This is a genomic window from Mycetohabitans endofungorum, assembly GCF_002927045.1.
GTDB classification, from domain to species: domain Bacteria; phylum Pseudomonadota; class Gammaproteobacteria; order Burkholderiales; family Burkholderiaceae; genus Mycetohabitans; species Mycetohabitans endofungorum.
Map to the genome: position 1 here is coordinate 230,687 of NZ_PRDW01000002.1, position 54,881 is coordinate 285,567.

The following is a 54,881-nucleotide window of genomic DNA, read 5'->3' on the forward strand; positions in this document are numbered from 1 at the left end:
CAGTGGTATTACAAGATTCTGGCACGGCTGCCGTCGTTGAGCGTAGCCGAGCAAGCGCAGATCATTCCCACATTGACCCGTTTACTAGATAAATTTAATCAAGCAGACCCGCGCATCCCTGAACTTTATACGCTCTTACACGACTACGCGTTACGCCTGCCCCCTCTCATCAAGGCGCATCGGTCGGCGCGTTGGCAAGTTACGTGTGGCAATTGCCGGAAGCGGAACAATCCGCGCGGTATGTGCAAATGCGCGACTGGGTGCTGTCGCTGCCTGACGACCAGTGGGGGGTCGCGCTGCAGCGTTTGCCCGAAGGACTGGGTAGGTTCTCCCCTAAGCGACAAGCGCAGGAGCTGGCGTTGCTTGAACGCTATTTGACGCGCGTGCCCGCGGCGCAGCGCACGCAAGCAGCAGTCGGGTTCATTAGAAGTATCTATTTCATCAATGACACGCTAGCCAAGCGGGGATGGCAGCAGGGATTGAGTCTACTGAACGGGGCGGGTGAAGCCGCTTTATGGGAGGTACTGAGCGAGCTTCGGGCCAATGGAGTGCTATGGCACTTGAACAATCGCAAATGGAAAGTGGCGATGGGTGAGATCACGCGCTTTATGAAAGCCAACCAGTTTTCCAAACCAGCCCAGGCGCGAATCCACGACAGTGAGTCCTGGCTCAGAAGTCGGCCAGATTAACAGCTGAACCTGCACCATCACTTATTTGATCCGCACGTTGTTTCGGCTGCGTGCTGCCTATCATTGCCAGCTTCGCACAAGCTTCTTCAAAAGTGTGAGTTGCCAACAGACGAGGTAACCGCTTCCGCCTATCAGCATGGCACTATCCGACAAGAACATGACATTTGCAGTCCATCGCTGTGCTCAGCTTCCCGTTTTCAGCTAGCCTGCTGTGCGGCCTCACTTCGTATTGCGCCGTTTTTTATCGACTGCCGAGCTTACAGATGGACTTTGATCTGCATGCCGCTTTGAACGACTACCAAGCCTACATGTGTGCGTTGCAGTCGTGCCCGCAGTCTGCTGCGTCGGCACCCCCGCCGACATTGAAACCAGCAAGCGGTGGGCTGGCGAACCTGCCGGCCAGCCGGCCCACGACATATCGTGACCTGCCGCGCGAACTCATTGAACGGATCGGTGATTACGTGCCCGTTCAAGACGTGGGAAATTTTTCAGCAGTCGATCGTCGCACGTACCATGCGATGCAAAGTCGGCGCGTAGTCTACCGCTACTGGCAACGAGCCAACCAAGCCGTAAGTCTCGCGTCAGTCAACCAGCTGCTCAGTGAGATGAATGGCACGCTCGCCGATCCGGCGCAGCACGTCGAGCCGCTTGAGGCGCTGCGTCAGCGGTTGGAAGCATTGCCGTATCGCGAGCAAGGCGAAGCCTTCAAGCGCATGTACGCGGCAGCGCAGCGTATTCCGAAGGATGGCGTGCAGATACAAAAAGCGCTGTTGCTGCACTCATTGCCCGATTTTCATTGGAGCCATCGGGATGAACTATTCGACTTCGCTTACGCGATGGCGCAGCGGCGTGCACCCGAAGAAGATAATGTCTGGACAGAATTGGCTGACAGTTTGAAATTTTTGTTGTTTGGCTCAGCTGAGTTTGTCGAGCGTTATCAGGCGCTCGTGGCTCGGCTTGCGCCCTTGAGGGTATCCGAGCAAGCGGAGCTGATCCCGGTATTGTGTCTGCGAATGATTCACTTTGGGGGAAACGACGACCGCCGCCCTGAGTTGTACGCAGTGTTACGCGTACACGCGTTGCAGCTGCCACCCTCTGTGCAAGGCGCATCGGTTGGCATGTTAGCAAGTTTCATATGGGTTTTACCGCAAACGGAACAGCTTGCACAGTATACGCAGCTGCGTGATGTAGCGCTGTCGCTGCCTGACGAGCAGTTGGGCGTTGCGCTAAGCTATCTCCCAGAGGGGTTGACGCATTTATCGCGCGAGCACCACGCACACGAACTCCAGTTACTGGAGCCAGCATTGCTGCGCGTACTGCCAGCGCAGCGCGCACAGGTCGCACTTGGCCTACTAACGTGCACCTACAATCTGGACGATGCACTGGTAAAGTGGGCCTGGCAGCAGGGGTTGAGTCTACTGAATGGCGCGGGCGAAGCCGCTTTATGCGATGTGCTTAGCAGACTTCGATTCGCGGGTGTGCTAAAGAACTTAGACGATCGTCAATGGAATATAGCAAGGGTTGAGATTACCCGCTTTATGAAAGCCAACCAGTTCTCTGAGCCGGCCCGGGCGCGAATCCGGGACAGTGTGCCTTGGCTCAGAAGTGTGCCACATTAACCAGCAGCTGAACCCGCATACTTCGTTTATCCGGGGGATCTTTCGCGAGTCGGGCAGGACGATGCCAGTTCACCGCCTACATTCAAGGGGTGAGCCACCACCCTAAGTAGGATTCGCCATGGACCACCGGATACCCCTTTCTCCCATTAATGTAGGCGCTAGCACATCATCCGCGCCACCCAGCATTTCGCAGCGCTCAACGGCTCCCTTACAGGGAACCTCTCGATCTACACCCTCGGCGCTCTCGGGGCTGTGTTGCCTAAGCCGAAGCTCAAGCACTGAGACCAATGGGTCTGTCTCAGCGGAAGAGACTCAGGGACAATCGATCGGTCAGTCAGTGCTTTCTGGAGTGCACAGTTGTATAACGAGTTGCCTACCCAATTTGGGACCGAATCTCTCCAACTTGACCCCAGAACAGCGCAGCGAGTACTACTGCAATCAGGCAGCGGACTATGCCAGACGTTCCGCAGCACGCGGTTCGAATGGTAATCCACTGCATGAAAAAGAAAATGAAGCCTTGACGAGTAAAGGCAACATATGTTGAGGTGCAGTCAAGGACTGTGCGTTAAAGCAAGAGCCATCCCTAAAAATCGGTATAAATCGGTGGATGTTAAGACAGATTGGGAATTCCGGCTGATGTCCCAGGTTTTGTTCCGCAAAGCCGAAAATGCCTCAGGCGGAATAAGGGTTTGCGGGCTGCGCCCCAAACTCGATTGCGGAACGGATTATCATAAATAATTGATATTTACAGAATTTTACGAAGCATTAGAACCGAGCATGACGATCAACGGGACACACCCACCAGCGGGCAAGCGATGACAGGACGGTTGCGCTGCAAGCGTTCGGCGCGCTGCTGTCAGAGCCGTACCTCCTCGGGCGAGATGGGCGCAATCTGGCACTGATTGAGCTATACCCAGCTCGGCTTCGCGAAATTGCGCAGCTGCTGCAGGCGTAAGTGACTGAAAAGCGCTTGTCTAGTCACCGATTAGCCAAAACACGCAGTGAGTCGGTCAACGATGCTCGCTCTCGCCGTGGCAGATAAGGTTTAGGCGACTGTCACGCTCGATCGATCCGGAGCTAGACGCCGCGCTCATTTCTGGTAATAATGATCATTATGATTGATATGGAAAAGGAGGGTGCGATGATTACCGAAGTCAATGCCGTGAACTTCCGACAAAACCTAGGCGAAATGCTCAATCAGGTACAGTATCGCAACGACAGCATCGTTATCAATAAGGATGGCAAGCCGGTCGCAGCGCTCGTCGACGCCGAATTATTCGCCCGCATCCGGCGTATGCAGGACCGCTTCAATGCGCTCAGCGACCGAATCGCCGAAGCCTATGCCGGCGTGCCGGTTCAGGAAGGTCAGGCGGAGATCGATGCCGCGGTGGCCGCTGAGCGGAAGCGGTGCTGATGGCTAGCTTACGTGTCGTGCTTGATACCAACGTGCTGGTATCAGGCTTGGCTTACCCGAGCAGCGTGCCTGGGCGCATCGTCGCGGCTTGGCGCCAAGGCGGGTTGGAGGTGGCACTGTCGCACTACATCTTAGACGAGATGGTCCGGGTTCTACCGCGGTTGCCTAGGGTAGGCATGACACCGGCGCAAATTCGCGATCTAGCCGACAGTTTTATGTTATTGGCCGATGTAGTCGAGCCAGAAGGCGCGCAGGACGCAAGTTTGCGCGATTCCGCTGATCAGCCCGTATTACTTACGTTGCTGGCAGCGAAAGCGCAGTATCTCATTACGGGGGACAAGGATCTGTTGACGCTGGCGGATCGGTATCCTATCGTCACGCCCGCGGATTTCTGGACGCGCCATGGGACCTAGTTGAAATCGGCTGGTGCTGAGAGTGCTCGTGTATTGATCCGGCACGCTCGCGCGATGCCTTCGGGGGACCCGCGATAAGCATGTCCTCCAGCTTGAACGCGCCTTCGGCAAACAGGAACTTCGCGCGCAGCGCTTAGAACGAATAGCCACGGCCCAGCCGGTTCATTACGCGGATCGGTTGTTCAAGCTCTCCATGTAAGCGTTCGTTACGGGGCGATCAAAGTACGCCAGAATCTCCGGCATCCAGTTCTGGAATGCCGTGGTCAACGGTTCGAAGTGCCTGTGCAGGCCGTACGGGATGGACCTGTACCAGCCCAAAGGCGTCGTGTGCCTCATCGGGCGGCTGGCAATCGTAGATTCCATAAATGGCTTCTTTAAGCCTGTACGCTTTGCCGAGTAAAGGATAGTTTAGCGTCCAAACTTCCATCAGCAGCCGCTCTTGGCCGGTCAAGTCGCGCTCGCGTTTGAGTAGCACGACGCGATCGCGCGTAAGCGTTGCGGAATGACCGCCTTGCTTTAGCATTTGGCCTTCTGACACGAGGACCGACCGCATGCCGCTGGAGCCACTTTACGTTACTAACCGGGTTGTTGCGATCATTCTGCCCAACGCGCCGTTCGTCGATTGGACCAAAGCGGCAAGGACAATTGTCTGGATAATGCCGCCATGCAGAGTTTCTTCGGCACGCTCAAGTCCAAACTCTTTCATCTTGAGCGCTTGCGCAACCTGGATGAACTGCAGACCAGTCTGGCACGCTACATCACTATTACAACCACGATTCGCATCAAACTCAAACTAAAAGGGCTGAGCCCTGTGCAATACAGGACCCAGCCCAGTCAGCCCTAGCTTTCCGAAACTGTCCAACTTTGTGGGGTCGGTTCAATGTCCAGTGAGGTTTTTGGAGTCCGCCAGCGATCGAAGATCAGTGCAGCACGACGGGTTGGTTCATCAGGCTGTCGAATTGCCCGAGGAATTCGTCGACTTCCTCCAGCGACGGTTGCTCTTGGATCAGGCGCTGCACGTGCTCGCGAAAGCGAGCCGCCATCGAGCCGTCGATGAATATCTCGCGCTGCGCATTTTTGTCGACGATCTCGAAACCGCCGGACAGCATTGTGCCGTGCTCGGCTTGGGGGGCGAATTCGACAACGCAGTAGTTCGGGCTGTTGTAGATCATTTGCATGGCGACACTCCTCAATTCTGTTGCTCTGCCACGGTTTGCACCGTAGATGGAGAGGGTGGTCAGAAATTCAAGGGGCCGACCCGGAACGGGTATTCCCTGCGGTTACATTATGTTACGTTGTTGAACTAACTGCCGTTCCGAATCTACCGATTCGACCGCCGGTGCGGAAAAGGATTCCAGCGCCAGGCCGACGCACTGAACGGCCAAGCGAAGCATCCGCGTTACGGTTTCGCCGGCGCCTGCCATGGCGATGATTCAGCATGGCCTATGCCCGGCACAGACGTGGGTGCATCGGCGGTCGCGGGCGCCGGATGCTTTTGAGCGGGCTCGGCTGGGGCGACGGTCCCCTCTTCGGGCATGCCGATCGCCTCGGACAGGGTGGGCCGGCCCGTCCCGCTGTTCGCCGGTAGCTTGCCGTGCCACAGCAATTCGACTTGCGTGCCGTTTGGCTCAGTTTGCACTAGCCTGACCGGCAGGTAATCGAGCATAGGGCAGAGCCATACGTCGATGCGCCGCCGGTCGCCGTTGCGGCGTGGCAGGCGCATAAAATGTAATGCATCGACGAATCCTTGCCGAGTCTGCACCGATTCGGTGCCCATCATCTCGATCGGCCAGGTCTCGCCACTGTCGCTGTCGGCGACGAAAAACTGGCGTGTGACGCCCGGTGTATAGGCCGACGGGTTACCGCGCACGAGGCTGGCCAATTGCATCACCATGCTGAAGCGGTCTTGCGCGCCGTCGGACAGTGGCAAGATTTGAGGCGAGCGCGAGAACGCGATGCGTCCCGGCTGCGTGTCGCGCTCAAAGCGCGTCGTATCGGTGCCTCGGCGCCCGCGCTGTTCCACGTAGCGTTGCGGCGCGAGCCCGAATGCGTCGACGCGGCCCTCGCTGGTGAAGCTGTATGTGCCCACGAACGGCAGCGTCATCGAGACGACCATTTGGTAATGTGCGCCATTGGTGGTCCAACGCAGCGTGCCAGCCTGATTTTGCACGCCGTTGTAGAAAGTGTCGTACCGGATATCCGCGCTCGGGGGCAGCGCGAATTTTTCGCCGCCGGGCGCGAGCGGCGCGGAGGCCGGCGACGGGGCTGAGGCGGCTGACGTGCTCGAAGCATTTGAAGTACCAGAAGCAGCTGAAGTAACCGAAGTAGCCGAAGTAGTTGAAGCAGTCGAAGCATCGGATGCGCTCGACGCCGCGGCCACGTGCGACGCGTCGTTCGCGACCGCGTCGCGCGTGGCCGGCGGCGGTTGCCAGCTGGTGTCGTATTCGCTGGCGAGCGGGCCGCGTGTGCCGGCAAAGGCCTGTGCGGCCGTGTCAGCCGGTGTGTGCGGGGTCAGCGCGCCCGGCCGGGTGTTGTCTTTCGCGCGCGGTGTCCGGGCGGGCGGCAGGCCAGCGGTGTCGGCGCGCGTAGCACGGGACGTGTTCGGCTGTGGTACCACCGCTTGCAAGACATCGCTGGACGGCAGGGCTGCCGCGCTGGGCGGCGAGAGAGGCGCCGCGTGTGGCGCATCACCGGTCACCGACGCGGCGCGCTCGGGCTGCATCGCCGAGTCGATCGGCCGCGGTATCAGCACGGCGACCTGGATGGGGATCTCGCTCGGCATCAGTGCGAGGTTCAGTCCAGGCACGCGTTCTAACCACACGCCAGCTAGCGCATGGGCGAGCAATACCAGCGCCAAGGTGACGACCCAGCGCGTGGCTGGCCCGCGTGCATGCCGGCGGCATGAGTGGCTGGCAACGATCGTGCTGGGCCGCCGCGATGCGGCGTGCGAAGACAATTCCGCCATGGATTTCCAAGCAGGCGGGCACTACGCGTTGCATGCGCGATCGTACCCCAGTTCATAGGACAGCCATTGCATAGGACAGCCATTGCGCGCAGTCGCGCAGCGCCACGTCGATTTCGCCGCCCCAGCGGATATCAAACGTGCCTTCCTGTCCGGCCGCGATCAGCGCGAGCGCTCCAGTGGCATCGAACACTGGCCTGCAGAACGCATAGAGCGGCGGCAGCAGCATACCCTGCGTCCGTGCGGCACCGTGTTTGCGAACCTTGGCAAATAGCGCTTTGGCATCCGTTGCGTGCGCGGGGCATTGGGCAGCCGCGACGCGCGTGCATCGCGCAGTTCGTGCTCGATTATCGCCGCTGCACGGCAGGTAGGCAGCAAACAGCCGCTCAGTGGCCGAACTGAGCAATGGCATCACATCGCCGAGCTTGAGCGAGGCTTTGGCTGGATGGCTCAACTCCGTCCAGTGTACGACAGTCGGCCCTGATTGCCCCAAACTGCGATGCCCACCGTCTGGTCGAGCTGATCACGCAGTCTGGTCAATGCGATTCGCGAGCTTCATGCCGTCCACGCGCACGAGTCGCGCCAGGCCTATCTGCAGCGTAAAGTCGCCGAGTTCGTAGCGCTGTGCCAAATCGCGCAGCATCATTGCATGTGGTTTGTTGGTCAACACCTCGAGCAGCTTAAAGCCAACCTCGATCGACTGAATGCCAGAGCGCACCTTGTCTTCGCCGATATCGCCGCGCTCGTTTTCAACTTCCTCTCCCATTGTGGCGGGCGTCTGCTAGTGTTCAGACTATCGGGCGTGCTGCCCGCTTCCGGACAGGCCGATGAAAGATTTTCCGAACGACCTACACTACGCCCGCTACGAAGCGCTAAAGCTGCGCCGACACGAGCACGGGATTCTCGAAGTGATCATGAGTGGTGAAGGGGGCAACAAGAGCGCGTTGGCCACCGCCGATGAACGGATGCATCGCGAACTGGCGGATATCTGGCGCGACATCGACACTGATCCGCACACACGGGTGGCGATCATCCGCGGCGAAGGTAAGGGATTCTCCGGCGGCGGCAATCTGGCATTGGTCGAGCAGATGGCCAACGACTTCCAGGTGCGCGCGCGGGTATGGCGCGAGGCGCGTGACCTCGTCTACAACCTGGTTAATTGCAGCAAGCCGGTGGTCTCGGCGATGCACGGTCCGGCGGTGGGGGCTGGCCTGGTGGCCGGCTTGCTCGCCGATATTTCAATCGCCGCGAAAAGCGCGCTCATCATCGACGGACATACGCGGCTGGGTGTGGCCGCCGGCGATCACGCGGCGATCGTCTGGCCGCTGCTGTGTGGCATGGCCAAGGCCAAGTATCACCTGCTGCTGTGCGAGCCGGTGTCCGGCGACGAAGCTGAGCGTATCGGCCTGGTGTCGCTGACGGTCGACGATATCGACCTGGTGCCGAAGTCCTTTGAGCTGGCGCAGCGATTGGCCAACGGCTCGCAAAGCGCCATCCGTTGGACCAAGTACGCGTTGAACAACTGGCTACGCAGCGCCGGCCCGACGTTCGACACATCGCTGGCGCTGGAATTTCTCGGTTTCGGTGGGCAGGACGTGCACGAAGGCATTCATTCGCTGCGCGAGCGTCGCGCGCCACGGTTTCCAGACGGTGCGCCGTTCTGACTGGGCGATGCCCATTATGACCGAGCAGCAGAGGGAGGCAGGATCAATGAGCGATTCAGGCGGCAATACCCCATTTTCGTCATTCCCGCAGTTTTCGCCGAATGCCGGCTATCAGATGTTCGACAGCTTGCTCAAGCTGATGCGTATGCCGGACAGTTTTGCAGACGGCGGCGGGCCGACGTCGTCACCGCTCGGGCTCAGACCGGATATCGTCGCGCAGCTGATGAGCGTTGAGGAGCTCGATAAGCGCATCATCGATCTTCAAGCGGTCGAACAGTGGCTCAAGCTCAACTTGTCGATGCTGCAGTCGATGATCCAGGCGCTGCAGGTGCAACGCTCGACGCTTGCGACGCTGCGCGCGTTCGGCGCATTCGTGCAGGCGCCGATGACGTCTGCGCCGGACGGCGCGTCTGGCGCAGGCCGTCCGTCGGGCGAGTCCGGCATAAGTGGCGATGCGCGCGGTGAGCCATGGTCGCCGCCGGCCGCAGCGGGTCAAGCGAACGGAGCAAACGGAGCAAACGGAGCGGATGATGCCCGGCGGACCGGCTCGCATGCGGCGTCTGCGGCTGACGATCCCCCGGAGCAAGCGGCGGCCGCGGATCCGTTTGCGTTCGCAAGGGCGTTTTACGATGTCGCGAGCGATGTGGTAAAGGGTGCGATGGAAGGCGCGGCCGGCGCCACCAGACCTGCCGACGCGGACCCGGCCGCCCCTGGCGAGGCATCGCCGCAACGGGACGCGCCGGCGGCGCACGGGACCCGGGCGGCGCAGGCGGGCGAACCGGTTGCCGGACAGCGGGGGCCCGATACGCAGGACGGCGCGCCAGCGGATCGTCGTACACCGGATACGTCGCGGGGTGAAGCCGCCGACGCTGCTGCGGCGGCTGATGCCGGCGAGCACGCGGCCGCGTCCAGGGCCGGCGAGCCGCTCGACGTGTCAGCCTGGTGGAACTTGTTGCAGACGCAATTCGAGCAGATTGCCCGGTTCGCGGTTGCGCCGCATACGATGCCCGGTGCATCGGTGTCTGCCGACAATATCAAGGAAGCGATGCGGCAGCGGGTCGACGAGGGGCTGGGGCGTTCGCCGTCGAGCGCTTCGGCGGGGGCGGGCCGATCCGCTGCAAAGGCCCGCGCGCCGTCCAAGCGCGCGGCAGCAGCTGCAAGCGGATCGGCGACCCAGGGCGGCGCCATGGCGGAAAGCGGAATGGCTTCAAGCGGCACGTCAGTGGCGGCAGGCAAGTCGGCGAGGCACAGCGGCTCGGCAAAGCACGGCGGGTCCGCTGCGAAGGATAAATCTGCGACGCGTAGCAAGCTGGCGACGGCGACGGGTCGCAAGGTCCCAACGGCTCGCAACGCCGCCACCCATGGTAACGCCACGAGTGGCACGGCCACGACAGGCAATAAGGCCGTGATTGGCAGCAGCGCCGACGCGGACAATAGGCCGTCAGCGGCCCGCAAGCGCACCAAGGGAACGATGCCGGCGGCCGGCGTGCGCGAGCGCCGCGGCCAGACCGCCAAATAGCACCGGACATCGATGCCGGATGCTTCCGCGCCGCCGGCTACCCGACCCTTGCGCAGATCGGCCGGCAGATCGTGATCAGCGTGTTTCTTGAGGCACTTGGCGTGCACATCGAGCCGGTAAAGCACGTGAGCTGCCTGCTCATGCACCCGCCCGATGCGGTGATCACGCGTAACTGGCGGCGCGTGGATATGGTAACGCGCTCTCCCAGCGAGCTGATCACGCTCGGCTATTGCGACGTGCTGCAACGGCACGATGCACTGGCCGCATTGATGCGGCCGTCCCTGTAGACAGCCATCGTCATGCCCCGTGATGTGGCCGGTGCTTGCGGACCGAATGAACCCATCTTGCACTATTGTCCGGGATTTGTCCGCATATAGCTGCGAATTTATCGGTTACAAACCGCTTTCTTCTGTCCCCAAAAGCGTAAATTAGGGTTAGGATTGGCGGCCACGTTTGAACAATAAGGGGCGCGCCGCATCGGCGAAGCTTCACGACACCTATGGCCAAGCACATTTCCGCCGATGGGCAAACGGCAGAGGCAGCAGATTGGGGGCCGGCGCATGGCGACGGCGCGAGTGGCCGGATGCATGGGGACGATACCGGCGTGCCCGAGCCGTCACTATCGCCGGTCGGCATTGGTGCCCTTGCCCATGAAATCGGCTTGACGAAGGATACGTTGCGCGTTTGGGAGCGCCGATACGGTTTTCCTCGGCCGCTGCGCAACACGGGTGGCGAACGCCTGTATCCGGCCGAGCAGGTCCGCAAGCTGCGGCTTGTGAAGCAGTTGCTGGACGCCGGGCATCGTCCGGGCAACGTGTTGCTGCATTCCGAGCCGGTTTTGCGTGCGATGGTGCGCCAGAGCACGCCGGTGTCACCCCACGTGGACTTGGCGCCGCTGCTCGAACTGATCGATACCGAGCGTTGGACGGCGCTGCGCGACGAACTGATGTGGCGCCTGGTGCGCGTGGGCATCGAGCGCTTCATCGACGAAATCGCAATCCCGCTTGGCGCGCGGGTAGGCCAGGCGTCGGCGGGCGGATCGCCGAGCGCCGCGCATGCGCCGGCGCTCGGACAGGTGCTGCAGGACGTTTTCCGACGTGCGGTGCGGCTGCTCACGGATGTCGTACGGGGCCGGCCCTGCGCGTTGCTGGCGGCGGTCCCAGGCGCGGCGCATGATGTGCAACTGGCGATGATGGAAGTCTTGTTTGTGCTCTCCCGCTGCCGCTGCGCGGTGATGAGTGCCGGCGTATCGATCGATGAGATCGCCGACGCGGCGCGCGCTAGCGATGTTGACATGGTCGTGTTATCGATGGCAGCCGCACCCGACGCCGAGTCTGCGGCGCGCGCGGCCAGCGAGCTGCAGACTCGGCTGCCGCCGCAGGTGCAACTGTGGACCAGCGGCGGCAACGTCCCGCGCCGCCTCGCGCAACAGGGGATCCAACACTTGGTGTCGATGACGCACATCGATGGTGCAGTCACGCAGTGGCGTCAACACCGCGTGCTATCATAATTGGAACGTTGTACATTGGCGCCGCGCAACAGCTAAACACGATGGATAACAGACGCTGCGGGGCCGCTTCGCGGCAACGCGGATTCTCTCGGAAGGCGTCGCCCCGCTGCGGCATTTTTCCGCACCTGGGCGGGCCGCGCTCACGTAAAATCCTGCGTTTGCCCGTCTGCCGGGTCGAACCATGCGGCGCACGATATCGATGACGGGCGCAACGCAGTCTACGTTTTTCAGGTTGATAGGGTGGCACCATGAACACCATGCTTTATCCGGAACTCTACCGCTCGCTCGAATCGGTTCGCTGGGATATGGAAAAGGACATCCCGTGGGACAAGTTCGATGGGTCGATGTTGACTGACGAACAAGCGAACACAATTAAGATGAACGCGATCACCGAATGGTCCGCGTTGCCGGCGACAGAGATGTTCCTGCGTGATAACCATAACGACAGCGACTTCTGCGCGTTTATGAGCGTTTGGTTCTTTGAGGAACAAAAGCATGCGCTGGTATTGATGGAATATCTGCGGCGCTTCCGCCCCGAGTTCGTGCCGACCGAGCAGGAGTTGCACGCGGTGCGCTTCCCGTTCGACCCGGCGCCGCCGCTGGAAACGCTGATGCTGCATTTCTGCGGCGAGATCCGGTTGAACCACTGGTACCGCCGTGCGGCCGAGTGGCATACAGAGCCGGTGATCAAGCACATCTACGAGACGATTTCACGCGACGAGGCGCGGCATGGCGGCGCCTACCTTCGGTATATGAAGAAGGCACTGGCCACGGCCGGCGACTCCGCGCGCGCCGCATTCGCGAAGATCGGCGTGCTGATGTCGTCGGCTCGGCGTACCGAGAAGCCGCTGCACCCGACGAACCTACACGTGAACCGGCAGTTATTTCCGCGGGACACCGTGCAATCGCGACTGCCCGACCCGGAATGGCTTGAGCGCTGGCTGGACGAACAGATCCGATTCGACGACACATGGGAAAAAAAGGTGATCGAGCGGATCCTGCACAACTTGTCGCTGCTGTTCGAGCGCACGTTCACGACGGCGCAGGAATTGAACCGTTACCGCAAGGAGTTGGCGGCGCGACTGCAGCGCGATGCCGACGTGGGCGGCACAGCACAGCCGGCGTAGGCCCATGCCGGCTTCGTTCGAGCGCAAGATCGTCGAGTGGCAAACGTTGCTCGGGTGCCGAGCCTCGCTCGGTGCGCCGGTCGTGTTCACCAATGGTGTGTTCGATATCCTGCATCGCGGGCATGTGACGTATCTGGACGATGCCCGCGCGTTGGGCGCGTGCCTGGTGGTCGGCGTCAACAGCGATGCGTCGGTGCGGCAGCTTGGCAAGGGCGACGATCGCCCGATCAATGCGGAAGCGGACCGCATGGCGTTGCTTGCCGCGCTAGAAAGCGTTGATTACGTCGTGATGTTCAACGAGTCGACGCCAATCGAGTTGATCCGCGCGTTGCGCCCGGACATTCTGGTCAAGGGCGGCGACTACGACATGGACAAGCTGCCGGAATCGGCATTGGTGCGCAGCTGGGGCGGCCGCGCACTAGCAATTCCGTTTGAGCACGACCGCTCGACGACGAAGCTGCTGCAGCGCGTACGCTTCCGCTGATCACGGGCTGAGCGCGCACGCGGCCACCCCCGAATCCTGGCCCGGCCCGCCGATCATCGGCTGTGGCTGTGGCTGTGGCTGTGGCTGTGGCTGTGGCTGCGGCCGTGCCGGGTCGAGCGGCTGGGCGCGCAGCGCATCCGGACGTACTTGGTTGCTCCGGTGAAACGGCTCGCTGGGATCGGCCGCCGGAGCCGGGCCAAACGCGCCACGGAGTGTCACGAATCCGAGTACGTTCGCGACCAGCAATCCTGCAATCAACCAGCGCAGCATCTGCGATTCTCCGTGCTTCTTCTCTAGAGGGGCCGCTGCGTCAGGCGCCGTGCCTGTGCGCCGTCACCTCGTCTTGCGCAATCAGCGCGAGCCCAGACAGTATCAAATGATCGTGCCGCGTGTGCGGCACAGTCAGCGCTGGCGCCAATGCGTCGGCGGCACCGCCGCCAAGCACCATGCGTACCGATGCGCCGCCGAGTTCGGCGCGCCATGTCAGGTAAGCATGCTCGATCAAGCCGGTTTGCGCGAGCGCACATCCGGCGCACAGCGACGCGGGCGTGTCGGTGCCGAACGTCAGGCCCGGCTTGCCGGCCAGCGCGGAGCGTGCGCCCGCCGGCGTCAGCGTCGGCAACTGCGCGGTATGCTCGCCGAGCGAACGCATCATCAATGACCATCCCGGTGCAATCAAGCCGCCGACAAAGATGCCGTCGGCGCGCAGCGCTTCGATCGTCGTCGCAGTGCCGAGCGTGACGATCAGCAGATGCTCACGCGGGTAGGCCGCACGTGCACCGATCATGCCGGCCCAGCGATCGGTGCCCAGTTGTGTCGGCTCGCCATATCCGTTTGTCACCCCGCATTGTGAGCGGCGCGATACGATGGTCGTGCGTGCGATGCCTGGCCAGCGCGCATCGAGCATCGCCGACAGGCGCGCGGCGACGTGCTGGCCCGCAACGTTGGAGATCCAGATATCGGCTGGTGTCGGCAAGTCGTCCCACTGCAGTCCCGCCGCGCGTGCGGCGACGTCGCCCTGCGCGTCGTCCAGCGGGTTTTCGTGCGAGAACGCGCCGAGTTGCCGCAGACTGCCATCGGCGCGCACCAGCGCCCATTTGGTGCGGCTATTGCCCGCGTCGATCACCAGGCGGTGGCCGGCCGTGCCGGCAAGGTCAGAATCGATCATGGCGGCTTACGCGTCGTCGTTGTGCGGCTGTTGTTCACGCGCGCATCCGGTAGCGGGCGGCTTGCCGGCGCCCGGGAGAGCGGGGGCGGGCGCGTCGGACGCGGGCACGCCGCCGGGGGGCAATCCGGACGGACACAGCCCTGCGGTGGATACGGCAGCCGTCGGCAGCCCGCCCGTGCACGCACCGCAAGCAGACAAACCGGGCGCTGGCCGCGCCGGCGAATCAACGCTTGCGGCAAGCCGCAGCGACACGTCGCCCGTGGCGATCGCCCGGATTGCTTGTGGCGTGCGTATCAGCAATTGCCCTTGTTCGTCAACGCCGTATGCGATGCCGCGTGCCATCTCGTCGCCTTGCTCCAAGACGACGACCTCTTGGTCCGCATACGCATGCTTGGCGATCCAGGTGTCACGGAACGGCTCGAAGCCATGCCGGCCGAAGCGCTCCAGCCCGACTGCCAGCGCATTGAGCACCGCGCCGAGCACGGGGGTGAGCGCAGCATGCGGCCACGCGCGGGATAGTGCAACAGGTATGGTCGGCAGCGTGGCGCGAAGCGTTTCGTGCAACGACGCAATCTGCTGCTCCAACTCATTGGCGCCATTGATGTTCAGGCCCACGCCGACCACCAGCGCGGTGGCGTCGCGCGTACTCCATACAGTTTCCACGAGCACGCCGGCTAGCTTTGCGCCGTCCAGCAGGATGTCGTTTGGCCACTTGAGCGAGAGCCTCCCGCTGGCATCCAGCGGCAGAGTACGCAGCCCGTCCACGATCATCGCGCCGAGCGCCAGGCTTAGCCCGGCGAGCCGGTCCGGCGCGCGCGGCATCAAGTAGCCGAGCGAGAACAGCAGCGCATTGCCCGGGGTGGCCAACCACGGCCGGCCGCGCCGTCCTCGTCCCGCCGTCTGTGAATAGGCAACGCGCACGCTCGGCTCGAACGGCACGCCGCGCGCTTCCTTCAGCCGTGCGACGAGATCCGCGTTGGTCGAGCCGGTCTCGTAGACTACCTCGATTGCCCAGCGCGAAGGCCATGGGTCGAGTAGCTCGAGGAGCCGCTCGCGTTCGATGCGGCGGGCCGCCGCCGGCCGAGGATCGCCGCCGGCGGTGGTCTCACCCGGGATGCCGGGCGGATCTTGGGGGGAAGAATGATCGGACATCTTGCTATTGTAGCGAGGCCATGCTGCGCCTTTCGATACAATGACGCTACGTTGACCTTTGTCGTGCCCGCTTTGGATTTCGAGACGCCGCCGCTGCTCACTATCGATGCCGTGAAACCGAGCCAGGACCGGTCCGTGCCGTCAGGTACGGCGATTCGCCTGGGTGGCCAATGGACCGCGCTTTCGCTGGCGCTGGATCAGCGGCGCGGTGGCATCGCGGCCAAGCTGCGCACGATGCGCGACGCGGCGGCCCGAGCCGACACGCTGTGGGACCTGTCGCCAATTCAGCAGCTGGACCATGTCGGCGCACAGGCGCTGTGGCAGATCTGGGGACGGCGCTTGCCGCCCGGCATCAGCTTGACCGGTACGCAGCGTGAGATCTTCAACCGGATCACGCTGCTTGAGGCAACGCGTGAACCGGCCGAGCCGGCGGCGGCAATCGATCCGATCACACGGCTCGGGCTCGCTATGTTCGATTTTGCCGGGCACCTGCGCGACGGCATCATACTGCTCGGTGGCCTGGTGATGGACGGCGGCAGGCTGCTGCGTGACCCGCGCCGCATCCCGTGGCGCGAGATCTCCGCAAACGTCTACGCGGCCGGCGCGCAGGCACTGCCGATCACCGCGCTGGTCGCATTCCTAATCGGCATCGTACTGTCGTATTTGTCCGCACAGCAACTGAGGTTGTTCGGCGCGAACGCCTACATCGTCAACATCCTCGGGCTGTCGATTATTCGGGAGCTTGGCCCGTTGCTGGCGGCGATTCTCGTGGCCGGCCGCTCCGGCTCGGCGATCACCGCGCAGCTGGGCGTGATGCGCGTGACCGAGGAGCTGGACGCAATGCGCGTGATGGGGATCTCGCATGGGCTACGGCTGATTTTTCCGCGGGTGATCGCGCTGGGTGTCGCGATGCCGCTGCTCGTGATGTGGACCGACGCGATCGCGCTGACCGGCGGGATGTTGGCCGCGCAATTGGTGCTCAATATCGACATAAGCTTCTTCATCCGTTCGTTGCCGAACGTGGTGCCGGTGGCGAATTTGTACATCGGCTTGGGCAAGGGCGTGGCGTTCGGCATGCTGATCGCGCTGGTCGGTTGCCACTTCGGCTTGCGCATCAAGCCCAATTCGCAAAGCCTGGGTGAGGGAACGACCACGTCGGTCGTGTCCTCGATCACGGTCGTGATCCTAGCCGACGCGGTGTTTGCGATCATGTTCCAACGGATCGGGTTGTCGTGAGGCGCGCATGATCCAACCGCACGCGCTGACCTCGATGGCCCTCGCACACGGCGCACCGCCGGTGGCCGAGCCTGTTATCGAGGTGACCGACCTGACCAAGCGCTATGGCCGCACGGTGGTCCACGAGCACCTGGACCTGGAGGTGCGGCGCGGCGAGATCGTATCGCTGGTCGGTGGTTCCGGCTCCGGCAAGACGACGCTGATCCGGCAGATTCTCGGGCTTGAGGCGCCAAGTTCGGGCACGATCCGCATCTTCGGCGAGGATACCGCGAAGATGAGCGAGCACGCGGCCCGATTGCTGCGCAGCCGCTCGGGTATGTTGTTCCAGCATGGCGCGCTGTTTTCCGCGATGACGGTCTTCGACAACATCGCGCAGCCATTGCGCGAATTGGGCAAGATCCCGCCGGCGCTGTTGTCGGATATCGTCATGCTGAAGCTCGAAATGGTCGGGCTGTCGGGCCGGCACGCAACCAAAATGCCGGCCGCGCTGTCCGGTGGGATGGTCAAGCGCGTGGGCATTGCGCGCGCGTTAGCGTTGGAGCCGGAACTGCTGTTCCTGGACGAACCGACTGCCGGCCTGGATCCCCAGGCCTCGGAGGAGTTCGTCGAGTTGATTGCGACGCTGCATCGCGCGCTCGGCCTGACGGTGGTGATGGTCACGCACGACCTGGACACGATGGTGTCGTTGTCCACGCGCGTGGCGGTGCTGGCCAATCGCAAGGTGATCGTCGCGGCGCCGCTCGAGCAGGTCGCCGGCGTCGACCACCCGTTCATCCGCGAGTATTTTTTGGGCATGCGCGGCCGTCGTGCACTACAGGCGCTGCCAGCGTCGCGCCGTGCCAAGCTGCCGGCGGACGCGCTCGAGCCGATACCCGACGACGCATTGCTCGAAGTCGAGCACGCCGCTAGGCGCGGGCATCGCGGCGAACATTGCCGACCGGGCGTTGGCGTTGAGGGAAGCTGAGATGGAAAACAAGTCACATGCATTCTGGGCCGGGCTGTTTACGATCGTGCTGCTGGCGGCGATCGCGCTGACGATCGCGTGGTTTAGCATGGATCGCACCGAGCGCGTCCCGTATGACCTGGTCGCCACGACGAATGTAACCGGCTTGCGCGCCGACGCGGCGGTGCGCTATCGCGGACTGGCGGTCGGCAAGGTGCAGAACATTCACTTCGACACGCACCGCCCCGGCCGGATCGTGATCCGGATCCTCGTGGACAAGCGCGTGCCGTTGACCAACTCGAGCTTCGCGTCGCTCGGTTTTCAGGGCGTGACCGGACTGGGCTTTATCCAGCTGGATGATACCGGCGACGATCCGCACCCCCTTAGCTCGTCCGACGAGAACGTCGCGCAGATTCCGATGCGGCCTGGCTTGTTCGACGATCTGCAGCGGCGTGGCGTGGCCTTGCTCAATCAAATGGAGAGGATCGCGGTCAACCTGCAGCAAATGACCGACGAGCCGAACCGTCGGCAATACTTGGCTGCCGCGCGCAGTATCCAGGATGCGGCCAGCGGTGTGGCTGCGCTCACGCAGCGCCTGGAGCCGGTGACACGCAAGCTGCCGGACACGATCGACGAGCTGAACCGGACGATGGGTTCGGTCAACATGCTGACGACCAGCCTGTCCAATCCTAATGGGCCAGTTGCGGCCAATCTGAACCGGGTGGGCCAGGCGGCCGAGCAGGTGGGTGTGGCATTGGCGCAGCTTAATACGTCGATGCAGGAGCTGACCGCGCGAGTCGGCTACGAGACGTTGCCTCGCGTGAATTCGCTGGCCGACGACGTCAGGCAGGCCATGCGGTCGGTCAACAGCGCGGCAGGCGCGATCAACGCGAATCCGCGCGCACTACTGTTCGGTGCACCGTCGCCCGAGCCCGGGCCCGGCGAGCCGGGTTTCTCGTGGTCGACCGGCTCCCCGCACTGACGCGCGCACGTTGCCGCACTGCACGGCGGGCGTCCATTCGACAAGGATTATCGATGTCATCACGTATTATTGGTTCGCTTGCGGTGTTGCTGGGTGCGTTCACGTTCGACGGATGCGGCACGGCTGGACACCGCGCGTCGCCGGTGGCCCATCGCTACGATCTCGGCGCGCCGGCCATGGCGGTGTACCCCGGTCCCATGAGCCCGAACGGGGCGGCATCTCGCGCCGGCGCCGCGTCGCCGGCGTTCGGTCCGTTTAAGCTGGTTGACATGGGCGCGCCGGCGGGCTTGGATTCGGACGGCATCGTCTACCGGCTCGCCTATGCGCACGCGCAGCAGCTGCGCACTTACACGTCGAACCGCTGGACCGCGACGCCGGCACAGTTGCTGACACAACGTTTGCGCGCACTGCTCGGCGCACGCGGCGCGGTGGTCTCGCCCGGCGACCCGGTGTCGGCGCCGGTGTTGAGGGTCGAGTTGCTGGACTTCGAGCAGATCTTCGACAAGCCCGGCGCGAGCCGTGGCGTTGTCGCGTTGCGTGCGACGTTGCTGCGGCGGGGCGGACAGTTCATGCAGGCGACGTTCCGCGCTGATGTGCCGGCGCCGTCCGCCGATGCGATCGGCGGCGTGCGCGCCCTCGCGCAGGCCAGCGACGTTGCGCTGTCGCAGCTAGTTGACTGGCTGGCCAGTCAGCCGGCGCTCGCGCGCTGAGCGACGGGGGCGCACGGCGTGCCGGCTGCCCCGTCGTTATAATCGACTCAATGCCGATGGCGGGACCGCTTTCCAATGACTTCTTTTTATCAGCACCATGTTTTCTTCTGCTTGAACCAGCGCGATCCGGGCGACCGCCCGAGTTGCGCAAACTGCGGTTCGCAAGCGATGCAGGAATACGCGAAACGGCGTATCAAGGCGCTGGGCCTTGCCGGCGAGGGCAAGGTGCGCATCAACAAGGCCGGGTGCCTGGATCGGTGCGAGCTTGGTCCTGTGCTGGTCGTGTACCCCGATGCGACGTGGTACACCTATGTCGACGAAGCGGATATCGACGAGATTATCGATTCGCATCTGGTCGGCGGCCGGATCGTCGAGCGCCTGGTGATCGACGCGCCGCGCGGCGAGGTGTGACCGGATGAACGCGCAAACGCAGAAGTATCGGATCGACGGTCCGGTCGGCAAGATCGAGATCGCGATCGATCGTCCGGATCGTGGCGACGCGGGGGGCGAGCCACGCGGGCTGGCGTTGGTTGCACATCCGCATCCGCTGTTCGGCGGCTCGTTAGACAACAAGGTCGCGCAGACACTGGCGCGCACGTTGGTGCAACTTGGCTACGTGGCGGTGCGACCGAACTTCCGCGGTGTCGGTGCCACCGAAGGCGAGCATGATGACGGGCACGGCGAGCAGGATGACCTGATTGCGGTGATCGACCACGCGCGCATGCTGCCGGGGCTGGCCGGTGTGCCGCTGGTGCTGGCGGGTTTCTCGTTCGGCACATTCGTGCTGTCACACGTGGCGCAGCGACTGCGCGAACACGGTGACGCGATCGAGCGCATGGTATTCGTCGGGACCGCGGCGAGCCGTTGGCAGGTCGCTGACGTGCCGCTCGACACCCTCGTGATTCACGGCGAACTCGACGATACGGTGCCGATTGCGTCAGTCTACGATTGGGCGCGGCCGCAGGAACTGCCGGTCGTGGTGATCCCAGGCGCCGAGCATTTTTTCCATCGCAAGCTGCACATCCTGAAGCGGGTGATTGCCGAGCGCTGGCGCGTATAATGGGTGCCGCGTCGCTGCCGCCGCACAGGCGGGTGGCGCATCACCTGTGCCGAGCCGCTTCCCGAATTCCCCCGTTTAACGTCGATTCGATTGCTATGCGTTTGACCTTTGTCCCGACCGTTGCCGCCCGCGCAGCAACGCTCGCGTGCGTGCTGCCTGCCGCACTCGCCGCTTCCGCTCTGATTGTTCCCGCCGACGCGCTCGCGCAAGTGCCGCCTCCGGCTGTCAATGCACGCTCGTGGGTGCTCGTCGATGCCAGCAGCGCGCAGACGCTTGCGTCGGCCAATGCCGACGAGCGGGTCGAACCCGCTTCGCTGACCAAGTTGATGACCGCGTACTTGGTGTTCGATGCGTTGAAGACTAAGAAGATCTCGATGGACCAGACCGTGATCCCGAGCGAGGCGGTGCGTCGCGTGCGCACGGACGAGTCGCGTATGTTCATCGAGGCGAACAAGCCAGTGACCGTGCACGACCTGGTGTACGGGATGATCGTGCAGTCGGGTAACGACGCGGCGATCGCACTGGCCGAACTCGTTGGCGGTAGCGAAGCGCACTTCGTGCAGATGATGAACGAGGCGGCGCAGAAGCTGGGCATGAAGAACACGCATTACACCGACGTGAATGGCATGCCGAATCCCCAGCACTACACGAGCGCGGCCGACCTGGCCGTGCTGTCAGCGCACCTGATTCGGGACTATCCTGAGTATTATTCGATCTTCGCGGTTAAGGATTTTACGTACAACAAGATCAAGCAGCCGAACCGCAACCGACTACTGTGGATCGACCCGACCGTGGACGGGGTTAAGACCGGCCATACGAAGGCGGCCGGCTACTGCCTGATTGCCAGCGCGAAACGGCCGCTGCCGGGGGTGCCGGACGCGTCGCGCCGGCTGGTGAGCGTGATGATGGGCGAGCCCAAGGAGCACGATCGCACGCAGGACAGCCTGAAGATGCTGAACTACGGCTACGCGGCGTATGACACGCTGCGCCTGTACAAAGCCAACCAGGTCATCGATTCGCCGCGCGTGTACAAAGGCCTGCAGAACGCGGTGCCGGTCGGCGTCAAGAGCGACCAGTACATCACGGTTCCGAGGGGGGTGAGCGACAAGATCAAGCCGGTGCTCGAGCGCCATGGTCAGCTGGTCGGCCCGATCGCCGACGGGCAGGTGGTGGGCACGGTGAAGGTCGTCGCCGACGGCAAGGTACTGACGCAGTTCCCGGCCGTGGCGCTGCAGGCCGTGCCGCAGGCCGGCATCTTCGGGCGCTTGTGGGATTCGGCGCTGCTGACGCTGGCCAAGAAGTAAGCCGAGGATAAGGCGATCGGCCGCCAAGGCCAGCGCGCCCCGCGCGGGTGCGTTGCATGAAACCGAGGATTGAAGGAACGCTGTTATGAACTCATCCAACGAATCGCTGCTGCAGTTTCCGTGCGACTTCCCGATCAAGGTGATGGGCAAGGCGCACCCGCAGTTCCAGCAAGTCATCGTTGAGGTGATTCGGCAATTCGATTTCGAGTTCGACGACAGCCGGGTCCAGAGTCGGCCGTCCAACGGCGGCAACTACGTCGGCCTTACGGTGACTGTGCGTGCGACCAGCCGTGCGCAACTCGATGACCTCTACCGGGCGCTGACCGGGCACCCAATGGTGAAGGTCGTGCTATGACGACCGGGCGAGCGTTGTGCGCGGATAATCGCCGCGCGTGGCGCGCCGTCGCGATGCAGCACGGCGCCCAGTGCAGCCATCGCGCGGCTGGACCCGTGACGCGTTGTGTGGCGCCGATGTGCGCTGATGTAGCGTTGATGTAGCGCTTTACGCGGCGGCCGCGGATAAGGGGACGCCGCTCGGGCATTGCGCGTACAGGGCGCGAAAGCGCCCGGCCTCCTCGTGCAGCCATTCGCGCAACACCGTGACCCGGCGTGTCTCCAGCAGCGGTGGCGGACAGACGAACCAGTACGTTCCTGGGCTGGGGCCGTCTATGTCGAATAGCCGCACGAGCCGACCGTTGATCACCTCTTGCATCGCCAGCGAGCGGCGCACCAGCGCAATGCCCTGTCCCTCCAGCGCGGCTTGCAGCAGCATCGACGAGTCCTGGTATAGCACCCCGCGCCGCGGCTCGCTCCAGCCGCTCAGACCCGCCGCCTGGAACCATGGACCCCACATCTCGTCGTCGTTGCGCAGCAGCGTCAGGCCGGCCAGGTCGGCCGGCGTTTTCGGCAGCCGGCCGCCGTTGAAGCCGGGCGTGCATACGGGGAAAAACACCTCGTCGAGCAACGGCTCGACGAACAACCCCGGATAGTTGCCGCCGCCAAAACGCAGCGCAACGTCGACATCATCCCGGTTGAAGTGCGTGATCGCGTTGGTGGACAGCAGCTCGACGTCGATTTCCGGGTGCCGCTCGATGAAGCGTCCGATCCGCGGCGTCATCCAGCGTGCGGCAAACGGCGGCAGCACGCTGATTACGAGCCGGCGTTGCCGGTCACCGGCGCGAACCGCATCGGTGGCCGCGGCAATGTCGAACAGGGCGGCGCGCACCTGGGCCGCATAGCGGCGCCCGCAGTCGGTCAACGCGACCCGCTTGCCATCACGCTTGAACAGCGGCATGCCGAGTTCGGCCTCCAGCGCGCGGATCTGATGGCTGATCGCGCTGTGCGTCACGAACAGTTCCTGCGCGGCGCACGAAAAGCTCTCGAGCCGGGCCGCGGCTTCAAAAGCCTTCAACGTGCCTAGGTTGGGCAATTGACGCAGGTCCATGGCGGTTCCTCTTCGATACGTGGCGGGCGTCGCGGCGCCGGCTGTGCTTGTTAATTATGCTCACAAGCCGGCGAAAAAACATCGTTTTGCGCCGTGGCCGGCCATCGCTACGATTCTAGTTATCCCGGCGCATTCCGGGCGTGGGCAGGAGCGTACGATGAAACCCCTTTATTCAAGCATCACGTTCGAGGTTCAGCCCGGGCAGACCGTGCCATTGCGCGTGAGCCGGGGCGTGGCGCTCACCATCGAAGGCGAGCGCGTTTGGATCACCCGCAGCGCGGACGAGCACGACTATTGGGTGGCCCCGGGCGAATCGCTGTCGCTGCGGCCCGGCGAGTTGATGTGGCTCGGCACCGAAGGCATGCGCACGGCGCGGGTGACCGTGGCCCTGCGCCCTCACTATGCCCAACGCGTTGTGTCATGGTGGTCGCGACGGCTGTCCGCCAGCCGGTTCAGCTGGCATACCGGATGGCTGTCAGTCTGATCGTCGCAGGTACGGGCGGGCGGCCCCGCTTTTCGGTAAACTGACGGGATCATGCCCGCGCCGTCATTTGAATTTAGCACCGAGCCTGTCGCGTTGGCGGCGATGTCCAACGATGTCGTCGTGCGCTGGCGTGGCCTCGAGCCCTACGAAGCTAGCTTCGACGCGATGCGCGCGTTCACCGCCGCACGCACGCCGCCCACTACGGATGAAATCTGGCTGGTTGAGCACCCGCCGGTCTACACGCTGGGCCAAGCTGGCGATCCGGCCCATCTGCTGGCCGCGCATAACGGTATCGCGCTGGTCCCGGTCGATCGCGGCGGGCAGATCACCTACCACGGGCCGGGCCAAGTCGTCGCGTACCTGCTGGTCGACCTGCGGCGCCGCCGGCTATGGGTTCGTGACCTGGTGACGCGCATCGAGCAGGCGGTGATCGACACGCTGGCAGCGTATAATCTAGTCGGTGAGCGCCGGGCCGGCGCGCCAGGCATCTATATCGCCGCCGGATTCGCGCATCGCCATGCCGGTGCGAAGATCGCAGCGCTTGGCCTGAAAATCCGCAATGGCTGTTCGTATCATGGCGTGAGCCTTAACGTGCGGATGGATCTGCAGCCGTTCCGCGATATCAACCCATGTGGCTACGTCGGTCTCGAAACGATCGACATGGCTTCGCTCGGCGTGTCGGCGCACTGGCACGACGTGGCACGAACGCTCGCCGAACGGCTGACCGGCAACCTGCCGCCGGTTGCCGTCGCCGCATCACCCGATGCAGCACGCGAAAGGGGCAACCCCGTGGCTGGCTGAGCAGGATGCGGCCGCCACTGCACTGGATTTCGACATGACGACTGCTGTTCCCGACCCATCCGCCACCCTCGTCGCCTCTGCGGCGCACGCTTCTTCCGCCACCTACGATCCGAGCGCGAAGCAGAAGGCCCAGGCCAAGACCTCGCGGATCCCGATCAAGGTCGTGCCGATTGAGAAGCTGAAGAAGCCGGATTGGATCCGCGTGAAGGCCGCGACCGGCAACTCCCGCTTTTACGAGATCAAGCAGATTCTGCGCGAGCACAACCTGTACACGGTTTGCGAAGAAGCCAGTTGCCCGAATATCGGCGAATGCTTTGGCAAGGGGACGGCGACATTTATGATCATGGGCGACAAGTGCACGCGCCGTTGCCCATTCTGCGACGTCGGGCATGGGCGACCGGATCCGCTGGACGCCGACGAGCCGGTGAACTTGGCGCGTACCATCGCCGCGCTCAAGCTGCGCTACGTCGTGATCACCAGCGTGGACCGCGACGACTTGCGCGATGGCGGCGCCGGGCATTTTGTTGAGTGTATCCGGCAGGTGCGGGAGCTGTCGCCGCAAACCCGGGTCGAGATCCTGACGCCGGACTTCCGGGGCCGGCTGGACCGCGCGCTGACCATTCTCAACGCAGCGCCGCCGGACGTGATGAACCACAATCTCGAAACCGTGCCACGACTATACAAAGAAGCGCGTCCAGGCTCCGACTACGCACACTCATTGAAGCTGTTGAAGGACTTCAAGGCGCTGCATCCGGACGTCGCGACCAAGTCGGGGTTGATGGTCGGGCTCGGCGAAACCGAGGAGGAGATCTTACAGGTCATGCGCGACTTGCGGGCGCACGATGTCGACATGCTGACGATCGGCCAGTACCTGCAACCCTCGGAGCACCATTTGCCGGTGCGCGCCTACGTGCATCCGGACATCTTCAAGATGTACGAGCGAGAAGCCTATGCGATGGGTTTCACGCACGCGGCCGTCGGCGCAATGGTGCGCTCTAGCTATCACGCGGACGTACAGGCGCAGGGCGCGGGCGTCATCGCGAGCTGAAGCAGCGGGCGCCGTCGCCGGCGGAGGGCGCGGGCGACGGCGCGAACCGAGAGAGGGGGCTGGGCCACCAGGACGCAGAACCTGCGACGGCCCGTCGCCCGGCCTCGGCCGAGGTGGGTCGTCTCGGGCAGCGCCAGTCGGCCTCGTCTGGTGGCTCACGCCGGCTTTGCCGTCTGGTCTCGCCAGCGTTGGCCGGTCCCCATCGGGTTGCCAACGCTGGCCTATCGTCAGGTTGCCGACGTTGGCCTATCGTCCAGGCTGCCGACGTAGGCCTGTCGCGTCAGGCTGCCAGCGCTTTTTCCAGCAACTGGTCGAGTTCTGCGAATTGCGGCGGACCGACATAACGTTTTAGGATCTGGCCGTCGCGGCCGATCACGAACGTGGTCGGTGTCAACTGGACGTTGCCAAACTGTTTGGCGGCGGAACCATCGTCCATCGCCACCTTGAACGGCAGTTGCCGCGTTTGCGCATAGTTGGCCACGTACATCGGTGGATCGTATTGCATCGCGACGGCAACGAATTCGAGACCCTTGCCCTTGAACCGGTTATACGTGTCGACCATCTGCGGCATTTCCTTCACGCACGTGTCGCAACTAGTCGCCCAGAAGCTGACCAGATAGACCTTGCCCTTCAGGTCCTCGGTGGTCAGCTTCTGACCGGACAGCAGCGTGAAGCTCGCAACGGGTGCCTGCTTGTGCGTACCAAAAGCGAAATACGCACCGACGGCCAGCGCGATGGCGACAAGCGCGGCTGCGATCCATGAGTGGGATGGGCGGGAAGTGGCGGACTGGCTCATCGGCGTTTTTTCGGCTGATACGACGCCGGTGGCGTCGCTGGATAGCGTGACAACGATAGCCGACATTCTATCGCTGATTCGCGGCACCCGTGAGGCGGGCATGCCCGCTGCGGCCTGATCGGCGCATTGGCGATAATTGTCGTTTTTGCGTTATGCCGCGCCGATCTCCGGCCGTGGCCGTGCGACGGGGGCTGGTTCAATGTTAAACCGACGTTTATGCTGGTTGATATGGGCTATTTCGCTACTGATAAACGCTTGTTCGCCACAATTTGACTGGCGCACGGTGCGCAACGACGAGGGCCACTATACGGTGATGCTGCCGGCCAAGCCGTTGCTTGACGAGCGAGTGCTTACGATCGCCGGACACGCGCTGAAGATGCAGATGCAAACGGCGACGGTCGGCGACGCGATGTTCGCCGTTGGGGTCGTGACGCTTCCCGCCGACGATCCCGCGCTTCGTGCGCAAGTGCTCACGTACCTGCAAAACGGTCTGGCGCGCAACGTCGGGGCGCAGCCCATGTTGCACGTGGTCCGGAGTCCGGGCAGCCATGACGCCGGGGGTGAAACGCGCATCGCGATGGATGTGGCCGGTCCGGTAGCCCATATGCAAACACAGGAGCAGCGCGCGATCCACGCGCAGTTTGTTGCGCGTGATCGGCACGTGTACCAGGCGGCGGTTGTGTCCAGGCGCAATCTCGATGCAGTGCAGCTGGAACAGTTCTTTGCGTCGTTAACGGTGGATTGAGGCCTGATCTTTTCAATATCTGGAGCATCCTTGTAATTGCGCTGCGCACCTATGTTCATTTTTCAAATGAGCTATGGACACTAACCACACGATTCTTATTGGTTTTTAATGCTGTCCACATGCCCTGTGGATAACTTTGTTGAAAAGTACCCGGGTCGCGGCTCGGGAGCACGCTGCGACGTCACGCGTAGAGGGGGTAATGTGATGTCAGACAGTTCATGCATTTCTTTTATTTTCATGGAGTTGCGATAAACCGTCGGAGATCTGCCGGATTCGGCCCAGAAGCGGTGCCGCTATCAAAACAGGTGTGCATAAGTCAAGGGTTGTTTTCTCTCGAAGGTTAGCTGTCGGGCTAAATTCTCACATGCCGGTGCGCCCGGGCGGGCTATGTGCCCGCATGCGACCGGCGTGCGGCTGTGAGTCGCGGCCAGGATCAGACCGTGATCGACGCGCGCCGGTATTGCACCGCCTCGCCGACGTGGGCAGCGAGCACGTCATCGCTCAGATCAAGGTCGGCGATGGTGCGCGCAACGCGGCGCACCTTGTCGAAGGCACGCCCCGACCACCCCAGGCGCTCGCCGCAGATCTGCAGTAACGCTTCGCTGCGAGGATCGAGTGGGCACCAGCGATTGAGGTCCTCGGCATTTAACGCGCAATTGGCCTTATGCTGGCGTGCCAACTGACGTTCGCGCGCGTGCCGCACACGCGCCGCGACCACGTGGCTCGCTTCGCCGCGCGCGCCGGTGCGGCGGGCAAGCTTGGCGGCCGACAGCGAAGGCACGTCGATGACGATGTCGATCCGATCGAGCAGTGGTCCGGACAGCCTGCCGACATAGCGGGCGATCTGGTCGGGCGTGCATCGGCACCGCCCTAGCGGATCGCCACGCAAGCCGCAAGGGCATGGGTTCATCGCGGCAACCAGTTGACATGCGGCGGGAAAGTCGGTTTGCGCAGCAGCCCGAGAAATCGTGATCTTGCCCGTTTCGAGCGGCTCGCGAAGGGTCTCCAGCACCGCGCGGCTGAACTCGGGCAGCTCATCGAGGAACAGTACGCCCAGGTGCGCCAGCGTGATTTCGCCGGGCCGCGGCGGGTTGTAGCCGCCGACCAGCGCGGCGGCGCTCGCACTGTGATGCGGCGCGCGAAACGGACGGCGCCGCCAGTCTGCCGCCGTGAAGCCACGGCCGCTGGCGGACAGCAGCATTGCACAGGCCAGCGCGTCATCGTCCGACATCGGTGGCAGTATGCCCGGCAGACGTTGCGCCAGCATCGACTTGCCGGCGCCCGGCGGTCCCACCATCAGCATGTGATGCGAGCCGGCGGCGGCGATCTCCAGCGCCCGGCGCGCGGCAGGTTGGCCGATCACATCGGCCATATCCGGTGCGGGTTGCGCGGGTACGGCGACACCGCACGGCTGCGCGCGTTCGATGCGCGCCTCGGGCTTGCCCTTCAGATGTGCGACGAGCGCGGCCAGGTCGGCGGCCCCGTACACGGCCACGCCTGGCGCCAGCGCGGCTTCCGCCGCATTGTCCAACGGCACGTACAGTTCCGGGCATGCCGCGTCGGGGCCAGCCTGTCTCGCGGTGCCGCACGCCATCGCGAACGCACCCCGGACCGGCCGCAGCGTGCCGCTGAGCGACAATTCGCCGGCGAACTCGCGGCCGGTCAGTGCATCGCACGGCAATTGCCCGCTCGCGGCCAGGATGCCCAGTGCGATCGGCAAATCGAAGCGCCCGGATTCCTTCGGTAAGTCCGCCGGGGCCAGATTGACGGTGATTCGCCGCACGGGCACGTCGAAACCGCAATGGGCCAATGCGGCCCGCACCCGCTCACGGCTCTCACGCACTTCCAGGTCAGGCAGCCCGACGATCGCAAACGACGGCAGGCCGTTCGCCAAATGGACTTCGACAGTGACTTCGGGCGCGAGCGCGTGCAACGGCGCGCGGCTGCGGACCACGGCTAGCGACATGGCTTATCCTTGCGGCACGTCGCCGCCGATCGGGATGTCCCGGAGCTTGCGCGCCTATACGCTGTCCGCGCGCGCGGACAGCTTCTGCTCGAGTTCGGCCACACGCCGCTCCAGTTCCTCGAGCCTGAGCCGGGTGCGGGCCAGCACTTGGGCCTGGGTGTCGAATTCCTCGCGCGTGACCAGGTCCAGCTTGGAGAAGCCTTGCGACAGCATCGCCTTGACGTTGCGCTCGACATCCTTCGCCGGCGAGTTTTTCAGCATTTCGCTGAAGCGGGCCTGCAAATCGTTGAACACGTCGTTTGGCTGTTTCATCGTTATCCCTCAATCTAAAATGTGGCACAAAGCCAGCGCATTACTCCTGGCTGCCGCCATCGCAGCGCGATGCACGGCGCGCATCGTCGCACGAATGCACGGCTTTGGTGCAAAATCGGCCAGAAGCCTGTTTTTGGCGCAGCTCACCGCGGGCGGTTTGGGTGCGTGCCAGCCCGGTCGCACAGCCGATGGAAAGACTCTAGCACGTCCGACACGCCGCGTTGCCACGGTGAGTGCGGCGTTGACCATCCGGTCGAGTCTTGCTGGGCGCAGTGTCCGCGATGCACCATCGTTGACACTTTCAAGCCGTTGCAGTTCGTAGGCGCAGCATACGGCATGATCATTGCTATAAGTGGCCCCAGCGCAAGAAGCCAGTCACCGAGGGGGGGCGATGAAACTCATTACCGCAATCATTAAGCCGTTCAAGCTGGACGAAGCACGTGAGGCACTGTCGGCGATCGGCGTCTCGGGCATTACGGTGACCGAGGTCAAGGGCTTTGGTCGCCAAAAAGGGCATACCGAGCTGTATCGCGGCGCCGAGTATGTCGTTGACTTTCTGCCTAAAGTCAAGATCGAGGCCGCCGTGGCCGAGGACGTCGTCGAGCAGGCGATCGAGGCGATCGAGTGTGCGGCGCGTACCGGCAAGATTGGTGACGGCAAGATTTTTGTCACGCCGATCGAGCAGGTGATCCGCATTCGTACTGGGGAGACGGGCGCCGACGCGCTTTGACGCAAAGTGCTGGGGCCGCGCAGCGCCTGCAAACGAATTCGAATGAAGGGCAAGGAACAAGAGGAACCACTATGCGTAAGACTTTGAGGACGTTCCTGATAGTCGTATTGCTGTTGGCGGCCGGCATCGGGCTCTCGGCGTCGGCGTTGGCCGACGGCGCGTCGGGTGCTGTTGCAGCGTCCGCGCCCGAGTCGAGCGCGACGGATACGGCCCATACCGCCAGTGCGGCGCCGGCCCCGACCCCGAGCTCGGTGACGGCGCCGGTGGCGGCCGAGGCTGAAGCGTCGAGTGCCGCGCCAGCCATGGGCGCTAGCGCCGAGCAGGCGGTCAGCGCGCCCGCTGCACCGACGGCACCGGTGATGCTTGACGCATCGAAGATCAACGCCGGCGACACCGCATGGATGCTGACCTCCACGGCACTCGTGCTGTTCATGACGATCCCAGGGCTCGCGCTGTTCTACGGCGGTATGGTGCGCAAGAAAAACGTACTCGCGACCCTGATGCAGAGCTTTGCGATCACCTGTCTGGTGACGATCATCTGGGTGGTGCTCGGCTACAGCTTGGCCTTCACGCCCGGTAACGCGTTCATCGGCGGGTTCTCACGCGTGCTGCTGTCGGGCATGAGCTTCGTCAAGGGTGATAAGGGCGTCACGCTGACAGTGAGCCATCTGGCCACGACGATCCCCGAATCGGTCTACATGACCTACCAGATGACTTTTGCGATCATCACGCCGGCATTGATCTGTGGTGCGTTCGCGGACCGGATGAAATTTTCGGCGATGCTGGTGTTCATGGCCCTGTGGTCGATCTTGGTGTACCCGCCGATCGCGCATATGGTGTGGGAGCCGACCGGCTGGCTGTCCGCAGCAGGCATCCTTGACTTTGCCGGCGGCACGGTTGTGCATATCAACGCAGGTATCGCCGGGTTAGTCTGCTCGCTGGTGTTGGGCAAGCGCGTCGGCTACGGCCGCGAGGCGATGGCGCCGCACAATCTAGTGCTGACGCTGGTCGGTGCGGCGATGTTGTGGGTGGGCTGGTTTGGCTTCAACGCGGGCTCGGCGCTCGCCGCCGACGGCCGCGCCGGTTTCGCGATGGTGACCACGCAGGCCGCCACGGCGGCCGCGGCGCTCGCGTGGATGTTCGCGGAATGGATTGGCAAAGGCAAACCGTCCGTGTTGGGCATTGCATCCGGCGCGGTGGCAGGTCTGGTCGCGGTGACACCCGCATCCGGCTTCGTCGGCGTATCGGGCGCGCTGAGCATTGGCATCGTGGCCGGCATGCTGTGCTTTCTGTCGGCGACATGGCTCAAGAACAAGCTTGGCTATGACGATTCGCTCGATGCATTCGGCGTACACGGCGTGGGCGGAATCATCGGTGCGGTTCTCACCGGCGTGTTCGCGCTCAAGGATATCGGCGGCGCCGACGGTAGCGTGATCCTGCAGCTTAAGGGCGTGGCCACCACGCTGATCTACAGCGGCCTCGTTTCGTTCATCCTGCTTAAGATCATCGACGCGGTCATCGGCCTGCGCGTGACCGAGGAGGAAGAACGTGAGGGACTGGATGTGGTGCTTCACGGCGAGCACGTCGAATGAACCTGCGGCGTGCCCGGCGGGCAGCAGGCACGCCGTGGCAGGCCAGTCGCGCAATAGCGAGAAGCGGCACAGCGTTTGACCCGCCGCGAAGCGGGTCTTTTTATATCCGGTTCCCGCCATTGAATGTCAGCCATGAACTTCAGCCGTATCGAGCAGCATTGGCCCTGTATTGAGTAGTATTTGAGCTGCGTCGAACGGTATTAAACTGCATAGAGCGGTAACTCGGGCCGCATCGAGCGGTAGTCACCCTGTCGTCAGAGCGGGTAGGGGCAGTGCGCGGCGATGCTGACGCGGACCTTGCAACGTGGCAAAACACCCCCACCTAAACGAAGCAACCCTCTACAATCGTTTTTTTGAGCCTGTAAGCCTCGAGTTTCTATGGTTCCGCACCTCGTCACCGCGCTCAATGGTCCACTGCTCGACTTGGAGCGGCGGATTCTGGACGCCACGCCCGCGATAGAGCGCTGGTTCCGCCTCGAATGGCAGGAGCACACGCCACCGTTCTATTGCTCGGTGGACCTGCGCAATGCCGGCTTCAAGCTTGCGCCGGTCGATACGAACCTGTTTCCGGGCGGTTTCAACAACCTGCCCCTCGAAGTGCTGCCGCTCGCCGTGCAAGCTGCGATGGCGGCCATCGAGAAGATCTGCCCGGACGCGAAGAATCTGCTGCTGATCCCGGAGCGCCATACGCGCAACGCGTTCTACCTGGACAACCTGGCGCGGCTCGTCACGATTATGCGCCAAGCGGGTCTGAACGTGCGGCTGGGCACGCTGGACGAAACCGTCACCGAGCCTGTTACGCTGCCTCTGCCTGGCGGTCAGGCTCTGGTGGTCGAGCCGCTGGAGCGCTCGGCACGCCGTCTCGGGTTGAAGAACTTCGATCCCTGCTCGATCTTGTTGAACAACGACCTGTCGGCCGGGGTCCCGCCTGTGCTGGAGAACCTGCACGAGCAGTTTCTGCTGCCGCCGCTGCATGCCGGATGGGCGGTGCGGCGCAAATCGAACCACTTCGGCTGCTACGATGAGGTGGCCAAGAAGTTCTCCAAGTTCATTGGCGTCGACCCGTGGATGCTCAATCCATACTTCACTCGCGTGTCGGACATCGATTTCACCGAGCGCTCGCATGACGAGGCGCTGGCCGATGCGGTCGACGCGGTGCTGAAGAAGGTGGCGAAGAAGTACCGCGAGTACGGGATCGAGGATCGGCCGTACGTGGTGATCAAGGCCGATGCTGGCACCTATGGGATGGGCTTGCTGACCGTGCACGACGCATCGGAGCTTGCCGGGCTGAATAAGCGCGAGCGCAACCGGATGGCGGTCGTCAAGGAAGGGATGCAGGTGCACGACGTCATTGTCCAGGAAGGCGTGCAGACGTTCGAGCACGTGAACGAGGCGGTGGCCGAGCCGGTCGTCTACATGATCGATCGCTATGTGGTCGGCGGCTTCTATCGCGTCCATGCGGGTCGTGCGCCGAATCAGAACCTGAACGCGCCGGGCATGCACTTCGTGCCGCTGGCCTTTGAGCATACGGCGCTGCCGGACGTGCACGCCAAGCCCGGTGCCGCGCCGCCGAACCGCTTCTACATGTACGGCGTTGTTGCCCGCCTGGCACTGCTGGCCGCATCGGTCGAATTGGAGAAGACCGACCCCGAGGCGATCCTCGTGTGACCCGCTGGCGCACGCGAGCACCCGCTGCGCGATAATGCACGCTGGATAGCTGCTTGCCGCCGGAACGCCCCATGGACATTCTCTTTATTGCCGACCCACTGCCGCAGTTCAAGATCTATAAGGACACGACGTACGCGATGATGGCCGAGGCCGCGCGCCGCGGGCATGTGCTTTATGCATGCGAGCCGCGGCACCTCGCGTATGCGGGCGGCGGCGTCGAGGCCACGGTACGGCGTTTCTCGATTGTGGGCGATTACACGAACCCGGGCCAGTGGTACGACGCGGAACTCGCGGAGAATCGCGGCCTGGGCACGTTCGGCGCGGTGCTGATGCGCAAGGACCCACCGTTCGACATGGAGTATGTGACATCGACCTGGCTGTTGGAGATCGCCGAGCGGCACGGTGCACGCATCTTCAACAAGCCGCGCGCGATCCGCGACCACTCCGAGAAGATGGCGATCGGCGAGTTCGCGCGGTTCACTGCGCCCACCCTGGTCACGCGCGACGCGGTACGGCTGCGGTCATTCCATGGCGAGCACCGCGACGTGATCTTCAAGCCGTTGGATGGCATGGGTGGCATGGGCGTGTTTCGGATACGCGAGGACGGCATGAACCTGGGTTCGACGATCGAGATGCTCAGCGACAATGGCGCGCGCACCGTGATGGCGCAGCGGTATATCCCGCAGATCAAGGACGGCGACAAGCGGATCCTGCTGATCGGCGGGGAACCGGTGCCCTATTCGCTGGCGCGAATCCCGCAAGGCGCCGAGATCCGCGGCAACCTGGCCACTGGTGGGGTGGGCCGCGCGCAGCCGCTGACGTCGCGTGACCGCGAGATTGCCACGGCGCTCGGCCCGGTGTTGGCCGAGCGCGGCCTGCTGCTGGTCGGCCTGGACGCGATCGGCGATTGGCTCACGGAGGTCAACGTGACGAGTCCGACATGTTTTCGCGAGATCACCGAACAAACAGGGTTCGATGTCGCGGCGATGTTCGTCGACGCGCTGGAGCGCGCGGTTGGCTAACACGGGGTCGGGACGATCTGTGCCAGCCTGATAAACTATTGAAGTTCATGGCGATTTTGACGCAGGCTGACATGGCTGGCATCTTGATCATTGCCCACGCGCCACTGGCATCGGCGTTGCGGGATTGTGTCGCGCATTTCTACGGTAGCCTGCCGCCGCGCATCGACGTGCTGGACGTGACACCGGATTGCGACCCAGTGGCGGCGCTGGCCAACGCGCACGCACAACTGCAGCAGGTGACTGACCACAATGGTGCACTGGTATTGACTGACATGTTCGGTGCGACACCGGCCAACATTGCGGCCCAACTGGCGGCATTGCCGCACGTGCGGGTGGTGGCCGGCGTCAATCTGCCGATGTTGGTGCGCGCGGTGTGCTACCGGACGTTGCCGATCGACACGTTGGCGGACAAGGCGCTGCAAGGCGGTGTGAAGGGCATCCATGGCGTCGTGCCGGGCACGCCTGCCACAGCGGCCTGTCTGCCGTGCGCTGAAATGGCGTCGGCCGCCCACGGGAGCGCGTTGCCGCCGTGCAGCGCTGATCTGCCGGCAGATCCCGCGACGAGCGTGCCGTGCGGCCCGACGGGCTGAGCGGCAGGCGCGCGTGCCGCACTGAGCCTGCGCCCGCCCGATGCAGGCTCTCCATCGTTTCAATCCCAACCAGAACATGATTCAAAAAGAAGCAACGATCGTTAATAAATTAGGGCTCCATGCACGGGCGTCGGCTAAGCTGACGCAACTGGCTGGCAGCTTTCGGTGCGAGATCTGGATGGCGCGCAACGGCCGACGGATCAACGCAAAGAGCATCATGGGGGTCATGATGCTCGCGGCGGGTATCGGCAGCACGATCACCATCGAGACCGAGGGCCCCGACGAACAGGCGGCGATGGATGCGATCCTCGCGCTGATCGCGGACAAGTTCGGCGAAGGTCAGTAACGCCAAACAATCGGTGCTGGCGGCCAGGTAGTGTTGACGCGTGCCGCGATCCCTGCTGCGACATCGCGGCGCATTGCCCGATGCCGCATCGCGGGCTGCGGCCAAACAGGGCAGAACCTATAATGGGCGTGACGGTCTGAGGCTGCGTCAGACATTTGCCGGGCAGACGTGGTGGCGCCCAGCGCGGGTTTGTTGACCACGCGCGTCCGACGCCCCCCAATTGCCCAAACACAACTAGAGGAGGTGCGCGTGTCGTTCACGCTGCATGGAATCCCTGTATCTCGAGGCATCGCGATCGGCCGCGCGTACCTGATTGCGCCTGCCGCGCTGGACGTTGCCCATTATTTAGTCGAGCCCGATCATGTCGAGGCCGAGGTGGCCCGCTTCGTCGCGGCGCAGCGGGCTGTCCACGACGAACTCGATACGTTGCGTGCCGAGCTGCCGGCGGATGCGCCCAGCGAGATGGGCGCGTTCCTTAACGTCCACACACTGATCCTGCACGACGAGATGCTGGTCGAGGCGGTAATCGAACTGATTCGTGTGCGGCGCTACAACGCCGAATGGGCGCTCACCGAGCAGCTGGAGCGCCTGGCCAAGCACTTTGACGACATCGACGACGAGTACCTGCGCGAGCGCAAGGCAGACCTGGAGCAGGTCGTCGAGCGCGTGCTTAAGGCGTTGGCCGGATCACCGGCGACTGCCGTGATGGCCAACGGCGCGCGGCGCGACATCGATGAGATGATTGTGGTCGCGCACGATATTGCGCCGGCCGACATGCTGCAATTCAAGACGCAGACGTTTCGTGGGTTTGTCACGGACCTGGGCGGGCGCACGTCGCATACTGCGATCGTCGCGCGCAGCCTGGGCATCCCAGCGGCGGTGGGCATGCAGCACGCAAGCTCGCTGATTCGGCAGGACGACATGATCATCGTCGACGGCGACCGTGGCGTGGTGATCGTCGACCCGGCGCCGATCGTGCTGGAGGAGTATACATACCGACAAAGCGAAAAGCTGCTTGAGCAACGCAAGCTGCAGCGGCTGAAGTTTTCGCCGACGCAGACCGTATGCGGCACAAAGATCGATCTGCTGGCGAATATCGAGCTGCCGGACGATGCACGCGCCGCGCTGGACGCCGGCGCAGTCGGCGTCGGGCTGTTCCGCACCGAATTCCTGTTCATGAACCCGCGTGGCGAGTTGCCGGAAGAGGAACAGCAATTCGACGCGTATCGACGCGTCGTGCAGACAATGAACGGCTTGCCGGTGACGATCCGCACAATCGACGTTGGCGCCGACAAACCGCTCGATTCGCGCGACGAGTTCGAGACAGCGTCCAACCCGGCGCTTGGGTTGCGTGCGATCCGCTGGAGCCTGTCTGAGCCGCAGATGTTTCTCACGCAGTTGCGGGCCATCCTGCGTGCCTCGGCGTTTGGACCCGTGAAGATTCTCGTGCCGATGCTCGCCCATGCGTGCGAGATCGACCAGACGCTGGACCTGATCGCGCAGGCCAAGCACCAGCTTGACGATGCGGGCCTGGCATACGATCCGAACGTGCGGGTCGGCGCGATGATCGAGATCCCGGCTGCCGTGATCGCGCTGCCTCTGTTCCTGAAGCGCCTCGACTTCCTGTCGATCGGCACCAACGACCTGATTCAATACACATTGGCGATTGATCGCGCGGACAACGCGGTCGCGCATTTATATGACCCGCTGCATCCCGCGGTACTGCAACTGATCGGCATGACACTGCGCGAAACCAGGCGAGCCGGCGTGCCGGTGTCGGTGTGCGGGGAAATGGCCGGCGATCCGGCACTGACGCGACTGCTGCTCGGGATGGGGCTGACCGAGTTCTCGATGCATCCGAGCCAGTTGCTGCTGGTCAAGCAGGAGGTGCTGCGCGCGCAGTTGAAAAGTCTGGAAAAGCCGGTCGAGGACGTCCTGGCGTCATACGAGCCGGAAGAAATCCAGGCAGCGCTCGACCGGTTGCTGCAGGCGTAACGCGGTGGCGCGTTACGGCGCGGTGTCAGCGCCGCGATGCGGCACGCCACAAACCAGGCAATCGGCTTGGCGGCCGATACGCATCGTCTGCCAGTCCATCGTCATCGCGTCGAGCATCATCAGCCGTCCGACCAGCGTACGCCCGATCCCTGCGATCACGCGCAGCGCCTCGGCCGCTTGCATCGCGCCGATGATGCCGACCAACGGGGAGAACACGCCCATCGTCGAGCATGCGACTGCATCGAACGGCTGGTCCGGCGCGAACACGCACGCATAGCATGGTGAGGCCGGATCGCGCGCATCGAACGTACTGATCTGCCCGTCAAAGCGCAACGCCGCGCCGGATACCAGCGGCACACGATGCCGGACGCATGCGCGGTTCACCGCATGACGGGTCGCGAAATTGTCGCTGCAATCGAGCACGAGGTCGGCGTGCAGCACCCATTGCTGTAGCAGCGTATCGTCCGCGCGCGCGTTGATCGCGTTCACGCGTACGTCGGGATTGAGGCGTGTGAGCGTTGCGCGTCCCGACGCGACCTTGGCCTGCCCGATGGTATCGCTCGAATGCAGGATCTGTCGTTGTAGGTTGGTCAGCTCGACGGTGTCGGCATCGACCAACGTCAGCGTACCGATGCCCGCTGCACCAAGGTACATCGCGGCCGGCGAACCAAGGCCGCCGGCCCCGATAATCAACACGTGCGCGTCCAGAAAGCGCTGCTGTGCCTCAATACCGATTTCGTCGAGCAGGATGTGGCGCGAATAGCGCAGCAGTTGGTCGTCGTTCATTGCAGCATTCGTCGGAGTTCGCGCGCGGCATGTCGGCCACATCACCGCTAGCGCGTGCGATGCCGGCCGATAACGCGCGCCTGGGGTCTAGCGTGGCGCGGACGCACCGGCGGGCGCCAATGCCGGGGTATTGTCGGTACCCGGCACCGCGGGTAAAGCGGGCTTCACCGCGATCGGCGCGGACGCAGAGCGGGGCGGCTTATTCGCGGCCATCTTGCGCTCGGTCAGCGACTTGGAGACTTGCACCGGTTCGCCCTTGAGCTGGTGCATCGCCTGCTGCAGCATGAAGTCATCGCTGCTGCCGAATTCGATCGGTGGACGGCTGCGTTCCTTCTCGCGCTGTTCCTGCGTCTTCTTTGAATTCTGCTCCTCAAGCTGACGCAATTGATTGAGCCGGTTCTGCTCGCGCTTTTCCTGCTCGGCCTTCTCGTTCGGGTCCTGCGTATTGGCCAGGTGATTCGAATAATCGACCTCGCGCGTGACTAGGGCATCGTCCGGATCGCCGTCCGCGAACTGGTCAACTGGGATGTCAGGACGGATACCCTTATTCTGGATCGAACGGCCGCTCGGCGTATAGTAGTACGCGGTTGTTAGGCGCAGCGCGGTGTCGGCGGTCATCGGACGTACCGTCTGCACCGACCCCTTGCCGAACGTAGTCTTGCCCATGATCAGCGCGCGATGTTGGTCCTGCAGTGCGCCGGAGACAATTTCGGAGGCTGACGCCGAGTACGCGTTGACCAGCACCACCATCGGCACCGTCTTGTAGATCGCGGGCAGGTTCTTCAGCGGGTCGCTGCCGAAGGTCGATAACCGATAGTTGTCGAACGTGTCGCGATAGGTCTGCTTGGCATCGGCGATCTGGCCATTGGTCGATACGACCACGGAATCCGGCGGCAGGAACGCGCCGGCCACGCCGACCGCGCTTTGCAGTAGACCACCGCCGTTGTTGCGCAGGTCTAGAATCAGGCCCTTGAGCTGCGGTTGCTGGCGTGCAATGTCTGTGAGCTTGGCCGCCAAGTCGGGCACTGTGCGCTCTTGGAAGCTCGTGATACGCACCCACGCATAGCCCGGCTGTACAATTTTGGCCTTCACGCTCTGGACTTTGATCACCGCGCGGGTGACGGTGATCGGGAACGTGCGCTCGTCGCTCTTGCGATAGATGGTCAACGTGACCTTGGTGCCCGGCTCGCCGCGCATCTGCTTGACCGCCCGATCCAGTGTCATGCCGCGCACCGGCTTGTCGTTGACCCGCGTAATCAAGTCGCCCGAGCGGATGCCGGCGCGAAACGCCGGCGTATCCTCGATCGGCGAGATGACTTTCACCAGGCCGTCCTCTTGCGAGATTTCGATGCCCAGCCCTGCGAAGCGCCCTTTGGTTTGTTCCTGCAGTTCTTGATAGTCAGTCTTGTCCAGGTACGATGAGTGTGGATCCAGGCTCGACACCATGCCCTTGATCGCCGCGGTCAACAGCTTCTTGTCATCGACCGGTTCGACGTACTCGTGCTTGATCTGGCCGAATACCTCGGCGAACAGCCGCAACTGGTCTAGCGGCAGTGGTGCGGTCATGCTGGTCTCGGCGGATGCCGAGAATTGGAGCGTGGCGAACATGCCGGTCGCGAGGCCGGCGGCGATCAGACCTGCGTTCTTCAGAGTCTTGCGCATAAAGTGAACGAGTTGCGGTGGCGTGTTATGGCGCGCGGCGGCGCCCGGCGGGCGCGCTAATCGGAGCAAGTATAACCGCCATTGGACAGGCCACCGGCGGCACGGTTCGGAAAATTAGGCGGCCTTACCCTGATTCGCGACCGCGGCCTGCGCGTTGGCGATCGCCGCCGCGTCGCCCAGATAGTAGTGCTTGATGGGTTTGAGCGCTTCGTCTAGCTCGTAGACGAGCGGCACGCCGTTCGGGATGTTCAGCCCGACGATATCGATGTCCGAGATGTCGTCCAGGTATTTGACCAGCGCGCGGATTGAGTTGCCATGCGCGGCGATCAGTACGTTGCGGCCCGACTTGATGGCCGGCGCGATCGATTCGTTCCAGATTGGCAGCACGCGCGCGACCGTGTCCTTCAGGCACTCCGTGAGCGGCAGCGACTCGCGCGGTACCTTGGCGTAGCGCGGGTCATCGTACGGCGTGCGTGGATCGGACGGCTCGAGCGCCGGTGGGGGCGTATCGTAGCTGCGCCGCCATATCAGCACCTGTTCGTCACCGTACTGGGCTGCCGTTTCAGCTTTGTTCAGTCCGGACAGCGCGCCGTAGTGCCGCTCGTTCAGGCGCCACGAGTGCACGACGGGGATATACATCAGATCCATTTCATCCTGCACGTGCCACAGCGTGCGGATGGCGCGCTTGAGCACGGACGTGTACGCGATGTCGAACGTATAGCCGGCCTGCTTGAGCAGCACGCCGGCTTGCCGCGCTTGGGCCGCGCCTTTGTCGGTGAGATCGACGTCGACCCAGCCAGTGAAGCGATTTTCCTTGTTCCACGTCGATTCGCCGTGGCGGATGAGGACGAGCTTGTACATGTCAATGTAAACGATAGTCAGGAAGCGGTAAGCCGCCGGCGTACGCCGATGCAACGGCGCACGTCAGTGCATCGGACGGATATTTTATAATGGTTGGATTCTCTTCTTTGTGCGAATTCCATCCGTGAAGTTTTTCACCGAGCCAGCCAACCTTGTATTGATCGCCATCGCCCTCATCTCCGGGGGGCTGCTACTGTGGCCGGTCATCACGCGGCGCGACCGCGGCTTGTCCGCCGCGGACGCCACACAACTGATCAACCGCCGCAATGCGATCGTCATTGACCTGCGCGGTGCCGATGAATTCACGCAGGGCCACCTGCCGCAGGCGCGTCATCTGCCGTTCGACGAGTTGAAGAGTAAAGTTGCGCAGGTGGCCAAAAACAAGAACACGCCAGTGCTGCTGGTCTGCCAAAACGGCGGGCATTCGGCCAGGGCGCAGCATGTGCTGAAGGAAGCCGGTTACGCGGAAGTGTTCACGCTGCAAGGCGGCGTCAACGCGTGGCAGCAGTCCGGCATGCCGGTCGTCAAGCAAGGAGCGGCGAAATGAGCAAGGTGGTAATGTATAGCACGCAGGTCTGTCCGTATTGCCAGATGGCCGAGCGGCTGTTGAGGTCGCGCGGTGTCGAGCACATCGAGAAAGTGCTGATCGATCGCAATCCTGAACGTCGGGCGGAAATGATGGAGCGCACCGGCCGGCGTACAGTGCCGCAAGTCTTTATCGGCCAGACCCACGTCGGCGGCTACGATGACCTGTCCGCGCTTGACCGTGCCGGCGGGCTGATGCCGCTACTCGAGGCAGTCTGACGCTCGTCTGACCAAGACCTTTGCCGACGCCTGCGCGGCGTCGGCAGCCGTTATACGCGCGCCCCGGTCGCTGGGCCGCGCCATTCGCGCGGCGTGCAGCGGCTCGATGCCGGGCGCACCCGCCCCTTTCACCGAAGGAAAGTTCATGTCCGACCAGCAGAACAACCAGCCGTTCTTTAACATCCAGCGCATTTACTTGAAGGATTTGTCGCTCGAGCAGCCGAATTCGCCGGCGATCTTCTTGGAACAGGAAATGCCCGGTGTTGAGGTCGAAGTCGACGTCAAGGCGGAGCGGCTTACTGACGGCGTGTTCGAGGTGATCGTGACGGGCACCGTGACGGCGAAAGTCGCCACTAAGGTCGCCTTCCTGATCGAGGCCAAGCAAGCCGGCATCTTCGACATACGCAACATTCCGAACGAGCAGATCGATTCGCTGATCGGCATCGCATGCCCGACGATTATTTTTCCGTACCTGCGCTCAAACATCGCCGACGCGATCACCCGTGCCGGCTTCCCACCGATCCACCTAGCTGAAATCAACTTTCAGGCGCTGTACGAGCAGCGCCTGGCGCAGGTCAATGGCCAGCCGGGCAACGGCGCGGCTAACGAAGGCTCCGCGACCACGCACTGAACACGGTGCAGATGATTGACGGACGGTGCCGGGAATGAAAGTTGCCGTACTCGGCGCCGGTGCGTGGGGTACCGCGCTGGCCAGTCACCTCGCGCAGCGTCATGACACGCTGTTGTGGGCCCGCGATCCTGCCCTCGTGGCCGACCTTGCCGCCGTGCGCGAGAATCGCCGTTACCTGCCAGGCATCGCGTTGGACCCCGCGCTGTGCTACGAGTCTGACCTGAGGATCGCGCTGCAGCATGCACTTGCGGACGATGCGCTGTGCGTGCTTGGCACGCCGGTCGCGGGGCTGGCTGCCGCCTGCACCGCGATGCGCGATGCGGGCCACGTGCCGGCACACCTTGTTTGGTTGTGTAAGGGCTTCGATGTGGACACGATGCATCTGCCGCATCAGCTCGTTGCCGATGTGCTAGGCGCGCACCCGAGCTGCGGCGCGCTGTCCGGCCCGAGCTTCGCGCAGGAAGTGGCGCAGGGCCTACCCGTTGCGCTGACCATCGCCAGCGCGAGCGCCGCATGCCGGCGGCACACTGTCGAAGCATTCCATCATGGCTCGATGCGTGTCTATACTGGAGACGATGTCGTCGGCGTCGAGGTTGGCGGTGCGGTCAAGAACGTGCTGGCAGTCGCCACCGGCATTGCCGACGGGCTCGGGCTCGGCCTGAACGCACGTGCTGCGCTGATCACGCGCGGGCTGGCGGAAATGACGCGATTCGGCGTCGCGCTCGGTGGACGGTACGATACCTTTACCGGTCTGACCGGGTTGGGTGATCTGATCCTGACCGCGACCGGCGATCTGTCGCGCAACCGCACCGTGGGTTTCCAACTGGCGGCCGGACGCGCGCTGGATGCGATCTTGGCCGCGTTGGGGCATGTCGCCGAAGGGGTGCGATGCGCGCGCGCGGTATTGGCCATTGCGCGTCAGCATGGAATCGAGATGCCGATCACCGAAGCCGTCTGCGGCGTGCTGTTTGACGGCGTGGCGCCCCGCGCCGCGGTCGATGTGCTGTTGCGACGGGATGTGAAGGCCGAGACGAACTGAACGGTGGCGGTCGAGTCGAGGTGTTCGTTTGCCGGGCACTCGGCGGCTGCCGCACCGGCGATGCCAGGATCACCGGCGCGCACCGGCTGCCGGCGCGGTATGTGATCCACGCGGTCGGCCCCGTCTGGCACGACGGCGAGCACGGCGAACCCGATTTGCTGGCCGGTTGCTACCGCCGCGTGCTGGAATTGGCGCACGAGCATGTGATCTTTGCGTGCTTCGATGCGGCCATGCTGCGGCTTTACGAGTCGGAACTCGCGCGCTAAGAGACAACCGGCGATGACTATCGCGCCGTTCAGGCGCCGCCCGCGAAGCCATGCTGCCGCCACGCCTCGAATACCACGATGGCCACCGTATTGGACAGGTTTAGGCTGCGGTTGCCGACGCGCATCGGCAAGCGTACGCGCTGGTCGGCGGCAAAGTGCTGCAGCACTGTGTCGCACAGGCCTCGCGTTTCGGCGCCGAATACAAACCAATCGCCGAGATGGAACACGCGGTCTCCGAACATCGACGAGCCTCGGGTCGTGAATGCGAACATCCGGGCTGGGTCGGGCTGCTCTGTGGCGAGCAGTGCGTTCCAGTCTCGGTGCACGCGCATCTGCGCGTATTCGTGATAATCGAGGCCGGCGCGGCGCATCTTCGCGTCGTCCAGTGGAAAGCCCAGCGGCTCGACCAGGTGCAGCGTGGCGCCGGTATTCGCGCAGAGGCGAATGATGTTGCCGGTGTTCGGCGGAATCTCGGGTTCGACTAGAACGACGTTGAACATGGAATGGGTCAATGAGGTGGCTGGCGTGGGCGTTGCCGGACGAGCGCTGGTCTTGATCGTGGCCGCCCGGGGCTGATTACGCGCGCGGCGTGCGCAGCGCAACGAAATTGGTGATGCGTCGCGCGCCAGCATCCTTGAGCATTCGCGCGAGCGTATCGAGCGTCGCCCCGGATGTCATCACGTCGTCGACGATGCCCACGTGTTGGCCGCGGACCGTCTTGCGCAGCGCGAATGCGCCAGCCAGGTTCGCGTGCCGGGCGGTTGCGCCGAGCAGCGCTTGTTGCCCGGTGTCGCGCACACGCACGACGGCGCGCGGATCGGCGCGCACGCCGAGGCGCCGGGCCAGCGCACGTGCGATCTCCCAAGCCTGGTTGTAGCCGCGCGCTGAGAGCCTCGGCGCTGAAAGTGGCACGGCGATCAACGCGTCGGGCAACTCAGGCAGGTCTTGCGCCGCGAGTGCCAGCCGGCGCGCGAAATCGCGTCCAAGCTCGATACGGGAGCGAAATTTCAAGTTGGCCACCAACTGGTCGAGCGGCGGCGCATAGTCGGCAAGCGTCACGGTGGCGTCGAACGCCGGTCGTGCCTGTACGCAAAACGAGCATTGCGTTGCAACGTTGCGCGGCAGTGGCAGTGCGCAGCGCGGGCAGCGCAGCCGTGTTTCATTCCAGTAAGTTTCATCGCAGGCGTTGCACAGTACATCATGCGACAAATTGCCACAGAGCGCGCACTGCGTTGGCAATGCATAGCGCCAAGCGCCGCGACATAAGCTGCGCAGCAAGGCTATCCAGCGGCGCCGCCCGCGGCCGGTGCGCGGCGCGCCGGGGGCGCGGCTTGGGTGGGCGATGCGCACCGCCGCCGCGGCGGGCCACGCGTGGTCCTGCTGTCGGCCACTGCTGTGATCGTTGACGGATGTACTGTCGCGGGCTGGTGTGGGCAACGGGGTAGACTGCTTCATTAGAAACGGAAAGGGATACTGGCTCAGGGCGGTTGAACGAGTATACTGCGGCCCTTCCCGCAAGCCTATGCTCATGCCAACCGATCACGACCGCCCGGCGGACCAAGACACCGATGCGGGCGCGCAGCGCACCCCCGGGTTGCGCCAGCTCAGGCAGATTTTTGATCGTCGTGCCGCGCAATTTTGCGACGTGGCGTTCCTGCCGCGCGAGATCGCGCAGCGCATGCATGAACGATTGCAGTACATCAAGCTGCAGCCGGCGCGGGTGCTTGACGCGGGGTGCGGCGCGGGCGAGGACATTGATGCGCTGCGCGCGCGCTTCGCGCAGGCCACCGTCTATGGCGTGGACCTATCGCGCCCGATGCTCGGCGCCGCGCACTTGTCGGGTTGCGGCGGCGCCGACGCGGCGTGCGGGCAGCCCGCCCCAGTGGGCGGCTGGCGTCGCTTGCTGCCGGCCGCACTGCGTCATCTTGTGCCGGACCGCGCCCAACCGCGCGACCGGGTGCAGGCCGACTTCGGCGCGCTGCCGTTTGCGCCGGAGCGCTTTGACTTGCTATGGTCAAATCTGGCGCTGCAGTGGCATGCGCGTCCTGACCTGGTGTTTCCCGAGTGGCAACGGGTACTGAAAACCGGCGGGCTGCTGATGTTCTCCACGCTCGGTCCTGATACGCTGCGCGAGTTGCGTGGCGCATGGGCGGTCGCGGATGGCGGTGCGGCGCAGCACGTGCTCGACTTCGTCGATATGCACGACTTCGGCGACATGCTGGTTGCTAGCGGCTTCGAGATTCCGGTGATGGACATGGAGACGCTCACCATCACGTACTCGTCTGCGCAATCGCTGCTGGCGGATGTGCGCCGCTGGGGGGCGATGCCGCCGCAAGGTGCGCGGCGCGGCGACGCGCGTGCCGATGTGTCGCGCGGCCTGATTTCGCGCGGCACGTATCGCCGCCTGCTCGACGCGCTGGAAGCACAACGGCAGCCCGACGGCACGATACCGCTCACCTTCGAGGTGGTCTACGGTCATGCGTGGAAGGCGGTGGCCCGCGTGACGCCTGAAGGCCATGGCATCGTGCGCATCGACGAGATCGGCCATATGTCGCGCGGTGCGCGCAGGACGTCTTCCTGATGCATCGGTATGCGCGCGTAGGCAGTGAGACCGGTACTTCGTTATCCCGGAAATCGCTGCTGAAAATGACTGGCGCAAACTGCGTCAAAATGGCGCAGAGGCTTGTCAGGCAAAGGTTCGAGCCGGTTTGGCGTTGCTTGTGGATGGCCATGAACCCGCCTATAATGCGTCAGTTTGTCACCTGGGGTTCCGCAATATGGGGGCGATGGGCACGTAGCACACATCCGTCTGTGCCCGGACCATCTTTTGATTCGACGGGTGAGCGCCGGCAGCGTCACGCAGTTCGAGTTCAACCCGCGCTGGGTCCGGATCGAGCCGGGCCGGGAGCCGCGACAATGCGTGACCGTGGCATCGGGTCGGGTGTCGGTATCGGTTGGGCGGCATCTTGCGTTCGACCGTCGCGCCGAGTTCGCGCGCGAGTTGCGCGCGTGGCTCAAGCAGTGCGCGTCGTGCGGACACCGGGGCAGCAGGGCGGAAGGCGAGTCTGAATGGTAATTTTGGGTAAGGAAGCTATGAAAACAATCAAGCGAGCCCTCGTGGGCATGCTTGCCGCGAGTACGTGGCTCGTCGCAGGCACGGCCCAGGCGGTCAATGACATGCCGGGCGGCCCGGCGGTCAACCAACTAAATTTCCAGCCGCCCGTCACCAAGATCGCCGAGGAGCTTTACGGCTTGCACACGATGATGCTGATCATCTGCGCGGTGATTTTTGTCGGCGTGTTTGGTGTGATGTGCTATTCGATCCTCGTGCACCGCAAATCGAAAGGCTTCAAACCCGCCCACTTTCACGAAAGTACCACCGTCGAAATTATTTGGACCGTCGTGCCGTTCCTGATCGTCGTGCTGATGGCGTTGCCTGCGACGAAGGCGGTTGTCGCGATGAAAGACACGTCCAACGCGGATTTGACGATCAAGGTCACCGGCTACCAATGGAAATGGGGTTATGACTACGTGAAGGGGCCGGGCGAGGGGATCAGCTTTCTGTCGACGCTGACGACGCCACGCTCGATGATCAACGGCAAGGAGCCGATTTCCGATACCTATCTGCAGGAAGTCGATAATCCGCTCGTTGTGCCGGTGGGCCAGAAAATTCGGATTATCACGACGGCCGCGGACGTCGTGCACTCTTGGTATGTGCCTGCGTTCGGTGTCAAGCAGGACGCGATTCCCGGCTTCACGCGCGAAACCTGGTTCAAGGCCGAAAAGGTCGGTACGTATCGTGGTTTCTGCACCGAGCTGTGCGGTAAAGAGCACGCGTACATGCCGGTTGTCGTTGAAGTCAAGAGCGCGGACGACTATGCGAAATGGGTCGCCGACGAGCAAAAGAAAATGAGCGCGTCCGCAAACGAGCCGAACAAAACGTATACGATGGATGAACTGAAAGAGCAGGGTGCAAAGGTGTACGCGGCCAACTGCGCGGTTTGCCACCAACCGACCGGCAAGGGCACTGGGCCGTTCCCGGCGCTGGACGGCAGCGCGGTCGTCAAAGGCCCGATTGCCGGACACCTGAACGTCGTGCTGAATGGAAAGGGACAAATGCCAGCGTGGGGGCCGACGCTAAGCGACGTCGAAATTGCGTCGGTCATTACGTTTGTGAGCAATACGTGGGACAACCACAACGGTGTGGTATTGCAACCACGGCAGATCGCAGACGCGCGCAACGGCAAGATGCCCGCCGTCGCGTCAGCCGGCAACGGCGCCTGATATCCCGCATGCAACCGTTGATTCGGCCCCGGAATTCGTTTTAGGAGAAGTGTTATGTCAACGATCGGACACGACGTCGCGGCAGGTCACGATCACGCACACGACCATGCGCACGAGCAACCGCATGGCTGGCGGCGCTGGTTGTTCGCGACCAATCACAAGGACATTGGCACGCTGTACCTGATTTTCTCGTTCGTGATGTTTCTGTCGGGCGGAGTGATGGCGCTGCTGATTCGCGCGGAGTTGTTTGAACCAGGCCTGCAGATCATGCGGCCCGAGTTCTTCAACCAGCTCACGACGATGCACGGGCTGATTATGGTGTTCGGCGCAATCATGCCAGCGTTTGTCGGCTTTGCGAACTGGATGGTGCCGCTGCAAATCGGCGCGGCCGACATGGCGTTTGCGCGGATGAATAACTTTAGCTTCTGGCTGCTGCCGGTTGCCGCGGTACTGCTAGTCGGCTCGTTTTTCTCGCCGGGCGGTGCGACCGCCGCGGGATGGACGCTGTATGCGCCGCTGTCAGTGCAAATGGGGCCGGGCATGGATCTCGGCATCTTTGCGGTGCACATCATGGGTGCGTCGTCGATCATGGGCGCGATCAACATTATTGTGACGATCCTGAACATGCGCGCGCCCGGCATGACGCTGATGAAGATGCCGATGTTCTGCTGGACCTGGCTGATCACCGCATTCCTGTTGATCGCGGTGATGCCGGTACTGGCCGGTGCGATCACCATGTTGCTGTTTGATCGACATTTCGGCACGGCGTTTTTCAATCCGGCCGGCGGCGGTGATCCGGTGCTGTATCAGCACATCTTCTGGTTCTTCGGTCACCCCGAAGTCTATATCATGATTCTGCCGGCGTTCGGGATCATCTCGCAGGTCGTACCGGCATTCTCGCGCAAGCCGCTGTTCGGCTATAGCTCGATGGTGTATGCCACGGCGTCGATTGCGATCCTGTCGTTCATGGTGTGGGCGCACCACATGTTCGTGACCGGTATGCCGGTCACCGGCCAGCTATTTTTCATGTACGCGACGATGCTCATTGCGGTGCCCACTGGCGTCAAGGTGTTCAACTGGGTCGCGACGATGTGGCGTGGCGCGCTCTCGTTCGAGGCGCCGATGCTGTTCGCCATTGGCTTCATCTTCGTGTTCACGATGGGCGGCTTTACCGGATTGATCCTGTCGATGGCGCCGCTCGATGTCCCGCTTCACGGCACGTATTACGTGGTCGCGCACTTCCATTATGTACTCGTTGCCGGATCGCTGTTCGCGCTGTTTGCCGGATGGTATTACTGGTCGCCGAAGTGGACCGGCTGGATGTATAACGAGACACGCGGAAAGATTCATTTCTGGACGTCGATGATCTTCTTCAACATCACGTTCTTCCCGATGCACTTCCTTGGGCTGGCCGGTATGCCGCGCCGCTACGCCGACTATCCGGCGCAGTTCACCGATTTCAACCAGATTGCGACGATCGGTGCGTTCGGTTTCGGGCTTGCACAAGTGTACTTTCTGCTGGCGGTCGCATTGCCGGCGTACCGGGGCCATGGCGAACACGTGAAAGCGGAAGACCAACCATGGGACGGTGCAACGGGTCTTGAGTGGACCGTGCCCAGTCCGGCGCCATTCCATACGTTCGAAACGCCGCCGACGGTTAAATGAGCATTGGACGGTAATCGAAACGAACATGCTGTTACTGTGATGGGGGGCCCTGGCGGACGCCGGGGCCGCAAAATGATGCGAACGGATTCACAAAAAAGACGAACGCCAGCTCAGCAACGTGCGGCCAATCGCCGATTGCTGGCTATTTTGATCGGGATTGTTGCCGTCTTCTTTATGAGTGTCGTGCTCAAGCATCGGGTCGCATGAAAGCGGGAGGACGGTCATGTCGGATCGGCCGCAGGACTTGAAGGCGGGCGCCGTCGCGCGTTTCACCCAATCGATACGCGCGGTGCTATGGTCGTTTTTTGGCGTACGCAAGGGCAAGGATCATGAACGCGATCTGGCGAGCCTGAACCCGCTGCAGGTGATCGTTGCGGGCGTTGTCTGCGCTGCGGTGTTCATCGGGATCCTGCTAGTGGTCGTTCACTTGGTGACGCAGCCGACCTCCTAATCGCGAAAGCCGGTGTCGGTGGTGGACAAGACAGGACCTGCATCAAGAAAGAACTGGACTGAAGTGGAGAATCAACAATGAGCGGACAAAACGAGAGCCCGTATTACTTCATACCCAATCCGTCGCAGCATCCGATCGCCGCGGCGGCGGGCTTGCTGGTCATGCTTGGCTCGCTCGCCGGCTGGATTAACGGCGTGTCGCTCGCGCCATTGACGTTTGCACTCGGTCTCGCGTGGTTGTTCTTTGTGCTGTGGCACTGGTTCGGCGATTCGATCGGTGAGTCCGAGACCGGGATGTACGGCAAGCGCGTTGACACGTCGTATCGGTGGAGCATGAGCTGGTTTATCTTCTCCGAAGTGATGTTCTTTGGTGCGTTCTTTGGCGCGTTGTTTTATGCGCGGCAGTTCGCGCTGCACGACCTAGGTAATCTCGATGCGAAGTTGATATGGCCTGACTTTGCCGCAGTGTGGCCGAACAACGGCCCGTCCAATCTGGTCGCGCATTTCAAGTCGATGCAGCCGTGGCCCATTCCGACGATCAATACCGCATTGCTGCTCGCATCGGGCGCGACGCTGACGGTTGCGCACCATGCGTTGCGCGACGATCACCGTAACAAGGCGATTGTGTGGCTGGCTGCGACGGTGCTGCTCGGCGTGATTTTCCTGTTTATGCAGGGATATGAGTATTTTCACGCGTACAACGAACTGAACCTGAAGTTGACCTCCGGCGTCTACGGCTCGACGTTCTTTTTGTTGACCGGTTTTCACGGTTTTCATGTGACGATGGGCGCGTTGATGCTGGCCGTTGTGCTGGTGCGACTGATCCGCGGACACTTCAAGCCCGATCATCACTTCGCGTTCGAAGGCGCTGCATGGTACTGGCACTTCGTTGACGTCGTCTGGCTTGGACTGTATGTGGTTGTTTACTGGTTGTGATATTCACTGTGACAAAACGCCGCCCTTTTTCAAGGCGGCGTTTTGCATTTTGCGGGAAGCGACGACATTTATCGCCCGTACGGAATGCCGGTCGACTCTATCCAACCCATCCAGTGCGCGAACAGGATGAACAGGAACAGTGAGATGGACAAGCCAACGCGCGTCGCGAGCGACCACACCATCCGTTTGGTGGTGCCGCGGTCGCGCATCATGAAATAGAGTGCGCACGCCATACTGGCAATGATCAGTGTGAACGCGATGGCAACAAGGATACCCATGAAGAAGGCCGTAAAAAGTTGTTTGGCTATTATCCCACTATGTTGGGTGGTGCGCGCTGTCGTGCCGGCATGCTGAAAATCCGCTTTTGGCCAGCATTGGCGGTGCTGATCGTTATCGCGGTGACCGTACGGCTCGGATTCTGGCAGCGTGACCGTGCACACCAGAAAGAGGCGCTGCAGGCGCGTATTGAGCGGTTCGAGCATGCGACCCCGATACCGCTGGACGGTCGTAGGCGGGCGCTGGCGGACGTCGAGTTTCACCGCGTCGTGGCGCGCGGCCGTTTCGTGCCGGATGCGACGGTCTATTTGGACAATCGCCTGTACAACGACCAGCCCGGCTTCTATGTCGTCACGCCGCTGAAGCTGGAGGCCGGCGGCTACGTGCTGGTCAACCGGGGTTGGCTGCCGCGCAACGCGCAGCAGCGCAGCGTGATCGCGCCCTATCGTACGCCTTCCGGCGAGGTGACGATCGAGGGCGTGGCTCGGGCGGATGCGTCGCGCGCGTTCGAACTCGGGCAAGGGGGGACGGCGCCGCACCAGTCGATCCGCCAAAACCTGGATGTGGCATCGTACGCAGCGCAGACCGGTTTGCCGCTGGAGCCCTTCGTGCTGCAACAGACCAATGACACGGCGGACGGGCTGGTGCGTGACTGGCCGGCGCCGGACACCGGTGTCGAACGTAACTACGGCTATATGGTGCAGTGGTGGGGCATGGCGTTGGCGGCGCTTGCCTTCGGGCTGTATGCGGCGCGCCGCGCCGCGCGGGGCGGCAACGACGCCCAGGCATGATCCTGCGCGGTGACTTGGTGACTTGGCGGCGTGGCGGCGTGGCGGCGTGGCGGCGCGCGCAACACGTAGCTAGCGCGGCAACCGATGTTGTGAATGAATTGTGAAGGAGTGTAGCGTTGACCGATTCTTCTCGATCGGAACCCGGTTCCGATGTACCCGGTACGCGCCGCGTCGACCCGATGGTCACCGGCGGCGCGCCCGCATCGCATCGCGGCAGGCGGCGCGCGCGGTGGATGCTGCTGTTGCTGGCCGCGGTTTGTGCCGCGCCCGTTATCGCGTCGTACTTGATGTACTACGTGTTCAAGCCCGGCGGCTCGACCAGCTACGGCCAATTGATCCAGCCGCAACGGCCGATTCCGGACCATCTCGTCGTGCGTGACGAAAACGGCCATCCGATGCGGCTCGATTCGCTGAAAGGGAAATGGCTGATGTTGTCGGTCGATCCGAGCGCCTGCGATGACGCGTGCGCGAAAAAGCTGTACTTCATGCGGCAGGTGCGGGCGACGCAGGGCGCCGAACGTGAGCGAGTCCTCACTGTATGGCTGCGCACCGACGACGGCGCGATACCGGCGCGCGTCGCCGATGCGTACCCGGACACGCATAAGCTGATCGTGCCGCCGGCGCAGGTCGCCGCGTGGCTGCCGCCCGATCCGGATGTGGCTGGCGATTCGATCGCCTCGCACATTTACTTGGTTGACCCGAACGGAAACTTGATGATGCGCTTTCCGCGCGATCCGGATCCGTCGCGGATCAAGCAGGACCTGACCAAGCTGCTCAAATGGTCGAGAATCGGCTAAACGGTCGGGCCGCCTTTCGATGAAGTCCCTACATACTTGCCATGTTTGTCGTTGAGCTTGCGTTGATCGGCGCGGCGGTCGCGCTGTTGCCTCTCGGTTGGATCCTGTTGCGGGTGCGCTCGGACCGCTATCGCAAGCTGGCCTGGCTGACGATGTTCCTGACGCTGGACCTCGTGATGTTCGGCGGCTTCACGCGCTTGACCGACTCGGGCTTGGGCTGTCCGGACTGGCCCGGCTGCTATGCCAGTTCGTCGCCGTTTGCCGCGCATGCGTCGATCGCCGCCGCCTATGCGGCGATGCCGAGCGGACCGGTCAGTGTGATGAAGGCCTGGATCGAGATGACCCACCGCTATTTTGCGATGGCTATCGGGCTGCTGATCGTGCTGATGACCGCCATCGCGTGGATCCGACGCTGGCGTGGCCAGCCCTTGCCGGCTTCGCCGTGGTGGCCGACCGCGTTGCTGGCGCTGGTGCTGGTGCAGGGGGCATTCGGCGCGTGGACCGTGACGTTGAAGTTGCAACCGGTGATCGTGACCACACACTTATTGCTTGGCCTCGGATTGCTGGCGGCGCTCGGCCTGTTCGCGGCGCGCATGACGCCGGCACCGCAGCGGGAGCCGGCCGCCGGCCGCGGTTCCGTGGCCGCGCTCGTCGCGCTTGCACTATTGATCGTGCAGATCGCACTCGGTGGCTGGGTGAGCACGAATTATGCCATGCTCGCGTGCACCGATTTCCCGACGTGCAATGGGCAATGGGTGCCACCAATGGACTTCGCGCAGGGATTCCACCTATGGCGGGCCCTCGGCCTGGATACCAACGGCGAGGTGATCACGCAGGACGCACTCGTGGCGATTCACTGGACCCACCGCACATTCGCGATAATCGTCATTGCCTATCTGCTCGGATGGGCGTGGCGCATACGGCGCGTGAAGACACTGACACGGTTGGCCGACGGCGTGCTGGCGGTCGTTGTGCTGCAGTTCCTGACCGGCCTGTCCAACATCGTGCTGCAATGGCCGCTGCCCGTCGCTGTCGCGCACAACGGCGGCGCGGCGATCCTGCTGTTGCTGGTTGTCATGTTAAACTGGCGCATTGCCTCCAGCCGCGCCGCTGCCGCCTCGTCGGCGGAATCGAGCCCCGTCACCGCGTGATTCACGAATGGACAGTACAACGCTTCGTCACTCGTCCGGCAGCCGCATCGCACAATATTTTGCGTTGACCAAGCCGCGTGTCACCCAGCTCGCCGTGTTCTGCGCGGTGATCGGCATGTTCCTGTCCACGCCCGGCATGGTGCCGTGGCAGAAATTGGTCGGCGGCACGATCGGCATTTGGCTGTTCGCCGGCGCGGCGTTTGCGATCAATTGCCTGGTCGAGCAGCGTATCGACGCGATGATGCGGCGTACCGCGTGGCGCCCGTCGGCGCGCGGCGAGATCACGCCGGCGCAGATCCTGACCTTTTCCGCGGTGCTCGGCGGGCTGGGCATGGGGACGCTGTACGCGTTCACGAACGCGTTGACGATGTGGCTGACGTTCGCGACGTTTATTGGTTACGCGGTCATCTATACGATCCTGCTGAAGCCGGCCACGCCGCAGAACATCGTGATCGGCGGCGCCTCGGGCGCGATGCCGCCCGCGCTAGGCTGGGCGGCAGTGCAGGGCACGGTGCCGGGCGACGCGTGGATCCTCGTGCTGATCATCTTCGTATGGACGCCACCGCATTTCTGGGCGTTGGCGCTGTATCGTCGCCAGGACTACGAGAGCGCGAAGTTGCCGATGCTGCCCGTTACCCATGGCGTGCAGTTCACTGCGCTGCATATCCTGTTGTACACGCTCGTGTTGTTCGCCGTCACGCTGATGCCGTTCGTCTCAGACATGAGCGGGGTGCTGTACCTCGCCAGCGCGGTCGTGCTCGGCGTACTGTTTCTGAGCTACGCATGGAAGATGTATCGCGACTATTCGGACGAGATCGCGCGCAAGACATTCCGGTATTCGATCGTCTATTTGTCGCTGTTGTTCGTTGCATTGCTGATCGATCACTACGCGCGCGGTTGGATCGGCTTCTGATGTCGGCGCGCGCTTTTTCCCATCTTCTGGCAGCGGCCCGGGTGGTATCCGGTCTACGCGAAGCGGCTCGCGCG

57 protein-coding genes and 7 pseudogenes (1 of these 64 cut by a window edge) are annotated in these 54,881 nt (G+C 63.1%); 45 read left to right on the plus strand and 19 right to left on the minus strand.

The annotated features are described in order from the left end of the window. From B0O95_RS02765 to B0O95_RS02780, 4 genes and pseudogenes are all read left to right on the plus strand, one after another. A pseudogene (locus B0O95_RS02765) lies at window positions 1-689 on the plus strand (hypothetical protein) (it extends 684 nt beyond the left edge of the window). Window positions 690-952: 263 nt separating this feature from the next. Continuing rightward, entirely contained in the window at window positions 953-2,308 is a 1,356-nt protein-coding gene (locus B0O95_RS02770; protein WP_199180415.1) for a hypothetical protein, read from the plus strand. Between the two features lie 1,114 nt (window positions 2,309-3,422). After that, window positions 3,423-3,722, plus strand: coding sequence for a type II toxin-antitoxin system Phd/YefM family antitoxin (locus B0O95_RS02775; RefSeq protein WP_233203051.1), 300 nt, complete (start codon window positions 3,423-3,425; stop codon window positions 3,720-3,722). Further along, window positions 3,722-4,135, plus strand: coding sequence for a putative toxin-antitoxin system toxin component, PIN family (locus tag B0O95_RS02780; protein ID WP_104076515.1), 414 nt, complete (start codon window positions 3,722-3,724; stop codon window positions 4,133-4,135). The genes B0O95_RS02775 and B0O95_RS02780 overlap by 1 nt, the downstream gene beginning before the upstream one ends. Window positions 4,136-4,300: 165 nt before the next feature. Here B0O95_RS02780 and B0O95_RS16875 read toward each other — a convergent pair whose 3' ends face one another. Together B0O95_RS16875 and B0O95_RS16880 are read right to left on the minus strand one after the other, a co-directional pair. Continuing rightward, window positions 4,301-4,498: a transposase gene (locus B0O95_RS16875; protein WP_332908550.1), complete on the minus strand. Its 198-nt coding sequence runs from the start codon at window positions 4,496-4,498 to the stop codon at window positions 4,301-4,303. Further along, window positions 4,464-4,688 (minus strand): annotated as a pseudogene (locus tag B0O95_RS16880) (transposase); the annotation flags it as partial. The pseudogene B0O95_RS16880 and the gene B0O95_RS16875, both read right to left, overlap by 35 nt. A 78-nt stretch (window positions 4,689-4,766) precedes the next feature. Between B0O95_RS16880 and B0O95_RS02790 the strand changes: the two are divergent. Further along, window positions 4,767-4,979: pseudogene (locus B0O95_RS02790) on the plus strand (IS3 family transposase); the annotation flags it as partial. 76 nt (window positions 4,980-5,055) lie between these two features. Here B0O95_RS02790 and B0O95_RS02795 read toward each other — a convergent pair. From B0O95_RS02795 to B0O95_RS02810, 3 genes and pseudogenes are all read right to left on the minus strand, one after another. Beyond that, a complete protein-coding gene (locus tag B0O95_RS02795) occupies window positions 5,056-5,313 on the minus strand; it encodes a BTH_I0359 family protein (RefSeq protein ID WP_041753891.1) in 258 nt (85 codons plus the stop codon). 221 nt (window positions 5,314-5,534) lie between these two features. Continuing rightward, the gene (locus B0O95_RS16295; protein WP_233203053.1) at window positions 5,535-7,100 is read right to left on the minus strand and encodes a DUF3108 domain-containing protein; all 1,566 of its coding nucleotides are present in this window, start codon (window positions 7,098-7,100) and stop codon (window positions 5,535-5,537) included. Between the two features lie 52 nt (window positions 7,101-7,152). Then, window positions 7,153-7,863: pseudogene (locus B0O95_RS02810) on the minus strand (IclR family transcriptional regulator domain-containing protein). A 61-nt stretch (window positions 7,864-7,924) separates the two neighbouring features. Here B0O95_RS02810 and B0O95_RS02815 point away from each other — a divergent pair. From B0O95_RS02815 to rfaE2, 6 genes are all read left to right on the plus strand, one after another. Continuing rightward, window positions 7,925-8,761 (plus strand): enoyl-CoA hydratase/isomerase family protein, encoded by an 837-nt coding sequence (locus B0O95_RS02815; protein WP_104076518.1) that lies wholly within the window; start codon window positions 7,925-7,927, stop codon window positions 8,759-8,761. A gap of 46 nt (window positions 8,762-8,807) precedes the next feature. Then, on the plus strand, window positions 8,808-10,280 hold the full coding sequence (locus tag B0O95_RS16300) for a PhaM family polyhydroxyalkanoate granule multifunctional regulatory protein (RefSeq protein ID WP_233203054.1): 1,473 nt from the start codon (window positions 8,808-8,810) through the stop codon (window positions 10,278-10,280). A gap of 71 nt (window positions 10,281-10,351) precedes the next feature. After that, window positions 10,352-10,567: a hypothetical protein gene (locus B0O95_RS02825; protein ID WP_104076519.1), complete on the plus strand. Its 216-nt coding sequence runs from the start codon at window positions 10,352-10,354 to the stop codon at window positions 10,565-10,567. Window positions 10,568-10,779: 212 nt separating this feature from the next. After that, a complete protein-coding gene (locus B0O95_RS02830) occupies window positions 10,780-11,790 on the plus strand; it encodes a MerR family transcriptional regulator (RefSeq protein ID WP_104076520.1) in 1,011 nt (336 codons plus the stop codon). A gap of 248 nt (window positions 11,791-12,038) precedes the next feature. Then, the gene (locus tag B0O95_RS02835) at window positions 12,039-12,917 is read left to right on the plus strand and encodes a ferritin family protein (protein ID WP_104076521.1); all 879 of its coding nucleotides are present in this window, start codon (window positions 12,039-12,041) and stop codon (window positions 12,915-12,917) included. Between the two features lie 4 nt (window positions 12,918-12,921). Continuing rightward, a complete protein-coding gene (gene rfaE2 / locus B0O95_RS02840; protein WP_104076522.1) occupies window positions 12,922-13,401 on the plus strand; it encodes a D-glycero-beta-D-manno-heptose 1-phosphate adenylyltransferase in 480 nt (159 codons plus the stop codon). Here the strand turns inward: rfaE2 and B0O95_RS02845 are convergent, their stop codons facing one another. From B0O95_RS02845 to B0O95_RS02855, 3 genes and pseudogenes are all read right to left on the minus strand, one after another. After that, window positions 13,402-13,671 (minus strand): hypothetical protein, encoded by a 270-nt coding sequence (locus B0O95_RS02845; protein ID WP_104076523.1) that lies wholly within the window; start codon window positions 13,669-13,671, stop codon window positions 13,402-13,404. 40 nt (window positions 13,672-13,711) lie between these two features. Continuing rightward, the gene (locus B0O95_RS02850) at window positions 13,712-14,569 is read right to left on the minus strand and encodes a type III pantothenate kinase (protein WP_104076524.1); all 858 of its coding nucleotides are present in this window, start codon (window positions 14,567-14,569) and stop codon (window positions 13,712-13,714) included. A gap of 234 nt (window positions 14,570-14,803) precedes the next feature. Then, window positions 14,804-15,721: pseudogene (locus tag B0O95_RS02855) on the minus strand (biotin--[acetyl-CoA-carboxylase] ligase); the annotation flags it as partial. A 72-nt stretch (window positions 15,722-15,793) separates the two neighbouring features. Between B0O95_RS02855 and B0O95_RS02860 the strand changes: the two are divergent. The 8 genes from B0O95_RS02860 (at window position 15,794) to B0O95_RS02895 (ending at window position 22,311) form a co-directional block, all read left to right on the plus strand. Beyond that, complete coding sequence (locus B0O95_RS02860; protein ID WP_370641799.1) at window positions 15,794-16,957, plus strand: MlaE family ABC transporter permease; 1,164 nt, start codon at window positions 15,794-15,796, stop codon at window positions 16,955-16,957. A 34-nt stretch (window positions 16,958-16,991) separates the two neighbouring features. Then, window positions 16,992-17,921 (plus strand): ABC transporter ATP-binding protein, encoded by a 930-nt coding sequence (locus B0O95_RS02865; RefSeq protein WP_233203067.1) that lies wholly within the window; start codon window positions 16,992-16,994, stop codon window positions 17,919-17,921. A gap of 1 nt (window position 17,922) precedes the next feature. Next, window positions 17,923-18,882, plus strand: a complete 960-nt coding sequence (locus B0O95_RS02870; RefSeq protein WP_104076526.1) for an MlaD family protein — start codon at window positions 17,923-17,925, stop codon at window positions 18,880-18,882. A 53-nt stretch (window positions 18,883-18,935) separates the two neighbouring features. After that, window positions 18,936-19,592, plus strand: coding sequence for an ABC-type transport auxiliary lipoprotein family protein (locus tag B0O95_RS02875; RefSeq protein ID WP_104076527.1), 657 nt, complete (start codon window positions 18,936-18,938; stop codon window positions 19,590-19,592). Window positions 19,593-19,667: 75 nt separating this feature from the next. Continuing rightward, window positions 19,668-20,003: a (2Fe-2S) ferredoxin domain-containing protein gene (locus tag B0O95_RS02880; RefSeq protein ID WP_104076528.1), complete on the plus strand. Its 336-nt coding sequence runs from the start codon at window positions 19,668-19,670 to the stop codon at window positions 20,001-20,003. A gap of 4 nt (window positions 20,004-20,007) precedes the next feature. After that, window positions 20,008-20,652 (plus strand): alpha/beta hydrolase, encoded by a 645-nt coding sequence (locus B0O95_RS02885; protein ID WP_104076529.1) that lies wholly within the window; start codon window positions 20,008-20,010, stop codon window positions 20,650-20,652. Between the two features lie 95 nt (window positions 20,653-20,747). Further along, entirely contained in the window at window positions 20,748-21,956 is a 1,209-nt protein-coding gene (locus tag B0O95_RS02890) for a D-alanyl-D-alanine carboxypeptidase family protein (RefSeq protein ID WP_104076530.1), read from the plus strand. Between the two features lie 85 nt (window positions 21,957-22,041). Then, window positions 22,042-22,311, plus strand: coding sequence for an HP0495 family protein (locus B0O95_RS02895; RefSeq protein WP_104076531.1), 270 nt, complete (start codon window positions 22,042-22,044; stop codon window positions 22,309-22,311). A 147-nt stretch (window positions 22,312-22,458) separates the two neighbouring features. Here B0O95_RS02895 and B0O95_RS02900 read toward each other — a convergent pair whose 3' ends face one another. After that, the gene (locus B0O95_RS02900) at window positions 22,459-23,400 is read right to left on the minus strand and encodes a transcriptional regulator GcvA (protein WP_104076532.1); all 942 of its coding nucleotides are present in this window, start codon (window positions 23,398-23,400) and stop codon (window positions 22,459-22,461) included. A 157-nt stretch (window positions 23,401-23,557) separates the two neighbouring features. On the opposite strand from B0O95_RS02900, the gene B0O95_RS02905 reads away from it, so the two are divergent. From B0O95_RS02905 to lipA, 3 genes are all read left to right on the plus strand, one after another. Beyond that, on the plus strand, window positions 23,558-23,884 hold the full coding sequence (locus B0O95_RS02905; protein ID WP_158249441.1) for a DUF2917 domain-containing protein: 327 nt from the start codon (window positions 23,558-23,560) through the stop codon (window positions 23,882-23,884). 102 nt (window positions 23,885-23,986) lie between these two features. Continuing rightward, a complete protein-coding gene (gene lipB, locus B0O95_RS02910; protein WP_233203068.1) occupies window positions 23,987-24,685 on the plus strand; it encodes a lipoyl(octanoyl) transferase LipB in 699 nt (232 codons plus the stop codon). Window positions 24,686-24,719: 34 nt separating this feature from the next. After that, entirely contained in the window at window positions 24,720-25,733 is a 1,014-nt protein-coding gene (gene lipA, locus B0O95_RS02915; RefSeq protein WP_104076623.1) for a lipoyl synthase, read from the plus strand. A gap of 280 nt (window positions 25,734-26,013) precedes the next feature. Here lipA and B0O95_RS02920 read toward each other — a convergent pair whose 3' ends face one another. Further along, window positions 26,014-26,529, minus strand: a complete 516-nt coding sequence (locus B0O95_RS02920; protein ID WP_104076624.1) for a TlpA disulfide reductase family protein — start codon at window positions 26,527-26,529, stop codon at window positions 26,014-26,016. Window positions 26,530-26,812: 283 nt separating this feature from the next. Here B0O95_RS02920 and B0O95_RS02925 point away from each other — a divergent pair, with 283 nt between their 5' ends. Then, a complete protein-coding gene (locus B0O95_RS02925) occupies window positions 26,813-27,274 on the plus strand; it encodes a hypothetical protein (RefSeq protein ID WP_233203057.1) in 462 nt (153 codons plus the stop codon). A 433-nt stretch (window positions 27,275-27,707) separates the two neighbouring features. Here B0O95_RS02925 and B0O95_RS02930 read toward each other — a convergent pair whose 3' ends face one another. Together B0O95_RS02930 and B0O95_RS02935 are read right to left on the minus strand one after the other, a co-directional pair. Beyond that, complete coding sequence (locus tag B0O95_RS02930; RefSeq protein WP_104076535.1) at window positions 27,708-29,240, minus strand: YifB family Mg chelatase-like AAA ATPase; 1,533 nt, start codon at window positions 29,238-29,240, stop codon at window positions 27,708-27,710. Window positions 29,241-29,294: 54 nt separating this feature from the next. Further along, complete coding sequence (locus B0O95_RS02935) at window positions 29,295-29,552, minus strand: accessory factor UbiK family protein (RefSeq protein ID WP_104076536.1); 258 nt, start codon at window positions 29,550-29,552, stop codon at window positions 29,295-29,297. Between the two features lie 391 nt (window positions 29,553-29,943). Between B0O95_RS02935 and B0O95_RS02940 the strand changes: the two genes are divergently transcribed. From B0O95_RS02940 to ptsP, 7 genes are all read left to right on the plus strand, one after another. Beyond that, window positions 29,944-30,282: a P-II family nitrogen regulator gene (locus B0O95_RS02940; protein WP_104076537.1), complete on the plus strand. Its 339-nt coding sequence runs from the start codon at window positions 29,944-29,946 to the stop codon at window positions 30,280-30,282. 71 nt (window positions 30,283-30,353) lie between these two features. Continuing rightward, complete coding sequence (locus B0O95_RS02945; RefSeq protein ID WP_104076538.1) at window positions 30,354-31,874, plus strand: ammonium transporter; 1,521 nt, start codon at window positions 30,354-30,356, stop codon at window positions 31,872-31,874. Between the two features lie 378 nt (window positions 31,875-32,252). Continuing rightward, window positions 32,253-33,542: a glutamate--cysteine ligase gene (gshA, locus tag B0O95_RS02950; RefSeq protein ID WP_104076539.1), complete on the plus strand. Its 1,290-nt coding sequence runs from the start codon at window positions 32,253-32,255 to the stop codon at window positions 33,540-33,542. A gap of 71 nt (window positions 33,543-33,613) precedes the next feature. After that, on the plus strand, window positions 33,614-34,564 hold the full coding sequence (gene gshB, locus B0O95_RS02955) for a glutathione synthase (RefSeq protein WP_104076540.1): 951 nt from the start codon (window positions 33,614-33,616) through the stop codon (window positions 34,562-34,564). Window positions 34,565-34,635: 71 nt separating this feature from the next. Further along, window positions 34,636-35,154 (plus strand): PTS sugar transporter subunit IIA, encoded by a 519-nt coding sequence (locus tag B0O95_RS02960; RefSeq protein ID WP_199180419.1) that lies wholly within the window; start codon window positions 34,636-34,638, stop codon window positions 35,152-35,154. 76 nt (window positions 35,155-35,230) lie between these two features. Continuing rightward, complete coding sequence (locus tag B0O95_RS02965) at window positions 35,231-35,500, plus strand: HPr family phosphocarrier protein (protein WP_076787634.1); 270 nt, start codon at window positions 35,231-35,233, stop codon at window positions 35,498-35,500. A gap of 249 nt (window positions 35,501-35,749) precedes the next feature. Further along, a complete protein-coding gene (gene ptsP, locus B0O95_RS02970; protein ID WP_104076626.1) occupies window positions 35,750-37,495 on the plus strand; it encodes a phosphoenolpyruvate--protein phosphotransferase in 1,746 nt (581 codons plus the stop codon). A 12-nt stretch (window positions 37,496-37,507) separates the two neighbouring features. On the opposite strand, the gene B0O95_RS02975 is transcribed toward ptsP, so the two are convergent. The 3 genes from B0O95_RS02975 to gpmA form a co-directional block, all read right to left on the minus strand. Next, window positions 37,508-38,281 carry a HesA/MoeB/ThiF family protein gene (locus B0O95_RS02975; RefSeq protein WP_104076542.1) on the minus strand — a complete coding sequence of 258 codons (774 nt, stop codon included), beginning with the start codon at window positions 38,279-38,281 and terminating at the stop codon, window positions 37,508-37,510. Between the two features lie 87 nt (window positions 38,282-38,368). Next, window positions 38,369-39,943, minus strand: coding sequence for a S41 family peptidase (locus B0O95_RS02980; protein WP_104076543.1), 1,575 nt, complete (start codon window positions 39,941-39,943; stop codon window positions 38,369-38,371). Window positions 39,944-40,057: 114 nt separating this feature from the next. Then, window positions 40,058-40,804 carry a 2,3-diphosphoglycerate-dependent phosphoglycerate mutase gene (gene gpmA, locus B0O95_RS02985; RefSeq protein WP_104076544.1) on the minus strand — a complete coding sequence of 249 codons (747 nt, stop codon included), beginning with the start codon at window positions 40,802-40,804 and terminating at the stop codon, window positions 40,058-40,060. Window positions 40,805-40,928: 124 nt separating this feature from the next. Here gpmA and B0O95_RS02990 point away from each other — a divergent pair, with 124 nt between their 5' ends. The 5 genes and pseudogenes from B0O95_RS02990 to B0O95_RS03010 form a co-directional block, all read left to right on the plus strand. Continuing rightward, a complete protein-coding gene (locus tag B0O95_RS02990; protein ID WP_104076545.1) occupies window positions 40,929-41,351 on the plus strand; it encodes a rhodanese-like domain-containing protein in 423 nt (140 codons plus the stop codon). Then, window positions 41,348-41,608 (plus strand): glutaredoxin 3, encoded by a 261-nt coding sequence (gene grxC, locus B0O95_RS02995; protein WP_104076546.1) that lies wholly within the window; start codon window positions 41,348-41,350, stop codon window positions 41,606-41,608. The genes B0O95_RS02990 and grxC overlap by 4 nt, the downstream gene beginning before the upstream one ends. Before the next feature lie 145 nt (window positions 41,609-41,753). Beyond that, window positions 41,754-42,239, plus strand: coding sequence for a protein-export chaperone SecB (secB, locus tag B0O95_RS03000; protein WP_104076547.1), 486 nt, complete (start codon window positions 41,754-41,756; stop codon window positions 42,237-42,239). 34 nt (window positions 42,240-42,273) lie between these two features. Beyond that, entirely contained in the window at window positions 42,274-43,278 is a 1,005-nt protein-coding gene (locus tag B0O95_RS03005; protein ID WP_104076548.1) for an NAD(P)H-dependent glycerol-3-phosphate dehydrogenase, read from the plus strand. A gap of 29 nt (window positions 43,279-43,307) precedes the next feature. After that, window positions 43,308-43,544, plus strand: a pseudogene (locus B0O95_RS03010) (macro domain-containing protein); the annotation flags it as partial. Window positions 43,545-43,573: 29 nt separating this feature from the next. On the opposite strand, the gene trmL reads toward B0O95_RS03010, so the two are convergent. Next, window positions 43,574-44,044: a tRNA (uridine(34)/cytosine(34)/5-carboxymethylaminomethyluridine(34)-2'-O)-methyltransferase TrmL gene (gene trmL / locus B0O95_RS03015; RefSeq protein ID WP_104076550.1), complete on the minus strand. Its 471-nt coding sequence runs from the start codon at window positions 44,042-44,044 to the stop codon at window positions 43,574-43,576. Window positions 44,045-44,120: 76 nt separating this feature from the next. Continuing rightward, window positions 44,121-44,999, minus strand: coding sequence for a ComF family protein (locus B0O95_RS03020; RefSeq protein WP_104076551.1), 879 nt, complete (start codon window positions 44,997-44,999; stop codon window positions 44,121-44,123). Between the two features lie 67 nt (window positions 45,000-45,066). On the opposite strand from B0O95_RS03020, the gene B0O95_RS03025 reads away from it, so the two are divergent. The 4 genes and pseudogenes from B0O95_RS03025 to ctaD all read left to right on the plus strand — a co-directional run bounded on the left by B0O95_RS03025 (window position 45,067) and on the right by ctaD (window position 49,493). Beyond that, window positions 45,067-46,125, plus strand: a complete 1,059-nt coding sequence (locus tag B0O95_RS03025) for a methyltransferase domain-containing protein (protein WP_370641793.1) — start codon at window positions 45,067-45,069, stop codon at window positions 46,123-46,125. A gap of 174 nt (window positions 46,126-46,299) precedes the next feature. Beyond that, on the plus strand, window positions 46,300-46,620 hold the full coding sequence (locus B0O95_RS03030; protein WP_255779330.1) for a DUF2244 domain-containing protein: 321 nt from the start codon (window positions 46,300-46,302) through the stop codon (window positions 46,618-46,620). Then, window positions 46,614-47,822, plus strand: a pseudogene (gene coxB, locus B0O95_RS03035) (cytochrome c oxidase subunit II); the annotation flags it as partial. The gene B0O95_RS03030 and the pseudogene coxB, both read left to right, overlap by 7 nt. A 60-nt stretch (window positions 47,823-47,882) precedes the next feature. Next, window positions 47,883-49,493 carry a cytochrome c oxidase subunit I gene (gene ctaD / locus B0O95_RS03040; protein WP_104076553.1) on the plus strand — a complete coding sequence of 537 codons (1,611 nt, stop codon included), beginning with the start codon at window positions 47,883-47,885 and terminating at the stop codon, window positions 49,491-49,493. Window positions 49,494-49,580: 87 nt separating this feature from the next. On the opposite strand, the gene B0O95_RS16305 is transcribed toward ctaD, so the two are convergent. Continuing rightward, window positions 49,581-49,718 (minus strand): hypothetical protein, encoded by a 138-nt coding sequence (locus B0O95_RS16305; RefSeq protein ID WP_233203080.1) that lies wholly within the window; start codon window positions 49,716-49,718, stop codon window positions 49,581-49,583. On the opposite strand from B0O95_RS16305, the gene B0O95_RS03045 reads away from it, so the two are divergent. Both B0O95_RS03045 and B0O95_RS03050 read left to right on the plus strand, forming a co-directional pair. Further along, window positions 49,717-49,944: a DUF2970 domain-containing protein gene (locus tag B0O95_RS03045; RefSeq protein ID WP_104076554.1), complete on the plus strand. Its 228-nt coding sequence runs from the start codon at window positions 49,717-49,719 to the stop codon at window positions 49,942-49,944. The two genes, B0O95_RS16305 and B0O95_RS03045, sit on opposite strands and share 2 nt — an antisense overlap. A gap of 77 nt (window positions 49,945-50,021) precedes the next feature. Then, window positions 50,022-50,879: a cytochrome c oxidase subunit 3 gene (locus tag B0O95_RS03050; protein ID WP_104076555.1), complete on the plus strand. Its 858-nt coding sequence runs from the start codon at window positions 50,022-50,024 to the stop codon at window positions 50,877-50,879. A gap of 68 nt (window positions 50,880-50,947) precedes the next feature. Here the strand turns inward: B0O95_RS03050 and B0O95_RS03055 are convergent, their stop codons facing one another. Then, window positions 50,948-51,157 carry a twin transmembrane helix small protein gene (locus tag B0O95_RS03055; protein WP_076786020.1) on the minus strand — a complete coding sequence of 70 codons (210 nt, stop codon included), beginning with the start codon at window positions 51,155-51,157 and terminating at the stop codon, window positions 50,948-50,950. Window positions 51,158-51,229: 72 nt separating this feature from the next. Here B0O95_RS03055 and B0O95_RS03060 point away from each other — a divergent pair, with 72 nt between their 5' ends. From B0O95_RS03060 to cyoE, 4 genes are all read left to right on the plus strand, one after another. Beyond that, entirely contained in the window at window positions 51,230-51,946 is a 717-nt protein-coding gene (locus tag B0O95_RS03060; protein WP_233203070.1) for an SURF1 family protein, read from the plus strand. Between the two features lie 179 nt (window positions 51,947-52,125). Beyond that, window positions 52,126-52,743: an SCO family protein gene (locus B0O95_RS03065; protein ID WP_199180420.1), complete on the plus strand. Its 618-nt coding sequence runs from the start codon at window positions 52,126-52,128 to the stop codon at window positions 52,741-52,743. Between the two features lie 41 nt (window positions 52,744-52,784). Next, a complete protein-coding gene (locus B0O95_RS03070; RefSeq protein ID WP_104076557.1) occupies window positions 52,785-53,894 on the plus strand; it encodes a COX15/CtaA family protein in 1,110 nt (369 codons plus the stop codon). A gap of 7 nt (window positions 53,895-53,901) precedes the next feature. Beyond that, on the plus strand, window positions 53,902-54,807 hold the full coding sequence (cyoE, locus tag B0O95_RS03075) for a heme o synthase (RefSeq protein WP_104076558.1): 906 nt from the start codon (window positions 53,902-53,904) through the stop codon (window positions 54,805-54,807). Window positions 54,808-54,881: the final 74 nt, after the last annotated feature.

Excerpts from the sequence above, each read along its gene's own strand:
- B0O95_RS02900 (WP_104076532.1), bottom strand. The coding sequence starts at position 23,400 with ATGGACCTGCGTCAATTGCCCAACCTAGGCACGTTGAAGGCTTTTGAA.
- gpmA (WP_104076544.1), bottom strand. The coding sequence starts at position 40,804 with ATGTACAAGCTCGTCCTCATCCGCCACGGCGAATCGACGTGGAACAAG.
- B0O95_RS02795 (WP_041753891.1), bottom strand. The coding sequence starts at position 5,313 with ATGCAAATGATCTACAACAGCCCGAACTACTGCGTTGTCGAATTCGCC.
- lipB (WP_233203068.1), top strand. The coding sequence starts at position 23,987 with ATGTCCAACGATGTCGTCGTGCGCTGGCGTGGCCTCGAGCCCTACGAA.
- B0O95_RS02890 (WP_104076530.1), top strand. The coding sequence starts at position 20,748 with ATGCGTTTGACCTTTGTCCCGACCGTTGCCGCCCGCGCAGCAACGCTC.
- B0O95_RS02895 (WP_104076531.1), top strand. The coding sequence starts at position 22,042 with ATGAACTCATCCAACGAATCGCTGCTGCAGTTTCCGTGCGACTTCCCG.
- B0O95_RS02830 (WP_104076520.1), top strand. The coding sequence starts at position 10,780 with ATGGCCAAGCACATTTCCGCCGATGGGCAAACGGCAGAGGCAGCAGAT.
- B0O95_RS03045 (WP_104076554.1), top strand. The coding sequence starts at position 49,717 with ATGTCGGATCGGCCGCAGGACTTGAAGGCGGGCGCCGTCGCGCGTTTC.
- B0O95_RS02775 (WP_233203051.1), top strand. The coding sequence starts at position 3,423 with ATGATTGATATGGAAAAGGAGGGTGCGATGATTACCGAAGTCAATGCC.
- B0O95_RS02780 (WP_104076515.1), top strand. The coding sequence starts at position 3,722 with ATGGCTAGCTTACGTGTCGTGCTTGATACCAACGTGCTGGTATCAGGC.
- B0O95_RS03005 (WP_104076548.1), top strand. The coding sequence starts at position 42,274 with ATGAAAGTTGCCGTACTCGGCGCCGGTGCGTGGGGTACCGCGCTGGCC.
- B0O95_RS16305 (WP_233203080.1), bottom strand. The coding sequence starts at position 49,718 with ATGACCGTCCTCCCGCTTTCATGCGACCCGATGCTTGAGCACGACACT.
- B0O95_RS02770 (WP_199180415.1), top strand. The coding sequence starts at position 953 with ATGGACTTTGATCTGCATGCCGCTTTGAACGACTACCAAGCCTACATG.
- B0O95_RS02980 (WP_104076543.1), bottom strand. The coding sequence starts at position 39,943 with ATGCGCAAGACTCTGAAGAACGCAGGTCTGATCGCCGCCGGCCTCGCG.
- B0O95_RS02920 (WP_104076624.1), bottom strand. The coding sequence starts at position 26,529 with ATGAGCCAGTCCGCCACTTCCCGCCCATCCCACTCATGGATCGCAGCC.
- B0O95_RS03070 (WP_104076557.1), top strand. The coding sequence starts at position 52,785 with ATGTTTGTCGTTGAGCTTGCGTTGATCGGCGCGGCGGTCGCGCTGTTG.
- cyoE (WP_104076558.1), top strand. The coding sequence starts at position 53,902 with ATGGACAGTACAACGCTTCGTCACTCGTCCGGCAGCCGCATCGCACAA.
- lipA (WP_104076623.1), top strand. The coding sequence starts at position 24,720 with ATGACGACTGCTGTTCCCGACCCATCCGCCACCCTCGTCGCCTCTGCG.
- B0O95_RS02815 (WP_104076518.1), top strand. The coding sequence starts at position 7,925 with ATGAAAGATTTTCCGAACGACCTACACTACGCCCGCTACGAAGCGCTA.
- B0O95_RS02875 (WP_104076527.1), top strand. The coding sequence starts at position 18,936 with ATGTCATCACGTATTATTGGTTCGCTTGCGGTGTTGCTGGGTGCGTTC.
- B0O95_RS02960 (WP_199180419.1), top strand. The coding sequence starts at position 34,636 with ATGGCTGGCATCTTGATCATTGCCCACGCGCCACTGGCATCGGCGTTG.
- B0O95_RS03020 (WP_104076551.1), bottom strand. The coding sequence starts at position 44,999 with ATGAAGCAGTCTACCCCGTTGCCCACACCAGCCCGCGACAGTACATCC.
- trmL (WP_104076550.1), bottom strand. The coding sequence starts at position 44,044 with ATGTTCAACGTCGTTCTAGTCGAACCCGAGATTCCGCCGAACACCGGC.
- B0O95_RS03050 (WP_104076555.1), top strand. The coding sequence starts at position 50,022 with ATGAGCGGACAAAACGAGAGCCCGTATTACTTCATACCCAATCCGTCG.
- B0O95_RS02935 (WP_104076536.1), bottom strand. The coding sequence starts at position 29,552 with ATGAAACAGCCAAACGACGTGTTCAACGATTTGCAGGCCCGCTTCAGC.
- B0O95_RS02940 (WP_104076537.1), top strand. The coding sequence starts at position 29,944 with ATGAAACTCATTACCGCAATCATTAAGCCGTTCAAGCTGGACGAAGCA.
- B0O95_RS02845 (WP_104076523.1), bottom strand. The coding sequence starts at position 13,671 with ATGCTGCGCTGGTTGATTGCAGGATTGCTGGTCGCGAACGTACTCGGA.
- secB (WP_104076547.1), top strand. The coding sequence starts at position 41,754 with ATGTCCGACCAGCAGAACAACCAGCCGTTCTTTAACATCCAGCGCATT.
- B0O95_RS03065 (WP_199180420.1), top strand. The coding sequence starts at position 52,126 with ATGGTCACCGGCGGCGCGCCCGCATCGCATCGCGGCAGGCGGCGCGCG.
- ctaD (WP_104076553.1), top strand. The coding sequence starts at position 47,883 with ATGTCAACGATCGGACACGACGTCGCGGCAGGTCACGATCACGCACAC.
- gshA (WP_104076539.1), top strand. The coding sequence starts at position 32,253 with ATGGTTCCGCACCTCGTCACCGCGCTCAATGGTCCACTGCTCGACTTG.
- B0O95_RS02975 (WP_104076542.1), bottom strand. The coding sequence starts at position 38,281 with ATGAACGACGACCAACTGCTGCGCTATTCGCGCCACATCCTGCTCGAC.
- B0O95_RS02870 (WP_104076526.1), top strand. The coding sequence starts at position 17,923 with ATGGAAAACAAGTCACATGCATTCTGGGCCGGGCTGTTTACGATCGTG.
- B0O95_RS02885 (WP_104076529.1), top strand. The coding sequence starts at position 20,008 with ATGAACGCGCAAACGCAGAAGTATCGGATCGACGGTCCGGTCGGCAAG.
- grxC (WP_104076546.1), top strand. The coding sequence starts at position 41,348 with ATGAGCAAGGTGGTAATGTATAGCACGCAGGTCTGTCCGTATTGCCAG.
- B0O95_RS02905 (WP_158249441.1), top strand. The coding sequence starts at position 23,558 with ATGAAACCCCTTTATTCAAGCATCACGTTCGAGGTTCAGCCCGGGCAG.
- B0O95_RS02850 (WP_104076524.1), bottom strand. The coding sequence starts at position 14,569 with ATGATCGATTCTGACCTTGCCGGCACGGCCGGCCACCGCCTGGTGATC.
- B0O95_RS02945 (WP_104076538.1), top strand. The coding sequence starts at position 30,354 with ATGCGTAAGACTTTGAGGACGTTCCTGATAGTCGTATTGCTGTTGGCG.
- B0O95_RS03055 (WP_076786020.1), bottom strand. The coding sequence starts at position 51,157 with ATGGGTATCCTTGTTGCCATCGCGTTCACACTGATCATTGCCAGTATG.
- B0O95_RS02880 (WP_104076528.1), top strand. The coding sequence starts at position 19,668 with ATGACTTCTTTTTATCAGCACCATGTTTTCTTCTGCTTGAACCAGCGC.
- B0O95_RS16295 (WP_233203053.1), bottom strand. The coding sequence starts at position 7,100 with ATGGCGGAATTGTCTTCGCACGCCGCATCGCGGCGGCCCAGCACGATC.
- B0O95_RS02865 (WP_233203067.1), top strand. The coding sequence starts at position 16,992 with ATGGCCCTCGCACACGGCGCACCGCCGGTGGCCGAGCCTGTTATCGAG.
- B0O95_RS02965 (WP_076787634.1), top strand. The coding sequence starts at position 35,231 with ATGATTCAAAAAGAAGCAACGATCGTTAATAAATTAGGGCTCCATGCA.
- rfaE2 (WP_104076522.1), top strand. The coding sequence starts at position 12,922 with ATGCCGGCTTCGTTCGAGCGCAAGATCGTCGAGTGGCAAACGTTGCTC.
- B0O95_RS16300 (WP_233203054.1), top strand. The coding sequence starts at position 8,808 with ATGAGCGATTCAGGCGGCAATACCCCATTTTCGTCATTCCCGCAGTTT.
- B0O95_RS16875 (WP_332908550.1), bottom strand. The coding sequence starts at position 4,498 with ATGGAATCTACGATTGCCAGCCGCCCGATGAGGCACACGACGCCTTTG.
- B0O95_RS02930 (WP_104076535.1), bottom strand. The coding sequence starts at position 29,240 with ATGTCGCTAGCCGTGGTCCGCAGCCGCGCGCCGTTGCACGCGCTCGCG.
- gshB (WP_104076540.1), top strand. The coding sequence starts at position 33,614 with ATGGACATTCTCTTTATTGCCGACCCACTGCCGCAGTTCAAGATCTAT.
- B0O95_RS03025 (WP_370641793.1), top strand. The coding sequence starts at position 45,067 with ATGCTCATGCCAACCGATCACGACCGCCCGGCGGACCAAGACACCGAT.
- B0O95_RS02835 (WP_104076521.1), top strand. The coding sequence starts at position 12,039 with ATGAACACCATGCTTTATCCGGAACTCTACCGCTCGCTCGAATCGGTT.